This window comes from Oceanicaulis sp. UBA6590, from assembly GCF_002433705.1.
Taxonomy (GTDB): Bacteria; Pseudomonadota; Alphaproteobacteria; order Caulobacterales; family Maricaulaceae; genus Oceanicaulis.
Genome location: NZ_DJIQ01000002.1, coordinates 35,031 through 88,525 on the forward strand (window position 1 = coordinate 35,031; position 53,495 = coordinate 88,525).

The window sequence follows — 53,495 nt, forward strand, 5'->3', positions numbered from 1 at the left end:
TACTTCAACGACGCCCAGCGCCAGGCGACCAAGGATGCGGGCAAGATCGCGGGTCTGGAAGTTCTGCGCATCATCAACGAGCCGACCGCGGCTGCGCTCGCTTACGGCCTCGACAAGGGCGATAACCGCACCATCGTCGTCTACGACCTCGGCGGCGGCACCTTCGACGTGTCCGTGCTGGAAATCGGCGATGGCGTCTTTGAAGTGAAAGCCACCAATGGCGATACCTTCCTGGGCGGCGAAGATTTCGACATGCGTATCGTCGAATACCTCGCAGACGAGTTCAAAAAGGAAACCTCGATCGACCTGCGCCAGGACAAGCTGGCCCTGCAGCGTCTGAAAGAGGAAGCGGAGAAGGCCAAGAAAGAGCTGTCTTCCGCCTCGTCCTATGAAGTGAACCTGCCCTTCATCACCGCCGACGCCTCCGGTCCGAAACACCTGAACATGAAGCTCTCCCGCGCCAAGCTGGAAAGCCTGGTGGACGACCTGATCAAGCGCACCATCGAGCCGTGCAAGAACGCGCTCAAGGATGCGGGCATCTCGGCGTCCGAGATCGACGATGTGGTGCTGGTGGGCGGCATGACCCGCATGCCCAAGGTCCAGGAAGCGGTGAAAGGCTTCTTCGGTCGCGACCCGCACAAGGGCGTGAACCCGGATGAAGTGGTCGCCATGGGCGCCGCCATCCAGGCCGGCGTGCTGCAGGGCGATGTGAAGGACGTGCTGCTGCTGGACGTCACCCCGCTGAGCCTCGGCATCGAGACCCTGGGCGGCGTGTTCACCCGTCTCATCGACCGCAACACGACCATCCCGACCAAGAAGTCCCAGACCTTCTCCACCGCGGACGACAATCAGACCGCTGTGACGATCCGGGTCTTTCAGGGCGAGCGCGAGATGGCGGCGGACAACAAGCTGCTGGGCCAGTTCGACCTTGTGGGCATTCCGCCGGCGCCGCGCGGCATGCCGCAGATCGAGGTGACCTTCGATATCGACGCCAACGGCCTTGTGAATGTGTCCGCCAAGGACCAGGCCACCGGCAAGGAACAGGCGATCCGCATCCAGGCCTCTGGCGGTCTGTCCGACAGCGATATCGAGCAAATGGTCAAGGACGCCGAGGCGAACGCCGACGCGGACAAGAAGCGCCGTGAGCTCGTGGATGCGAAGAACAATGCTGAAGCGCTGATCCACCAGACCCAGAAACAGGTCGAGGAGTTCGGCGACAAGGTGTCGGCCGAGGACAAGTCCGCGATCGAGGATGCGATCAAGGAGCTGGAAGGCGTCAAGGAGGGTGAAGACCCTGAAGCGATCCAGCAGAAGACCCAGGCCCTGATGCAGGCGGCCATGAAGCTGGGCGAGGCCATGTACGCCGCCCAGCAGGCCGATGGCGGGGAAGCCGCTGCGAAAGCGGATTCCGAAGCCGAGGAAGGCGTGGTCGACGCCGAGTTCACCGAGGTGAGCGACGACGACGACGACAAGAAAAGCGCCTAACGCTTGACCAGACGAGGCGCGCGGCCCCGTCCCGCATCAGGGGCGGGGCCGTGTTGCTTCAGGCTGAAACTCCAAACACCGGACCGCACGCATGAGCAAACGCGATTATTATGAGGTTCTGGGCGTCGCCAAGGATGCCGACGCGAAGGCGATCAAGTCCGCCTATCGCAAGCTGGCGATGAAATACCATCCCGACCAGAACCCTGATGACGCCGAAGCCGAAGCCAAGTTCAAGGAAGTCGGCGAGGCCTACGCCATTCTGTCAGATGCGGACAAGCGCGCCGCCTATGACCGGATGGGCCACGCAGCCTTCCAGCAGGGCGGCGCTGGCGGCGGCCACCCGTTCGGCGGCGGCGCGGGCGCGGCGGATTTTGCGGATATCTTCGAGCAGGTGTTTGGCGACGCCTTCGGCATGGGCGGCGGGCGTCGCGGCGGCGGACGGCGGTCCGGACCTTCGCGAGGCTCGGACCTGCGCTATGACATGCAGATCAGCCTCGAGGAAGCCTATCACGGCAAGGACGCGAATATCCGCGTGCCCACCACCGTCACCTGTGAACGCTGTGAGGGCGACGGCGCCGAGCCGGGCACCGGCGTGACCACGTGTGAAACCTGTGCGGGCGCAGGTCGTATCCGGCGCACCCAGGGCTTCTTCACCATGGAACAGACCTGTCCGACCTGCGGCGGGCGCGGCTCCTATGTCGAAACGCCCTGTCAGGAATGCGATGGCGCGGGCCGGGTGCGCAAGACGCGCGATCTGCGCGTGCAGATCCCGGCAGGGGTCGAGGACGGCATGCGCATCCGCCTGGCCGGTGAAGGTGAAGCCGGTGCGCGCGGCGGGCCCAAGGGCGATCTCTATATCTTCGTCTCGGTCGGCCATCATGACCTGTTTGAACGCGATGGACCGAACCTGTATTGCCGGGCGCCGGTCTCCATGGTGACGGCGGCGCTGGGCGGGGAGATCGACGCGCCGACCATTGATGGCGGCAAGGTCAAGATCCGCATCCCCGAAGGCGCGCAGACCGGCGAACGCATGCGCCTGCGCAACAAGGGCATGGTCAAGCTCAATGGCGGCGGCGCCCGCGGCGACATGTATGTGGAGCTGTTTGTGGAGACCCCGCGCAAGATGACCGAGCGCCAGAAGGAGATCCTGCGCGAGTTCTGCGAGATTTCCGGCGCGGGCTGCAATCCCGAGAGCGATGGCTTCTTCAACAAGGTCAAACGCTTCTGGGATGATATCAGCGGGGATGACGAGCACGGCCAGCGCCCCGACGCCTGACGGGCGTCCCGCCTGCGGGACTTACGCTTTTTTCACCTAAAGGCGCGATGACAAAGCGTCAGGTTGTGAGGGGCGTCATGTCGGGATCCAGCATTCATATCGCCGTTACGGGCATTTCGGGTCGGCTCGGTCGGGCGATCGCCACCGAGGTCATTCGCGCCAGCGACCTGTCGCTGGTGGGCGGAATGGTCAGCTCGGATTCGGCCAATCTGGGCGCTGACCTCGGAGAGCTCTGCTCGGCGGGCTTTCTCGGGATCGAGACCGTCGTTTCCCTCGAGCAGACGGCGGATCAGGCGGATGTCCTGATCGATGCCTCCTTGCCCAAGGTGACGAGCGCCATCGCGCCGCGCCTCGCCGCCATGGGCAATCGCGCGCTGGTCACCGGCGTGACCGGCCTCGACAAGGATCAGCAGGCGGCTCTGGAGCACGCCGCCGAAACGATCCCGGTCCTGCAGGCCAGCAATTTCTCGCTTGGCGTTGCGCTCGTCGAACGCCTTGTGTCGCAAGCCGCCCGGGCGCTGGCGGACGATCATTTCGATCTCGAGATCGTGGAAGCCCATCACAAACGCAAGGCCGATTCTCCGTCCGGAACAGCGCTGAGCCTTGGCGAAGCCGCCGCCAGGGCGCGGGGCGTTGAGCTCGAGGATGTGGCCCAGTTCTCACGCCCGCGTCAGGACGGCCATCGACCGGTCGGCGCGATCGGGTTCAGCGCCATTCGCGGCGGCGGCGTGGTTGGCGAGCACGAAGCCCGTTTCCTGTCCGCGTTCGAGGAAGTCAGCATTTCCCACAAGGCGTATGACCGGTTTATCTTCGCCCAGGGCGCGCTGGAAGCGGCGCGCTGGATCAAGGGCAAGGCGCCGGGCCTCTACACCATGCAGGACGTACTGGGTGACTGAACAGACCGATGACCCTCGCAGCCCCTATCTGGAAGTGAGGCTGCATCGCCTGTCGCCCTTGCCGCCGGTTCTGACCGGGATTCTGATCAGCGCCCTGCTCTACGCCCTCTATCTTCTCTATTCGGTCGAGGTGGGCCAGCCCATCATCGAACAGACCAACGGGAGCGTCGGCTTCAACAACGCCGCCTGGGCGGCTCTGGTGATCTGTCTGATCTTCGGCGTCGCCACGACCATGCCCGCGATCACTCAGCGGCAATGGCAGGCCTCCTTGCCCCAACTGAAAGCGGTGCTGGATGAAAAAGGCCGCCTTCAGGTCGAGGCGATGGCGACAGGACCGTCGCGAAAGCATTCCTGGCGCTCGCTTCTGGCGTTCCTGGCGGGCGCGGCGGGGGGTGTTCTGGTCAATCTCTGGCTGCTCAATCCGCCCAATCTGAGCTGGTCCGAATACTGGAGCACGATCTCGCCCTTCTTTGCGATCATGAATGCGGTCGTGTTCGGACTGGCGGCGCGCGGCGGCTATATGGTCCGGTATGAGGATCGCGAGATGCGGGAGCTTGTGGAGACCCATCTGCAGGTCGATCTCGCACATCTTGAGCGCAATCAGATCTTCGGCCGTCTGGCCCTGCGCGGCGCTCTGGCCTGGCTGGTGATGACCGCGGTCATCCTGCTGCTCTTTGTGGATTCAACGCCGGCTCCGATCTCGGCGACCGCCCTGGTGCTGGCGCTGATTGCATCGGGCTATGCGTTCGCCTCTACCATCGGGCCGGTCGTGCGCAAATGCTCGGCCGTGCGCGATGCGGCGCTTCAGTCGGTGCGGGAACAGATCACTGCGAGCGGCGACGCCGCCCTGAAAGGCGCGCCGGGCGGCGCGCCTCTGTCAGAGCTGATCGCCTATGAAAACTGGCTTGAGAAGCTGCCGGTCTGGCCAATCTCGGCGCCGGTGACCCGGCGCCTGGCGCTATACGGCTTCATTCCGGTGCTGGCCTGGTTCGGGTCGGCGGCGGCGGAGCTGGTGCTCAACCGCTTTACCTGAAGTCAGGCGTGGCCGAACAGGTCCGGCTGCCGCGTCAGGCTTTCAAAATCGGGACGCTGGGCCGGGCTGCGCAGGCGCGACAGCGTGCGGCTGGGCGGCGGCGCGACGACCGGAGCCGGGGCTTTGAGTTCCAGGCCCAGATGGGTCGCCTTGGCGCGGATGGCGTTGTCAGGGCGACCGAGCTTCAGGCTGATCAGGCGCAGGCTGGCGCCCTGGCGGGCCAGAGCCTTGAGCAGTTTCACATCCTCTCCGCGCCAGCGCTTGCCAGCGTTGCGGGCATATCCGGCAGATTTGGTTGCATACGCCATGGTCCACTCCTTACAGGAAGGAACATAAGCGGAACATCTGTTCCCGTCAAGAGGCCAGCAAAAAGGCCCGCCTTGCGAGCGGGCCTTTGAGGGTTGGACATCTTACCAGCTGCCGGTGTTTTCCATGCTGGCCCAGGGCTCTGACGGTTCGAGCGCCTCGCCCTCCTGCAAAAGCTCGACCGAGATGCCGTCGGGGCTTTTGACAAAGGCCATGCGGCCATCCCGCGGGGGACGGTGAATGACATAGCCCATGGAGGCGAGGCGGCCGCACAGGGCGTAGATGTCTTTCACTTCATAGGCGATGTGACCGAAATTGCGCCCCGACGCATAGGTTTCAGGGTCCCAGTTATAGGTCAGCTCGATCATCGGCGCGCCCTTGGGCAGGATTTTCGATTCCCCGATGACGCCCGATTTGGCGATGTCGTCCCGGCTGGCGAGGAAGATCAGGGTGAAGCGGCCGGCTTCATTGTCGGTGCGGCGCACTTCTTTGAGGCCCAGGCCGTCGCAATAGAATTTCAGCGACGCGTCGATATCGGTGACGCGCACCATGGTGTGCAGGAAGTGCATGTAACGCTCCTTGTGAGAGGATCAGCTGTCAGTGTCGGCGGGGGCGGAGTCGATCTTGATCTTGCGCGCCCATTTGGGACGCGGCCGCCAGCCCGTGTCTTCGATCGGTTCGCCCCTGGCCCGGGCAAGAGCGTGGTTGAAGGGTTCGGGGGCGCGCAGATGATGTAGGCGCGCAATCACCGCAGCGAAAGCCGCCCAGATGAAAACCACGCCGAAGAACAGCGCGAACATGAAGACATAGCCCGTGCGTCCGCCCCATTCGGGTGCGCCGTTTATGCGCCAGATCACATCATAGAGCGCGGGCACCGCCAGTAGCGCGACGGGGCTGATGAGGATGGCGGCGCCGGCGGATGCGGCGGCGTAGAGCGTCCAGCGCGGCTGGAAGCAGGAGACATACAAACGGATGAATTCGGCTTCGCTCACACCCTTGATGGTGCCGGGCTTCTCCGCCTTGCGGGTCTGGTATTCCGCGTGCGCTTCCTCGGTCAGGCCGCGCACGGACACCCACCAGCGTACGAGGCAGGCCAGGATGAAGAGGACGAAGACGCCCCCGAGAATGAAGAGAGACAGATCGAACATGAGACGGCTTTTAACCCGTCGCGGCCTCATAGGCGAGCATTGCGCGCTTACGATCGAGACCCCAGTGATAGCCGGTCAGGCGGCCATCCGCCGCGAGCACGCGATGACAGGGGATCAGCCAGCTGATCGGGTTCGCGCCCACAGCCGCGCCGGTGGCCCGGGCCGCGCCCGCCTTGCCCGCGGCTGCGGCGATATCGCCATAGCTGACCGTGCAGGCGGCAGGGATGGTCAGCAGCGCCCGCCAGACCTGACGCCGGAAGGGCGCGCCGTAGAGCGCCAGCGGCACGGAGGCTTCGCCCGCCGCCGCATCAAACACTCGCCCGGCCCAGTCGGACGCGAGCGCATCATCACGCGCATATTGCGCCTGAGGAAAGCGCCGGGCGAGGTCCTGAAAGGCGTCGTCCTCCTCGCCGCGACTGCAGAAGGCGAGCCCGGACAGTCCGCGCGGCGCGATCACGAACACCGCAACGCCGAAAGGGGAGGGTGCGAAGCCATAGCGAAAATCGAGCCCGGACCCGCCGGATTTCACATCGCCAGGGGTCGCCGCTTCCTCGGCGATGAAGATGTCATGCAGGCGCGAGGGACCGGACAGGCCGGTCTCCAGCGCGGCGTCGAGCACGCTCGCCCCGTCCACCAGCAGCTTGCGGGCGCTGGCGTGGGTCAGCGCCTGAACGAGTTTTTTCGGGCTGGCGCCGGTCCAGCGGGTGAAGACCCGTTGGAAATGATGCGGTGACAGGCCCGCCGCTTTCGCCGCGGCCGCAAGATCAGGCTGCTCGCGCCAGTGCTCGGACAGGAAGTCGAGCGCGGCGACCACGCGATCATAATCGCTGGCGCGGATTTTCAGCCGGTCTGCCGGAGAGAGCGTATCGAGGTCAGCGGTCATGAGCGCACCCTGCCGCGCGCCGTCAGGCCCCGCCACCTGATTCTTGCGCCCATTGCGGACCCCGCGCCCGGCGCGCGGTCTCAAGAGCGTCACGGATGGCGTCAGCGAGGCTCTCGCGTTCTCGGGGCGACAGCCAGCTGCCGACAATCAGGCTCTTGCCCATGGCGGTCAGGCGGGTCTGGACATCGGGTTCGCCCTCACCCTCGACAATGACGCGCGTCCAGGCGCTGGGCAGGACGAACTGGATGAGATGGCCGGTGGGGAAACGGCGGATGACGCGGATTTCCTCGCGGGTGATCTTGATGGATTCCATGCGACGTCCGTCCCGATAGGAGAGCATGAAGCCGATCCAGATCAGGAGGACGTCGAGGCCGAAAAAGCCCATCACCGGCCAGGCGCCCATGGCCATGAACGCGATGCCGGCGGAAAAGCTGATCACGCCCATGGCGATCATCAGGGCGATGAAACCGGGATTGGGCAGGGAGCGATTGGGGCGGACCTGCGCATCCATGAACAGCGCCTCGCCCTCCGAAAGCGGGGGTGCGGTATGGTCTGCAGGCCAGGTTTCTATGAGCCGACGCCGTTCCATGCCGGACAAAATAGGGCGCGGGTCGGGCTCTGGCCAGCTTGGCCTCTAGCCGAAGACGGTCACCATCTGCCGGCCCTTGGCGACGCATTCGCCGTTGGTGTTCCAGATCGTCATGTCCTGGGTCGAAAAACCGCCGCGCACATGGTCGGCGCGGCTTTCCAGGAGCCACCAGCCGTCACGTGTTCTGGGTTCATCGGTGAGAAAATCCACCATCCAGGTCATCGAGGACAAGGGCGTCGGCGCGCTCAGAAGCGGCGCCAGCGCCGGAGCGAGCGCGTCGCCGAGCGTCAGCAGCGCTATCGACATGTCTCGCGCCGCCGGATCGGCATGGCGCACCCACATGCGGATGACCGGCTTCTCGCTCTGGGTGAAGGGCACGCCGCCGCCCGCCCAGACGAACTCGAAATTGCGGGTGAACACCGGGGCGCCGTCCGGGAAGGTGAGCGTCTCGGTTCCCGCATCGGGCGCTGTCGCGCGCTCGGGCATGCGCGGCGCGTTCATCTGATAGGCGGACTCCCGTTCACCCGCGAAGGTGAACACCGTCTCCACGCCGATCCCGGCCTCGCCCGACAACCGCGCCCGCACGGAGCAGGCGGTGCGGCCCTCGCGCAGCTTTTCCGCTTCCACTGTCAGCAGGCCGGCGCTGGGGCCGACGAAATTGATCATGGCGCTGCGCAGAGGGCGTCCGTTGGCATGGGGCAGGGCCGCCTGCAGACACAGGCCCGATGACAGCCCGCCATAGACGGTGCGGCCCTGTTTCCACTGATCCGGCACATCCAGCTCGAATGTGGTGAGGGCCGGGTCATGATGGGCGAGCAACTGGGCGATGGACATGAGGACTCACGAGGCTGGCGCGTGGACAGGGGAGCGGCATCAAGCCCGAACCGCTCTCGGAGGGCAAGCGCTGGCCGCTGAAGTCTGTCGCGAAGATGAATGACTTGGCCTTTCTCACGCCCAAATCCCGGTCTAGACAGGACCCATGAACACGACAGCTTTTCTCCTCTCCGCCGCGCTGACGCTGATTTCCGGCGCCCAGCAGCACACCGAAGCGCCCGCCGAGGCCCTGGCTGAGCCGCTGCCTGAAGCGCAAGCCGTCGAGACGGCGCCGGGTCAGATCACGCCTGAAGCCGGCGCCGATCGCGCCCAGGCCTGGCTGGAAGGGCTCGATACGCTCCGCGCCCGGTTCGAGCAGATCGCCGCGGACAATTCCGAGACCGCCGGCGTTCTGGAGATCGATCGTCCGGGCAGGGCGCGCTTTGACTATGACGATCCCAATCCGGTGCTCGTCGTGGCGGACGGGTCGACCGTGGCGATCGCCGACTTTGATCTGGAAACGATTGATCGCGCGCCCATCGGCGCCACGCCGCTGCGTTTCCTGCTCGAGGACGATCTCGATCTCGCCGGGTCTGGCGCTGTGGTGGATGCGGGTCGCTATGACGGGCGGCTGTTCGTGACGCTGGAAGATCCGGAGGGAGAGGTTCAGGGCCGGCTGACGCTGGTCTTTGAGGACGCGACCCCTGACGCCGGTCCCGAGACCATGGCGCTGGCGGGCTGGTATGCGGTCGACGCCATGGGCGGCCTCACCGAAGTGAAGCTGACCGAGGTCGAGACCGGCGTGCGCATCAGCCCGCGCCAGTTCATCCTTGATGATGAGGACGTGATGGGCGGAGACCGCCGCCGTCGCGGGCGCTAGGGCCTAGAGCGCCCACCAGAACAGCAGCGCCGCCAGACCCAGACGGTAGATCACGAAGGGCAGGAAGCCCAGACGGTCCACCACGCGCATCAGCACGGCGATCGAGGCGAGGGCGGCGACAAAGGACAGCGCCGCCACGATCAGCCCGTCGGTCAGCGAATGGGCGGTGTCCGCCCCCCGCGCCAGCTCGATCACCGCCAGCAGGCCGAAGGCGGCGATCACCGGCACGGCCATCAGCATGGAGAACCGCGCCGCTTCGCTGCGGGTCATGCCGAGCGCGCGGGCGGCGGTCATGGTGACGCCCGAGCGTGATGAACCGGGGATGAGCGCGACCATTTGCGCCACACCGATCAGAAAGGCCCCGCGCCAGCTGAGGGTCTCGGTGGTCACGGTCTGCTTGCCGAAATGGTCCGCCAGCCAGAGCGGAACCGCCAGGATCAGCGTCGCCCAGGCGATCACCAGCGGCGAACGCAGCGCATCCGCCATGCCGGAAATGTAAAGTCCGCCGCCGGCGATCAGCACGGGCGGGGTGGCGAGGGCGATCAGCAGCGCCAGCTTGCCGCCGGGCGTGATCTGGCCCTTGAGGAGCGCGAGCTTGCCGGTCGCCACATTCACCACGTCAGCGCGGAAATAGACCAGCACGGCGAAGAGCGTGCCCAGATGCGCCATGACGTCTATGAGCGGGCCCTGGTCCGCATCCCCCAGCACTTGCGGGGCGAGGATGAGATGCGCCGAGGATGAGATGGGGAGAAACTCTGTGATCCCTTGGACGATCGCCAGAATAATGAGATGAAGAAGGCCCATGGCGTCACTTTCCCCCCGCTGGTACGGCGGCAGAGTGCGCGCGATTGATGCGATCGCCAAGAGGCAATGCCGTTTGGACAACACATGATGGAAGTCAGCCATGGCGCATGACGCTCTGGAGGCCGGGCCGGGCAAGCTCGCCCCTGAAGACGCCCGCAAGATCACCGGTCGGGTCACCCGGCTCTCGGTCATGGTGGCGGCGACGCTGGTCGTGGCGAAGCTCGTCTCCTGGATCCTGTCCGGCTCGGTCGCGATGCTGGCGTCTCTGGCGGATTCCTCGCTGGATCTGGTGGCCTCGCTGACGACCTTCTTCGCGGTGCGTTACGCTTCCAGCCCGGCGGACGCCGAGCATCGCTATGGGCATGGCAAGGCGGAAGCCCTGGCGAGCCTTCTGCAGGCTCTGCTGGTGGCGCTGTCGGCGGGCTATCTGATCCACGAATCCTGGAACCGTTTCACCAATCCCCAGCCGCTGGAGGCCGGCGCCATCGCCCTGTCGGTCATGGCGCTCTCGATCGCGCTGACCCTGGGGCTGGTCTGGGCGCAGACCCGGGCTGTCAAGCAGACCGGCTCGCTGGCGGTCACGGGCGACCGGGCGCACTATTTCGCCGATCTCAGCTCGAACATGGTGGTCGTGGGCGGTCTGGTGCTGGCGCTGGTGGGGATCGAACGCGCCGACCCGATCATGGGCTTCGTCGTGGTGCTGTGGTTGTTCTGGACGGCCTTTACCGTAGGGCGTGACGCCATTTCCGCCCTGATGGATCGCGAATTGCCCGATGAGGAGCGCGAACAGATCATTGCGCTCGCCGAGGATGATCCGCGGGTTCTGGGCGTGCATCAGTTGCGCACGCGCGCCTCTGGGCCCTTCATCCATATCCAGATGCATATGGAGCTCGATCCTGATCTCACCCTGACCCGGGCCCATGCCATCCTAGTGGCGGCGGAAGCGCGGGTGATGGCGGCCTATCCGGCGGCGGATGTGCTGATCCATCCCGATCCCAAGGGCCGGGCGGCGCCCCATGGCAACGCCTATTTCGGCAAGGACGGCGCCTCGAGTGCAGGTCCAGCAGATGAACCGGCTTAAGCCGTTCGCCGAACACGGTTAGGGTGGGGCCATGCGTATCTTGCACCATTGGCCTCTTGATCCCTGGTCCCGACAGGTCCGTCTCGCGCTTGCCGAGAAGAAGCTCGATTTCGAGGTCGAGTACCAACGCTTCTGGGATATGCCGGACGACCTTGTCGCGCTCAATCCCACCGGCTTGCCGCCGGTTCTGGTGGAAGAGACCGAAAAGGGCCGCACCGCCCTGTGCGAGACCCGCGCGATCCTGGAGTATCTTGAGGAAACCCACCCCGAGCCAGCGCTTCTGCCCGGCGGTCCGGCGGATCGCGCCGAGGCGCGGCGGCTTGCAGCCTGGTTCGATGTGAAGTTCACCGCCGAGGTGAACGCCTACCTCTTGCACGAAAAGCTCGAAAAGCGCGTGCAGTCGCTCGGCGCGCCGGATATGGAGGCGATCCGCATCGGACGCGACATGCTGCGCTGGCATCTCGACTATATGTGCGGGCTGCTTGATCAGCGCGACGGTCTGGCCGGGCCGCGCTTTACGCTGGCCGATCTCGTCGCCGCGGCGCACCTGTCCTGCATCGACTATCTCGGGGATGTGCCCTGGGAGGACTTCCCGGCCGCCAAGGCCTGGTATCAGCGCATCAAGTGCCGTCCCTCCTTCCGCGCCATTCTGGCGGACCGCCTGCCGGGCTGCCCGCCCGTGGACGGCTATCAGGATCTGGATTTCTAGCCATGTCTGCGCCTGAAGCCCAGGCCGAGCGGGTCAAGGCGCTGGCGCTGGAGGCCGGCTTTTCCGTCGTGCGCGTCACCCGCGCGGATGAACCCTGGGAGGCGGGCGCGCGGCTGAAAGAGTTCGTTGGCGAGGGGCGACATGGCGATATGGCGTGGATGGAAGACACGCTGGATCGGCGGTCCCATCCCACGGCCATGTGGCCGGACGCGAAATCGGCGGTTGTGGTGGGCCTTGATTACGGCCCCGAGCACGATCCGCTGGCGATCCTTGAGCGGCGCGACGAGGCCGCAATCAGCGTCTATGCGCAGAACAAGGATTATCACGACGTTCTCAAGAAGCGCCTGAAGCGCTTCGCCGGCGCGTTTCACCGCGAGACCGGGGCCGAGGTGAAAGTGTTCGTGGACACCGCCCCCCTGATGGAAAAGCCGCTGGCGCACAAATCCGGCCTCGGCTGGCAGGGCAAGCACACCAATCTCGTCAGCCGCAGCCATGGCAGTTGGCTGTTTCTGGGCGTAATGCTGACCGCGGCTGAGCTGGAGCCGGATGCGCCGGAGACCGATCATTGCGGCTCGTGCCGGGCGTGCCTGGATATCTGTCCGACAAAGGCCTTCCCGGCCCCTTACCAGATCGATGCGCGGCGCTGCATCTCTTATCTGACCATCGAGAACAAGGGCCCGATTCCGGTCGAGTTCCGCAAGCCCATGGGCAACCGGATCTATGGCTGTGACGATTGCCTGGCCGTGTGCCCGTGGAACAAGTTTGCGCAAGCCAGCGCGGAAGCCGCGTTTCACCCGCGTGAGGCGTTGACCGGACCGAAGCTCTCGGAACTGGCGAGGCTCGATGACATGGCCTTTCGGGAGTTCTTTCGCGGCTCGCCCATCAAGAGGATCGGGCGGGACCGCTTCGTCCGGAATGTGCTGATTGCGCTGGGCAATAGCGAGAATCCAGCACTGGCGGACCAAGCCGCGGACCTGCTGGATGACCCGTCAGAGCTCGTGCGCGGCGCGGCGATCTGGGCGCTCGCGCAGCTCGATCCTGTCCGGTTTGACGCTGAAAAGGCGAAACGGGCCGGCGCAGAGGCCAGCCCGGACGTGCGTTCGGAATGGGAGAGCGCCTAGGCTTCGCCGATGCGCGGCGGGCCGCCCTTGTCGGCCTGGCTGGGGCCGAAGGCGCGATTGAGCAGGTGAGAGCTGTCCTGGGCCAGCTCGATGGCCTCGGTCAGATGCTCGAGCACTTTGACGTTGTTGGCCAGCACATGCAGCGCTTCAGGACGCAGATCATGAGAGATCTTGGTGCAGCGCAGGAGCACGTCGGCGCGGAGTTCGAGCAGGATGTCTTCCAGCTTGCGGCCGGACGGATTTTCTTCAGACACCAGATAGCGGGTCATGTCCGCCTCCGTGGATTACAATCAGAGCCTGAACTCTACACCCGCACCCCCTCATTTTTAGTAAACGCAGGGGGATGGCCTTGAAGCGCAAGCGGTTTGCGGCCAGCTTGCAGGCCAGAAACTCAGGAGGACATGATGGCGGACAAAATTGGCGCACAAGCCCTGATCAATCAGCTTTCAGGCTGGGAGGCGGTCGAGAACCGCGATGCGGTGCGCAAGGTCTTCAAGTTTGATGACTTCAAGAGCGCCTTCGCCCTGATGACCCAGGTGGCGATGAAGGCCGAGCAGATGGACCATCACCCGGAATGGTTCAATGTCTACAACACGGTGGACATCACCTTATCGACCCATGATGCCGATGGCGTCACCAAGCTCGATCTCGAGCTGGCGCAATTCATCGAGGAGCGCGCTGCGGTCCTGAACAAGGGCTAGAGTCTGACGGTCAGGTCAGGTGGCGTGAATGATGACGGTGTCGAGCACGACCGTCGCCTGACCCGGGCCGATCACGCGATCGGTTTCTTCCTGCAACAGGCGGGCGATCACGTCGGCGTCCGGGATTTGGCCCCAGCGATACATCCGGCCCGAATACAGCAGCATGGCCTGGGAATAGGCGTCGCGAAGCCAGATCTGGCGTTCGGCGATCACCTGCCGGGTCCGGCTGTGAGGCGCGTCGAGCGCCAGGCCGACCTGCAACAGGCCCCGCATGCGGAAATCCGCTTGCACCGAGGCGCGCACAGGCTCCATGCGCACATAGCTCGTCGCATGGGTCAGAGACCGGCCCATGGATTCTTCGGGAGCGGGTTCGGAGGGGGCGCCATGCCCGCCGCTTCCGCCGCCCCCTCCACCGCCGCCGCCGCCAAGGGCGTAGGCGGGCGCAGAGACCAGAAGGCCGCACAGGGCGCAGAGCCCGAGTATGTGACGCAAGGTTTTCATGAGGCCTTCTTACCCTTTTGAGGTAAAGAAATCGTATGGCTCCGCTTGTTCTGATGCGAGGCTGGTCTAGCTTGGTCAGCCAGATGCCTTGAGGGGGACGGAATGAAAAAATCTCTATTCGCAGCAACGGGTTTGATGATCGCCGCGTGTGTCGCCCCGGGCGCCGCCCTGGCTCAGATGGCGGAAGGCTCCCAGTCCAGCCCCCTGCCGCGAAATTATGTCGCAGCCGGCGCGGCCATGCTGCCGGACTATGCCGGGTCGGATGATTATCGCGTCATTCCTTTCGGTGCGGCGCGGTTTGAACTCGCTGGCGTGTCCTTCCGCACGCAGGGGCCGGGGCTGGCGGCCAGCCTTTATGAAAACGGACCGTGGGAGCTGGGCGCCTATGTGCGCTGGTCGGGCGGCCGTGACGATGTGGAGGACGAGATTGTCGATCGTATGCGCGACGTGGATTCCTCCCTCATCACCGGTGGTTATGCCCGCGTGACCCTGGCCGAGAACGTCTTGTCTGAACGCGACCGCTTCGGTCTGGGCGTGGATCTGGGCGTGGATGCGCTGGGCAATTTCGACGGCCTCGCCTGGAGCGCCTCGGCCGATTATGGCGTCATGGTCTCGCGCGGCGTGTTTGCCGCCCTGTCGGCCTCGGTCAGCGGCTTTTCCGATGATTATGCCGACACCCTGTTCTCGGTCGATGCGGTGGACGCCGCCGCTACGGGCCTGTCGCTCTACACGGCGGAAGGCGGCGTGCGCGATGTGGGTGTGACGGCCATTCTGGACGTCGCAGTCAGCCAAAGCTGGTCGGTCACCGGGGTTGCGGGCTATTCACGCCTTGTCGGCGACTACGCCGACAGCCCGATCGTGTCAGAGCGCGGCAGCGAGGATCAGGTCTTCCTTGGCCTCGCGCTGGGGCGTCGCTTCTAGGGGCGAAACCCAACACAACAGACACAGCAAGCGCCGCCTTCGGGCGGCGTTTTCATTTCCTGAAGGTGTTGGGAAGGAACTGGTGGAGCCGAGGGGAATCGAACCCCTGACCTCGTCATTGCGAACGACGCGCTCTCCCAACTGAGCTACGGCCCCGTTCCAGAGGATGCGTGAGGTACGGTCCGCGCTCGCGCTTGTCAAGCGGTGGCGCCACCGACCAATGATTGACGTTTGCGTAAACTGCGCTTCGTTATAAAACATGCGCCATGGGTGAGGGGTCAGGACTTTCCGATGGGGTGCAACTCCATCTGTATGGTCTGGGAGATGGCGCGCAGAGCGTGATCTTCCAGATGCTGTCCCATGGGCTGATCGCAGGCGCCTACGCCCTGATCGCCGGGACGCTGATCTGGCAGATGCGGTGTAACAAGTCGCTGATCCGCCTGAAGATGGTGCGCTCGATCACCGTGCTGGCCTCACTGGCGGCCATTGCCCATCTGGCGCGGCTTGTCTCTGTCAATGCGCCGCATCCCTGGATTGACGGCCTGGTCTATCTGACAAGCGCCGCCTTTGGTCTGTGCGGGGCGCTCCTGCTCTGGTACTGGCTGCCGCAAATGCTCGCCATGGCGCAGGAGCGGCGCCTGACCCCGGTCAACATGGTCAAGCGCGAAGACTATCAGGCCTTGCAGAAGAAGATCGACAACACCCATGCGGGGCTTCAGCGATTCGCCACGGCGGCGTCTCATGATCTGCGTGCGCCCTTGCGGCATATCTCCGTTTTCGCTGGCCTGATCGCGCGCGAGGAGGCGGAGACGCTGAGCCCGGCGGGACGCGATTATCTGGAGCGTCTGACGGGCTCCGTGGACCGGATGCAGGAGCTGACCACCGCGCTGGTGGAGTATGTGCGGGCGATCAGCGCCGACCATGTTCCCGTGCGTCTGGACCTGCAGGAAGTCATTCGGACCATCCGGTCCGAAATGAAGGTCGAGATTGAAAGTCAGGGCGCGCAGATCGAGGTTGCGCCCATGCCGGCGGTCTGGGCGGACGAGCGGCTCGTGACTCTGGTGATCACTCACCTCATTGATAACGCGCTCAAATTCTCCAAGGACGTTCCAGTTGTGAGACTCTATGCGCGGGGCGTTGAAGAGGGCTGGGTCGAGATCGCGGTCGAGGATGAGGGGCCGGGCGTCGATCCCCGCCAGAGCGAGATGATCTTTGATGTGCTGTTCCGCATGTCCACGGGGCCGGCGGAGGGGGTGGGTCTGGGCCTCGCCCTGTGCAAGCAGGTGATCGAGGCGGCGGGCGGACGCATCTGGCTCGATACCGACTATGAGGCCGGCGCGCGTTTCGTGCTGACGCTTCCCGCTGCGCCCTGAGTCTGAGCGAAGCTGCTTGTCAGCCCGGCCCGGCGAGGGCTAGACCAGCATCAGTGAAGAGAATTCCGAACGAGAGCGCTGATACCCATGGAATACATGTCTCTGGCGCAGGTCCTTGTGTACCTGTTCATCCTGATCCCGCTGCAATTGCTGGTCTACGTCATCTTTGTGGGGGTGATCCTGAGCTGGCTGATCTCGTTCAATGTCGTCAATCCGCATAATCAGCTTGTCAGCACCATCTGGCGTCTCACCGGCACGATCACCGAGCCTCTCTTGCGCCCGATCCGCAACATCCTGCCGCCGCTCGGCGGGCTGGACCTGTCCCCGCTGGTGCTTCTTCTCGTGATCATGTTCGTTCGGAACTGGCTGATCCTTGGACAAATCTTCCCCCGACTCGGCTGATCAAACGCCTGCGCAAGCCGTGAAGGACGGCCTGCGCCTGTTCGTGAGGGTCCAGCCCAGGGCGTCCCGCGCCGGGTTTGATGGCGCGCGCGCCGGGACCGATGGTCGCATCCGTCTGGCGGCGAGAGTGCGCGCGGCGCCGGACAAGGGCGCGGCCAATACCGAGCTCTGCGCCCTGACCGCCAAGACCCTGGGCGTGCCCAAATCCACGGTCAGCGTGATCGCAGGCGCGACCCAGCGGGAAAAAACCCTGCTGGTGCGGTCCGAGGAGTCAATTCAGCTGCTTGACGCGGTCACGGCCTTGCTCCATGACCCCGGCTCATGACCGACATCATCACGCCCTCCCGCGCGACCGCCAAGCTGATTGACGGCAAGGCCGCCGCCGCCGCTGTTGACGCCGCCGCCGCCGCCGGCGCGCGCCAGCTTGAACCCCGGCTGGGCCGTGCGCCCTGCCTTGCCGTCGTGCTGGTGGGCGAGGACCCCGCGAGCCAGGTCTATGTGCGCAACAAGGTGCGCCGGACCGAGGCTGCGGGCATGCGTTCGGTCGAGCACATCCTGCCTGCCGATATCAGCCAGGCCGAGCTGCTGACTGTGGTGCGCGCACTCAATGAGGATGAGGGCGTGGACGGCATCCTGGTCCAGTTGCCGCTTCCCGAGGGTCTTGATGAGACCGAAGTGGTCCAGACCATCCGCCCGGACAAGGATGTGGACGGGCTGACCGCCCAAAGCGCAGGCGCGCTTGTACTGGGCGCGCCGGGCATGCGGCCCTGCACGCCGTCCGGCAGCGTGTTCCTCGCGAAACAGGCGCTGGGCGATCTGACCGGGAAATCGGTTGTGGTGATCGGGCGCTCGATTCTGGTGGGCAAGCCCGCCGCGCTTCTGTTCCTGGCGGAGAACTGCACGGTGACGCTGGCGCATTCGCGCACGCAGGATCTTCCGGCGGTTTGCCGGGAGGCGGACATCATCGTCGCCGCGGTCGGACGCCCGAACATGGTCAAGGGCGACTGGCTCAAGCCGGGGGCTTGCGTCATTGATGTGGGCATCAACCGCGTCGAGGGCGAAACCGGCAAGAGTCGGCTCGTGGGCGATGTTGATTTTGAGCAAGCAATTGAAACCGCAGGTTTTGTGACTCCGGTCCCGGGCGGTGTCGGTCCGATGACAATCGCCATGTTGCTCGCCAATACGGTTGCAGCCGCCGCCCGGCGTGCTAGCTTGGCGGTGCCGGGGCCTGTCGCGGATGTTTTGCCGGGTTAAAACCTGATTAAGCATACATCCCCTAGTTTAGCGCCCGTCGGGAGAGGACCATGCCGCAACCCCTGTCTGTTCTTCATATCGAAGATGACTTCGCTGACGCGATGCTGCTCCAGCATGCGCTGTGCGACGCCGGGGGATATGACATGGATCTACAGGTTGTGCGCACTCTGCACGATGCGCGCCAGAAACTGTCGCGCCAGTCCTATGACCTGATCATCGCCGACTTGCGTCTGCCTGATTCCACCCAGCCGAATGAAACCGTAGGTTTGCTCGAGAGACAGGCTGGCGGAACTCCGATTCTCGTGCTCTCCGGCGCGGCGGGTGTGAAGACCGACCGTGACGGGGAAAGCGTCAAGTTTCTGGACAAGAATGACTATTTCCAGAAAGGCCTGGACGAGAAGAGCGCTGAATTGCTGTTCTGGGTGAAAAGCGTCGCCAAGGGACATGGTCAGGACGGCGTGATTCTGGATGACCTGACCGGCACGATCGAAATCTGACGCCGCCGCGGGACTGGACGGGCGACCGGCGCAGTCTATCTGCGCTCCCATGGCACAACTGACAACATTTCCTGATGGTTATCGCGCCCTGATCGTGGGCGCCTCTGGCGGTGTGGGCCGCGCGTTGACGCAGCAGCTGGCGGCGGATCCGCGCTGCGGTTCGGTTTACGCGGCCAGCCGGTCCGGGGTGGCGATCGAGGGCGCTCAATCGCTCTCACTGGACTTCAGCGCGCCGCAGACGGTCGAGGACGCCGTGGCGACAGCGTCTCAGGACGGACCCCTTCATCTGGTGATCGTGGCGGCAGGGGTGCTGGTGGACGAGGCCGGTCGCGGGCCGGAAAAATCCTGGCGTCAGATTGATCCCGATTACATGGCTGAAGTCTTCAAGATCAACACGATCGGTCCGGCGCTGGTGGCGCGGCATGCGCTGGACGTTCTGGCGAAGGGGCGCAAGGATGCTCCGGAAAAAGCGGTGTTCGCGGCGCTGTCCGCGCGCGTCGGGTCGATCAGCGATAACCGTCTGGGCGGCTGGCACAGCTATCGCGCCTCCAAGGCGGCGTTGAACCAGATCCTGAAGACCTGCGCCATCGAACTGGCGCGCAAGCGGCCCCATGCCGCCTGCATCGGTCTGCATCCGGGCACTGTGGACACCCGCCTCTCGGAGCCCTTCCAGGGCAATGTGCCCGACGGCAAGCTGTTCACGCCCGACTATAGCGCGGAGCAACTTCTGGCGGTCATTGATCAGGTCCAATCCGATCAGAGCGGCTGTGTTTTTGACTGGGCGGGCGAGATTATCGATCCTTAAGGGCTTGAGCTTTTTGCTCTGAACCGTTTTGCTGCAGGCAAACACATCAGGGAGTATGCTCATGACCGGCCATATCGATCCAGAACGCGAGGCTTTCAAACTCTTCAAGGAGATGCCGCGCGACGAGCCGATCCAGATGCTCAATCTGCTGCGCCTTCGGGACAAGGCCGCCTATCCCGATGGCCGGGACGTCAGTGGGTTCGAGGCCTACAAGACCTATGGCCAGACCTCCGGACCGGTGTTCAAGCGCGTGGGTGGGACCATTGTCTGGCGTGGCGCGCCCAAACTGACCCTGATCGGCCCGTCCGAAGAGAACTGGCACCTGTCCTTCGTGGCGGCCTATCCCAGCGCCGCGGCGTTTCTGGAAATGGTCACCGACCCGGTCTACCAGAACGAGGCGGTGCCGCATCGTCAGGCTGCTGTCCTGGACAGCCGCCTGATCCGGCACACGCCGCTCGATCTCATCTCCGAGTTCAGCTGAGCTACTCGTTCAGAAGCTCAAGCTGCATCGCCATCCGGACGAGGTGAGACAGGCTGCGCGCCTGCATCTTCTCCACCACGCGGGCGCGATGGATTTCAACGGTGCGGGCGCTGATGCCCAGCTTGTGGGCGACGACCTTGTTGGGGTGGCCATAGGCCACCTCGACCAGCACTTCGCGTTCGCGCGGCGTCAGGTGTTCAAGCCGCTCCCTCAGCGCAGCCAGCGCCAGGCTGGCTTCAGCCTGCTCCTGACCGGTCTGCACCGCCAGCTCCACGCTCTCGAACAGGCGTTCTTCCTCATAGGGCTTCTCGATGAAATCGAGGGCTCCGGCCTGCATGGCGCGCACCGCCATGGGCAAATCGCCATGACCGGTGACGATGATCACCGGCAGGGTGGCGTTCCGGTTCGCCAGCTCTTCCTGAACCTGCAGGCCGGACAGGCCCGGCATGCGCACGTCGAGCACCGCACAGCCTGCCCAGTCCGGGGAATAGGCCTCCAGAAAGGCTTCCCCGCTCTCAAACGTCTCCACTTCATGTCCGGCCGACAACAGCAGGGCTTCAAGGGATTCGCGGGCGGCGGCGTCGTCATCGACGACATAGACCTGGGTAGAAATCTCACTCATGGTTTGTCTCCGGGCGTGATGACGGGCAGGCAGAACCGGAACACCGCGCCGCCGCCGGGGCGGTTTTCGGCCGTGATCGCGCCGTCATGGTCTGTGATGATGGAATGGCAGATGGACAGGCCCACGCCCATGCCGTCCGACTTGCTGGTGTTGAAGGGCTGGAAGAGCCGCGCCTGCTGGGCGTCCGAAAGGCCCGGCCCCTGGTCGGCGACCTCGACCCAGATTTGATCGCGACTGCTCCAGCAGGCCACATTGATGGCGCCGCCCCTGTGTTCGCTCATGGCCTCCGCGGCGTTGCGGATCAGATTGAGCAGGACCTGCTGGATGTTCACGCGCTGCAAGAGCGTATGGGGCACATCCGGATCCAGCTCGCACGACAGGGACAGCCCCGCCGCGGCGACCGCGGGTTCAATCAGCGGCAGGGTGTCGTGGATGACGTCATAGGGGCTGGCGAATTCGGTTTCTGACTCGCCCTTGTCGAGGAAGGTTCGCAGGCTGCGGATGATCTCGCCCGCGCGTGCGGCCTGGCTCAGCGCCTTCTCCATCATCTGCACGGTGCGGGAGTCGCCCTCGAACTCGGCTTTGGACAGGCGCCGCGCGGCGCCGAGATAGTTCATCACCGCAGACAGCGGCTGGTTCAGCTCGTGCGCCATGGCCGAGGCCATCTCGCCCATGGCGCTGACGCGGGAGACATGATGCAGCTCGCTTTGCAGGGCGCGGGTGCGCGCCTCCATCTCGCGTCGGACCCTCAGATCGGTCGCCAGCACCAGAAGGCCGGTCCGGTCCGCATAGCGGATACGGCTGGCGGACAGGCGCACGGGAATACGCTCGCCGCTGGCGGTGATGGCGTAGGAGGTTTCGGTTTCCGCCGCGCCCTCGCGCTGGACCTTTTGCCAGAAGGCTGCGATCTCGCCCGGCGCTCCGACAAACAGATCCTCCGCGCGCAAGCGGCGCAATTGCGCCTCGTCATAGCCGAACAGCGCGCAGGTGCGCTTGTTCTCGTCGAGTACGTAACAGGTCTCGGCGTCGATCAGGAAACCGGCGGCGTTTGAGCCGTCAAACATGGCGCGATAGCGCTGCTCGCTGTCGCGCAGATCCTGCTCGGCGCGCTTGCGGTCGGTGATGTCGCGGAACGAGACCACGGCGCCCGCGATCCGGCCGCCATCCCAGATCGGGGTGGAGACATACTCAACCGGAAAGCTGGTGCCGTCCTTGCGCCAGAACACGTCGTCATAGATGCGATGCACCTTGCCGTCTCGGGTGGCTTCATGGATTGGACATTCGTTGCAGGGAAAAGGCGATCCGTCCGCACGGGTGTGATGGACCAGCTCATGCAGGTTGAGGCCGACCATTTCCTCCATCGAATAGCCCGACATGCGCGCAGCGGCCGGGTTCACGAAAGTGGAAATGCCCTCGCAATCGATCCCGTAAATGCCGTCGCCGGACGCCATCAGGATCAGGTCGCGCTGACGTCGGAACAGGTCCGCCGGATCGGCGGTCGGTTCGCTCCCGGTTTCAGACATGATGTCGCCCCCTGATCATGCGCGTCACACCAGGAACTTAAGGTCAGAGGAGAAGGTGGGATAGGCATAGGTCATGGCGGCCAGTTCCGAGGCGGTCAGTTGCGTCTTCATCGCCAGGGTGAACAGGTGGATGACCTCCTCAGCGCCGTGCCCGGCGAGATGCGCGCCAAGAATGCGGTCGGTGCCGGGGTCTATCAAGACCTTTGCAAAGGCCACCTGCTCGGCATAGGTCTTCGCCGAACGCCAGTCGCGCATGTCATTGACCTTCACCACAGGCTCCAGACCCGCCGCCTGCGCCCCGGCTTCGTCCAGGCCCACGCTGGCGATGGCCGGCACGGTGTAGACGGCGGACGGGATGGAGGAATAGTCCGGGCTCTCCTTGGCGTCATTGATCGCGTTCTCGCCCGCAATTCGACCCTCATAGCTCGCCACCGGGCTCAGTTGCGGCGAGGCCGCCAGCGCGTCGCCCGCCACATAGACGGACGGATTGGTCAGGCTGCGCAGATTGACATCCACCTCGATATGCCCGCGATCGGACCGGATGCCGCCCGCTTCCAGATCCAGATCCTCGACCGCCGGACGACGACCGGCGCCATTGACCACCAGATCGGCGCTCAGGGACAGGGTCTCGCCATCGATGACCACCTCGACCGCGCGGCGCGCGCCATCCTCGCGGATGGCCCTGACGCTGACGCCGGTCTGGATCGTCACGCCCAGCGAGCGGGTATGCGCCACCAGCGTGTCCACCATGTCTTCATCCAGACGCGGCAGCACGCGCGACGCGGCTTCGAGGATCGTCACCTTCGCGCCGGCGCGCACCATGATATGGGCGAACTCCAGCGCGATCACGCCGCCGCCCACGAACACGACCTCCTTGGGCAGGGTTTCCAGGGTCAGAAGGTCATCGCTCGTTGCGGTCAGCGCCCAGCCCTCGATCGGCAATTGCGCGGGTTTTGAACCGGTGGCGATGACGATCCTGTCCGCCGTATAGGTTTCGCCCTCCACATCGATTGCGTTCGGACCGGTGAAGACCGCTTTTCCCGAAACCAGAGCCATGCCGCGATTGGTGATCGAGGCGCGGAACATCTCCGGCACGCCTTCCACGAAGGTGCGCTCGCGCTTGATCAGGGAGGGCCAGTCGAGTTTGACCTCGCCCACGGAGATGGCGTGGTCGCTGGCGCGGGCGATGGCGTCCAGATTGGCGGCCGCGGCGACCAGAACCTTCTTGGGCACGCAGCCGCGAATGGCGCAGGTGCCGCCCACATCGCCCGATTCCACCAGGGTGACGGACTTGCCCGCGCGCTGGGCGACGCCCGCGGCGGCCATGCCGGCATTGCCGGTGCCCAGAACGAGAAGATCAGAGTGACGGGTCATGACGAGGGCTCCTGAAGATCGGGTCAGGCCGAGCTGCGCACGCCGGCGCGACGCAGGGCTTTGACTTCTGACAAGAGGTCGAGAAGCCGGGTCTGAAGAATGTCGGTGGGATCGAAATTGCGTTCGGTGAAACAGTGATAGCGCATCACCGAGCGCGCGAGCGCGAAGCCGGCGGCGGTCGAGGCGAGGGTGAGCCCGCTCAGCGGGGCGGCGTAACTCCAGCCCCACAGACCCATCACCACGGCGCTCAGGGCGAGACCCAGAGCGAGGCTGACCAGGGTCAGGGCGGCGAGGGACAATCCCGCCCAGTCGCGGTCGCGCTGGATGACTTCCACATGGCGCCACTCAAACACCACGTCCTTCACGCCTTCGATGACATACTGGTCCTCGTCGCGCGCCAGTCTTTCCGCCGCAATGGAGGCGCGCATGTTCACCCGTCGGAACAGGCGGTCGAGCCCGGTATGGGTTTCGAGCCAGACCGCGCCCTCCGCGAGCGCCAGCCCCAGCGCCCCGGTTCCCGCTGCGCCCAGAATGGCGGCGTGCGCCGACTGACCCAGCGCCAGCAGCGCGATCGTCAGGAGGGCATAGACCAGGGCTGCGCCCGGCAGGGTCAGGGCGTGCATCAGCATCCAGCGCCGATAGGCGCGTTCGAAGCGCAGGTCGGAAGGCGGGTTCGGGCGGGTCATGATCGGCTCCCTGAAGGGAGAGGGCGGAGGCTAGAGCCGCCGCTCCTCCGCCTTGATCGGCATGTCGTTGACGCTGGATTCGCGGCGCGCCATCAGACCGTCGCGATCAAATTCCCATTGCTCATTGCCGTGGGAGCGGAACCATTGGCCGGTCTCGGCCTCCTGCCATTCATAGAAGAAGGCCACGGAGATGCGGTTGCCCGTGAAGGCCCAGAGCTCTTTCTTGAGCTTGTAGTCTGCTTCCCGGGACCATTTATCGCGCAGGAAGGCCTTGATGGCGTCGCGGCCCGTGAAGAACTGGTCGCGATTGCGCCATTGGGAATCTTCCGAATAGGCGAGCGCCACGCGCTCGGGGTCACGGCTGTTCCAGGCGTCTTCGGCGAACTGGACCTTGGCGCGGGCGGTCTCGGCTGTGAACGGGGGTACAAGTTTCGGGGTCATCATTTTTCTTGTGGGTCTTGAAGGGCAAGGAGGGTCCGGCGGCGATGGGGGCAGACCGCCGGACCCTCAGGGGCCCGTCCCGTGTGGAGGGGCAGACAACACGGGGGACGGGTAGGGCTTAGCGGCTGTAGGCCGCGGTCATGGCGGCGACCGTCTCGTCGGTGTCGCCCACATGGTTCGCGATCATGCGGAAATTGGTCAGGGCGGCGGCGTAGCCGTCATAGCCGGGGACCTGGGCGGCGGCGGTGGCGTCGGTGACTACCAGCACTTCAAAGCCCTGCTCGATCAGCTCGCGCATATGGGATTCGGTGCACAGGTTCGCGGACATGCCCGCCAGGATCACGCGGTCCACATTCTGCTTGCGAAGTTGCAGGACCAGATCATTGGTCTCGGGGCCATAGACCTTGTGGGGCGAGGTGACGACGGTGTGGTCGTGCTCGATATGCGGACGGTATTCTTCCAGCCAGTCCGCGCCGGAGCCTTCAAAGCCTTCAAGGTTCAGCGGGCCGGCGCGATCGAACATGCCGATCTGGTGCATCAGCGCTTCCAGAGCGCCCTCGAAACGCCATTCATGGTCATGCTCATAGTAATAGTGCGGCGACACGAAGACCGGCATGCCCACTTCATGGGCGGTCTCGAACAGGCGGCCGATATTCTCGACCGTGCCGTTCTCGGTGACGTTCGGGCCGACAACGCCCCAGGTGACGCCGTCCGGGCTGAGGAAGTCGTTCTGCGGGTCGGTGACGACGAGGGCGGTGACGCCGCGCTCAATCTGCATGCCCGGATCGGGCAGTTGCGCCAGGGCCTGACCGGAGAACAGCGCCACGCCGGCGATGGCGCCCAGAAGCATGGAACGGGAGACAGTCTTGAATGCACGCATGGTCGTATCCTTTGTCCTGTGAGCCAGGAGCGCCGGGGGGAGGCGGTGTCGGCTCTGGGAGTACAGATACGCAGGGCGGCCTGCGCGCATAATTCGTTTTAGTGCCTAAGGGGAACCCCGTACCCGGATCGACAAAGACAACCTGATCTTTACCAGACTCTGCTAGAGTGAACGGGTTCATGGGGAGAGAGGCTTGAGCGGTCTTTTTGAAATCCTGATCGCCCTGACGAGTCTGTCAGCAGGGCTGGTGCTGTATCTGAACCTGCGTGATGCGCCTCGCTTGCGGAAGGGCAGTCGCTTCGTGGTGAGCGGTCTGCTGGTGATCGGCCTGTCCGCCCTGATCGATTCCAGCAATGGCTTTGTGCCCTATCGGCCCGGACAGCTGGAACCGGCCTATGACGCCATCGAGGCGATTTCCTATATCGGGGATGCGATCGGCCTGTTCCTGATCAGCGTCGGGTTCTTCCGCTGGTTGCCGCTCCTGCGCCGGGTCGATGGCGAGGTGCGGGCGCGCGAACGCGCCGAGACCAGTCTGAGGCAGACGCTCGAACGCTCCCGCCAGCTCAATCAGCTCAAGCGTGAACTGGCTCTGGACCATCTCAACAATGGCTGGGACTACGATCACATGACCCGGCAGGTCGTGGAGCGTCTTGTTCTGGCGCTTGACGCGGAAGAGGCCGGTTTGTGGCTGTTCAATGCGGATCAGACCGAACTGCGCGCGCAATGCGGCTGGAGCCGGACGCGCGGAGCGACCCGGGATTCGGGTCGCCTGACCGTGGAAAACGCGCCGGCCGCCTTTGATTTCGTTGTCCGCGGCGCCTTCTTGGAAGCTGCGGACGTAACAGAATGCGATCCTGCCGCGCAGGAGCTCGCCCTTGCGATTCATGGCGCAAAAGAGGGGGCGATGCTGGCGGCGCCCGTGCTGAAGGAACAAAGCATCAGCGGCGTTCTGAGCGTTCACATCGCCGACAGGCGTCATGTCTGGACGCCCGAAGAGCTGTCTCTGATCCATGCCCTGACCAATTACATCGTGGTCGCCGAGCTGGTGCTCAACGCGCGGACGCTGACCCAGGGCGCCCGCGACGCCCAGAACGCCGCCGAACGGGCGAGCGAGGCGAAGACCGAGTTCGTGGCGAATGTGAGCCATGAATTGCGCACGCCGCTCAATGGCATGCTGGGGCTGGTGCGGGCCCTGTCCGAGGCGGAGCTGGAACCGGCCCAGCGCGAGCAGGTGGAGCTGCTCAAGGGGGCGGGCGACCAGCTCTTGCGCGTGCTCAATGATCTGCTGGATCTGTCCCGTCTGGACGCGGGACGATTCCAGCTGCGTCCCGAAACCACCAATCCGGCGCGTCTTCTGAACGAAGTCTGTCTGCTGTTCCGGGCGAATGCTCAGGAAAAGGGACTCACGCTTGACGAAACGCTATCGGGCCTTCCCGAAAGCGTCGAACTGGACGCGACGCGTCTGCGCCAGTGTGTGTTCAATCTCCTCTCGAACGCCATCAAGTTCACCGAAACCGGCGGCGTCAGCATTGCGGCGGAGGCCGAGCGTCTGAATTCAACGGCCTGCACGCTTCGCATCACGGTCAGCGATAGCGGACCCGGCATGGAGCCGGACCAGCTCGACAGGCTGTTTCATCGGTATGAACAGGGCGGGGAGCGACAGGGTCAGGGCGGCTCGGGTCTTGGACTCGTGATCACGCGCGAACTCGCCCGTCGCATGGGTGGAGATGTGAGCGTTGAAAGCGAGAAGGGAAAGGGCTCGCGATTTGTCTTGACTGTCGTGGCGCGCCTGACCCCTGCCCAGCCGCAACCCGCTGTCCGGCGTGATGCGGACGCGCCGTCCGAAGCCCGTCTCGCGGATGCGCGCATCCTTCTGGTCGATGACAACGCCATCAACAGGATGGTGGCGCGGTACATGCTGGAGCCGGAAGGGGCCCGGGTGACCGAAGCGGAATCCGGCGCCCAGGCGCTGACCCTGTTTGAAGAGCAGACCTTTGATCTGGTGCTTCTGGACGCCAGCATGCCGGTGATGTCGGGAGAGGAAACCCTCAAGCGCCTGCGCGCCTTGAATGAGGCCGGCGCCTCGGCGCCTGTCATAGCGGTGACCGCCCATGCCGGCGCGGGAGAGCGGGCGCGATTCCTGGCGATGGGCATGGACGATTACATCGCCAAGCCCATTGACGAATCCGACCTTCTGGACACTTGCGAGCGAACGCTCCGCAAGCATCAGCGCCTGGACGCCTCCGCCCCGTAATTCTCGCCTCCGCAGCGTCAGCGAGGATCACCTGAGCGGAGGCGAGGGAGACCAGGCTGCCGGACCACAGGTCCGCAAGGCCAAAGGCCGCCCGCAGCGTCAGCGAGGATCGACCGAGCGGAGGCGAGGGAGAACAGTCTCCCGGACCACAGGTCCGCAAGCGCAAGTGCGCGCCCGCAGCTTTAGCGAGGATCGCCTGAGCGGAGGCGACAGACCAGGCTGCCGGACCACAGGTCCGCAAGGCCAAGGGCCGCCCGCAGCTTCTGCGAGGATCGACCGAGCGGAGGCGAGGGAGAATAGGAAAAGAGAAGAAATGGTGCCGCTTGCGTGACTCGAACACGCGACCTACGCATTACGAATGCGTTGCTCTACCAGCTGAGCTAAAGCGGCGCTCGGAGCAGGCGAAAGCCTGCCTCGGAGGGCGCGGAAACTAGCCTTGAACGGCGATGGGGGCAAGCCGGTTTTGCCAGCTTGTCTGCGTCAGGGCCGCACTTTTCCGAAGCTCTTGATTTTCTCCACGATCGGCGCGGCCAGCGCGTCAAAGAAACTGCTCAGATGGTCCGCCGGGCGCGCCGCCGCCGCATCATTGCGGATCAGGATGTCGGCGTATTCCTTGTTGGGCGAGGTCCATTCATGGTGCATGGGCCGCACGGTCCGCAGATACTGGTGCACCACCGAATGCGAGGTCCGGCCCCGCTCGTTCACATCGCGCAGCAGGCGTCGGGCCAGGCGGATATCATCCGGCGCGGAGACATAGACCTTCAGATCCAGGCAATCGCGCACCTGTTCATCGCAGAACAGATGGATGCCTTCCACGATGATCACATCGGCCGGCGCAATGTTGCGCGTATCGCTGCGGCGGCGGTGGATGGTGAAATCGTAGATCGGCCCCTTGATGGTCTTGCCGGCCTTCAGCGCGGCGAGGTGCTTGGCCAGAAGACCATGATCGCGCGCCTGGGGATGGTCGAAATTGAAGTCGGACGGATCAAAGTCGGGCTTCGAGCCATGGTCCGCATAGTAATCGTCTTCGGACAGGACAAGCGCGCTCAGGGGCGCGGCGGCGCGCGCCGCCGACCGGGCGATCTCGGTCTTGCCGGAGGCGGAGCCGCCGGTGACGCCGATGATGAGACGGGGGCGAGCTGGATCAGATGCGGTCATGGGGCGCGAACAGGGCTAGGTGTCGGGATCGGAAGCGCCCGGATCATCCGGCGCCGGCCCGGGTACATAAAAGTTCGGGCCCTGTTTGTCGCCTGCTTCACTGCGCTTGGCGGAACGCTCTGCAGTGGGGCGCGCATCGATCAGCACGGTTTCGGGCGCGGCGGCGGCGGCGACTTCGTAACGCTCATGGCGCGGATGGATCAGCACGCCATCCCGGCCCCAGCTCTCCACCATGCGCTTCCAGTCCGCGTCAGTGTAGTTGAAGGCCTGGCCGCCCTCATCAATATCGGACCAGTCCGCTTCTGCGGGCGCGTGAGAGGCGCGCGCCATCCAGCGCTGGGCGTCTTCGGGGTTCTCTTCAAGACGCGCGAGACGCGCTGCCAGCGCGCAGGCGCGGGCGGAGACCGGGCTGGTTTCAAGAACCGGTTTCAGGGCGGCGTGCGCGGCCTCGCGATTGCCCTGGTCGAGCGCGGTTTCCACCAGCAGGAGCCGGCTTTCGCGATGATCGGGGTTGAGCGCTGCCAGACCGCGCAGGCGCTCGGCGCGCTTGGCCTTGGTGTCCGAGCGGCGCAGATTGGCGAAAGCGCGCGCCAGCGCCGGGTGCGGCGCGTGCTTCCAGGCGTCTTCGAGAATGTCCACCGCCCGGCGATGGCGGCGCTGTTCGGCCAGCAAGCGCCCGGCCAGCTCAGCCGCGGGCGCAAAGCCGGGTGAAGACGTCGCCGCACGATCGGCGAGCCTCGCAGCGGTTTCCGGATCGGCGCTTTCCAGTCGACGGGCTTCCGCGGTCAGGAGCACGCTGCGCATGCGAGCCGCGACCAGACGGTCCACATGCCCACGGCGTTCGCCCTCGGTCAGGGTGGCTTCCGCCTTCGCCCACAGGGCGGCGTTCACTTGCGCCTCAAAGAGCGCGTCAAACGCCCAGCGCGCGCGTCCGGCCTGTTCAAAGGCGTCGGCGGCATGGGTCAGCAAGCCCTGGGAATCCGAGCGCGATTGGGCGATGCCGACGAGGCCGCGCTGGGCGACCAGCCGGGTCTTGGCGTCCGCCAGCATGGCTTCGTAATGGATCTGCGCGCTTTCGAGATCGCCGGCGGCTTCTGCGGCGCGCGCCGCCAGAAGGCGGGACAGGGCGGGTCGATCCAGAAGGGCTTCGGCGCGCGCGGCCTGCCGGACGGCAAGATCGCCTTGCCCGGCGGCGGAGGCGATCAGCGCACGTTCGAGCGCGTCAAAGCCCTGATCGCGGCGGCGGCGCAGGGAAAAGCGTTTCCAGGCGTCCGGCGCCGTCCAGAGCTTGGCGATCACCCACCAGGCGACCACCAGCACGAAGGCCGCGAGGATCAGCGCCCCCATGGCCAGCGCGAAGGGGGCCTGCGTGGTCTGTCCCAGGAACTCGACGGTCACAAGGCCGGGATTGAGGGTCAGGAAGACCGCCAGCATGGCGGTGAGGACGCAGGCGATGACGGTGAGGATGAGGCGGATCATAGTCTAGCGCTCCTCGTTGACGTCGGCCTGACGGGCCAGCGTGTCGCGCATGTCTTCCAGCGTGGCGTCGAGCGCCTCGCGCTTGCGCGCCTCGATCAGCCAGGGTTCAAGCGTCGTGTCCGCCTCCGCATCCAGACCTTCCGCCAGGGCGATCGCCTCGTTCAGCGCGCCCTGTTCGATGAGGCCGAGTATCTGATCGGCGACCCCCTGATCATCTCCGGTGCGGCGCACTTCGATCACCCCCCACAGGCGCTGGGTCTGGCCCAACGCTTCACGTACGCTTTGCGCGGGGAAGCTGTCAGCGAGATCATCAAGCGTCGGCGCGCCGGTGCGGGCGGGGGCGGTCAGAGCATCCAGCTGTCGGCGATTGGGCCAGACCTGGCTCAGCATGGCGTATTCCATGGCGAAAGGCTGGGAGTGAGCGGCGGCTTGCGCCAGATCTGAGAAGGCGAGCGCCTGCCGGGCGAGGCTTGCGGACGCGGTCGGCGACGCCGCGCTGACGCCTGAGGCGTCAAGGCTGGAGACCGTGGCCTCGAGCGCATTCATGCGCGCGGCCAGCGTTTCAAGATTACCGGCGCCTGACTGCAGGGCGCGCACATCGGACTGCAGACCAGATACATCGCGACGCAGCGAGGCCAGGGCGTCGGACGGCAGGCTGGCGCCGGTCTCGTCCGAGGTCGTCGCGGACTGATTGCGCATCTGCTGCAACGCCGATTGCGCGGTCTCGGCGGTCGCCAGCGCGGTCTCGGCGTCGCTGGCCACGGTCTCGAGGCGCTGTTCAAGGGTGGCGAGCCGGGGGGTGAGGGCGGAGATGTCTGCAGAGCCGCCCGATGTCTCGAGCGCCTGAAGGTCGGCGCGCAGATCGGCGACATCCCGGATCAGCTGCTCGAAGGCGTCCGTCCGCAGCGGGGCGCCCGCGCTTTCTTCCTCGACGACCGCAAGGCGGGCCTGGAGCGTATCGAGCTGATCGGTCGTGGCGCTCTGGTTTTCCAGCGCCTCGATTCGGCTGACAAGCGCGCTGTCAGGCTGCGCCTCGCCCATGGGGGCATAGCGTCCGATCAGCCAGCCTGCGCCACCGCCCACGCCCGCCGCCAGCACCGTCAGGCCGATGAAGGCGAGCACCGGGGCGCCGCCTTTGCCATCCTTTTTGGGCTTGGGCTCCTTAGATCTGGATTTGGAGCCCGCGCCGCTGCTGTCCGGCGCGGGTTCGAACTCGGCGTCCACGGGTTCGGCGGCGTCAGGGCGGGGGGTGTCGGCGCTCATACTGTCCTCGGGGCGCAGGGCCAATGCATCAGGTTCGAGTCTAGGCTGCGTTGCAGCGCAGCGCCACCTCAAGCACGGGCTGAGGGGCGGTTTTCCAGTGCGTCAAACAGCGCGTCTTCATCGGGGCGTCTGGCGATCTTCAGCCTGGCAACGCCCAGAGACTTCAAAGGTTCGGCGGCCGCGGTCGAGATCGCGACGATCCGCGCCGCGAGCAGGGCTTCAACCTGACCGGCGGCGTTTGCGAGGTCGTTGAACCGTTCCGCGCCCTTGGCGGAATGGATCAGAACCGTCGCGCCGGCTGCGAGGCTCGCCCAGACCGCTTCGGGCAAGGCGGAAACCGGCTCGGCGGCGTAGAGGATTTCGGAGCGGGCGCGAATGCCTCTGGCGTTCAGCTCCGCGCTCAGATCGCCGGTCTGGTCGACGCCGCGCACATGCAGCACCTCGCCCTCGGGCGCGCGTTCCCGGATCATCGCCAGAAGATCACGGGCGTCGCCGCTGGCGCTGTTGACCTTCTCAAAGCCCGCCTCTCTCAAGCGCGAGGCCGTCACATCGCCCACGGCGATGACGGGCAGGCGGCGTTCAGGCGTGGCGGTCGCCAGACAGCTTGCGCCGAAGGGGCTGGTGACGGCGATCAGGCTGACGCCCTTGAGATCGAGCGTCACCTCATGCGCCTTCAGGACGGCGGTCGCAGCGTTGATGGCGTCAAAGCCCCGCTCTTCCAGCGCCGCACAACTGCGCGTCGCGCCGGGTTCGGCGCGGGTCACGAGCACGCGAGAGCGGTCGGAGGCGGACATGAATCACCCGGTTTCAGCCACGATGCGCGCCAGCGTATCACCGCCCGCCCGTTTCACTTCAAGCCCGAGTTCATAGCCCAGAAGGCGTGCGGCGTCGGGATCGAGTTCGGGCAATTGCGCGCGGGTTTCATTGGCCCAGCGTTTTGAGCCGTCCGGCATCAGGGCCTCGCCGCGCAGATGGATCTCCGCGCCCTCAAGCGTGGCGTGCGCCGCAATGGGCGTGCGGCAGGAGCCGTCCAGCGCCTGCAGGAAGCCCCGCTCGGCGGCGATGGCGATGCGGGTCGGCAGGTGATTGAGCGGTTCGAGCGCCTTGCGCGCCTCGACGTCATCAGAGCGGATCTCGATCCCCACCGCGCCTTGCGCCGGGGCGGGGATGACGGCGGTCAGCTCCAGCGGCGGCAGTTCGGCCTGTTCACGACCCAGACGGCGCAGTCCGGCGCGCGCCAGGAAGGTCGCGTCCACCTCGCCGGAATTGAGCTTCTCAAGGCGCGTATCCACATTGCCGCGCAGGAGCACGATGTTGAGATCGGGCCGCAACGCCAAAGCCTGGGACTGGCGGCGGATGGAGGCGGTGCCCAGCGTCGCGCCCTGGGGCAGATCCTCGATCCGGCTGATGCCGTCGCGGGTCAAAAGCGTGTCGCGCGGGTCCTCGCGTTCGAGCACGCAGGCGATCTCAAGACCATCGGGCAGGGTAGTCGGCACGTCCTTCATGGAGTGCACGGCGAAGCGGGCGTCGCCATCGAGCAGTGCGCGTTCAAGCTCCTTGGTGAACAGGCCCTTGCCGCCCGCCAGCAAGAGCGCGCGGTCGGTGATGCGGTCGCCCGTGGTGGTCATGCCGAGGATCGGGAAGCTCTCCTCAGGGTCCTTCTCGCCATGGGCTTTCGCCAGGCGCGCCTGCACGTCGAGGCTCTGCGCCATGGCCAGGGGCGAAGTGCGGGTCGCAATCGGCATATTGAACAGGTTCACGACAGACGCACTCCTTCACGCGCTTCCAAGGTCCCGCCAGCAGAGGCTGATGATTGCGCCGAAACGCCAGCGAGGGTACTGCAAGGTCATGGCGTTATCCCATGATCAAGTCCACCCGCAACCGGACGCGGCGCCGCAGGGCGTTCTGACCGTGCTCGGTCTGGAATCAAGCTGCGATGATACCGCCGCCGCTGTGCTGCGTCGCCATGGCGACGGGCGCGTGGAGATTCTGGCCGAAGCCGTGATGGGGCAGAACAGCGCCCATGCCCCCTTTGGCGGCGTGGTGCCCGAGATCGCCGCCCGCGCCCATGCCGAGCGCATGGATGCGCTGGCCGAAGGCGTTCTCAAGGACGCCGGACTGAAACCGTCTGATCTCGATGCAGTCGCCGCGACCGCAGGGCCGGGCCTGATCGGCGGGGTGATGGCGGCGCTGATGACGGCCAAGGGAATCGCCATGGGCGCGGACATTCCGCTGGTGGCGGTGAACCATCTTGAAGGGCACGCCCTGTCTCCGCGCCTGACCCATGAACTCGCCTTCCCCTATCTGCTGCTGCTGGTCTCGGGCGGGCATACCCAGCTCGTGATCGTGGAGGGCGTGGGTCAGATGACGCGCCTTGGCTCGACCATTGATGATGCGGCGGGCGAGGCCTTCGACAAGACCGCCAAGGTGATGGGACTGGGCTTTCCGGGCGGGCCGGCGGTCGAGCGCTTTGCGCAGGACGCTAAGGACCCCAAACGCTTCGCGCTGCCCTTGATGCTGGCGCGGGACAAGTCGTGCAATTTCTCGTTCGCGGGGCTGAAAACCGCGGCGCGCCGCCATTGGGACAGCCTTGAGGCCCCCTCTGATCAGGATCGCGCCGATCTCGCCGCCGCCATGCAAAGCGCGATTGCGCGCCATCTCGCGCAACGCGCGGGGCGGGCGATGGAGATTTTCAAGGGGCGCTTTGCCGATCTTGAAGGGCCTTTGCCGCTCGTCGCGGCGGGCGGGGTCGCTGCGAATACGGCTGTGCGCGAGGCGCTTCAGACCGAAGCGCGTGCGCATGGGTTCGAGATGATTGCGCCGCCCCTGAAATACTGCACGGATAACGCCGCGATGATTGCGCTCGCGGGCGTGGAACGTCTGGCGCTGGGGCAGACCGATGGCCTCGACGCCGCGGCCCGGCCGCGCTGGCCGCTGGATCAGGACGCCGCCGCCCAGGACCCCGCCAGCGGGTCAGGGCGCAAGGGGCCGAAGGCTTAGGCCCGGCACAAGGGGGAGAGTATGGTCGAGTATCAAAAGATTGGCGTCATCGGCGCCGGCGCCTGGGGGACGGCTTTGGCCCAGTCCGCCGCGCAGGCCGGCCGCAAGGTGACCCTCTGGGCCTATGAGGCCGAGGTGGTCGAGGCGATCAACACCGCCCATGAAAACACGGTTTTCCTGCCCGGCGCCCCGCTGAACCCGGCCATCACCGCCAGCTCTGACCCGGCGGAACTGTCTGGGTGTGACGCCTTCCTGATGGTGGCGCCCGCCCAGCATGCGCGCTCGATCCTCAAACAGTTTGCGCCCCTTATCGCAGACGGCGCGCCTGTCCTGTTGTGCGCCAAGGGGTTTGAGCGCGAGAGCCTCGCTCTGATGACGGATGTGCTGCGCGAGACCGTGCCCCACGCCGTCCCCGCTGTCCTGTCCGGTCCCAGCTTCGCGATTGATGTGGCCAAGGGCCTGCCCACGGCCGTGACGCTGGCGTGTGAGGATCGGGAAATGGGCGAGGCCTTGATGGAGGCCGTCGGGTCCAAGACCTTCCGCCCCTATTGGTCGGGCGATCTTGTGGGCGCGGAGGTGGGCGGTTCGGTCAAGAACGTGCTTGCCATCGCCGCCGGGATCGTGGAGGGGCGTGAACTGGGCAAGTCGGCTCATGCGGCGCTGATCTCGCGCGGCTTCGCCGAGATGACCCGGCTGGGCCTCGCGCTGGGCGCCAAGCGTGAAACCCTGACGGGCCTGTGCGGGCTGGGTGATCTGGTGCTGACCTGTTCCTCGCCCCAATCGCGCAACATGTCCTGCGGGCTGGCGCTGGGGCAGGGCCAGACCCTTGAAAGCGTTCTTGGCGCGCGCAAGGCGGTGACCGAAGGCGTCGCCACCGCGCCGGCTGTCGTGGCGCTGGCCAAGAAACACAATGTCGAAATGCCGATCTGCGCCGCCGTGGACGCGGTGCTGGCGGGCCGGATGAGCGTGGATGACGCCATCACGGCTCTGCTGACCCGTCCGTTCGGCCCTGAAACCTACTAAGACCAGGATATCCCATGCTGTTTGCCGTCACTTGCACCGACCGTCAGGGCGCTTTGGATGTACGCCTGAAACACCGTTCCGAGCATCTGCTGTGGGCGTCTGATGAAAGCTCGCCGGTGAAGATGGCGGGGCCGCTTCTGGGCGCGGAAGGTGATCCGGTGGGTTCGCTTCTGATCATCCAAGCGGAGAACGAGGAAGGTCTGCGCGATATCCTCGCGACGGACCCCTACGCCAAGGCGGACCTGTTCTCGGACGTGTTCTGGATTCCGTTCAAGTGGACGGTGAAGGCGCCGGAGGGGCTGTAGATGTCGGACGAGACCGAAACCGTCATGCCCGAACCGGGCACGGTGCTCAAAACCCTCGCCGACATTCCCGATCCGGGCGGCCTCCCCGCCGATTTCGAGCCCACCCCCATTGTGGTGCTGCGCTCTGGCGAAACGGTGACGGCGTATCTCAATGTCTGCCCGCATGCGGGCCGCCCCTTCTCGCTGCCATCGGGCAAGACGCTGGTCAGCGAAGGCAAATTTCTCGTCTGCCCGTTTCACGGGGCGAGCTTTGACGTTCAGTCCGGCGCCTGTGTGGGCGGTCCGGCGGGAAGCGCGGTGCTGAAAGCCGTGCCGGTCAAGGTCGAGAACGGTCAGGTGGTGGCGGCCTGAGGCCGCCCCCCAACCTTTATTCTGATGCGCGTTCGAGCTTCGGCTCTAGAGTCCGCCAGGCCGCGATCAGCGGTTCGATGGCGTCGCGTTCGGTCTGAAGCACGCACAAGCCGCCGTCACGTCTGCGGTCAGCGCCGGTGAGATCGCGGTTCGGGGCGTCTCGCTCCATGTTCCAGCGCTGGAAATCCCCCACCGCAAGGTCGAACGGCAGGCGGTCATCCAGCGGCACATCGGGCGTGAAGATCACATGCTGTTCGGCGACGCCATTCTGGTTCCAGCCCACAAACACGCGGCCATCCCCGCCGCGGGCCGCAAAGGCTGTGCCGGGCTCGAGCAGGGCGGCGAACTCGCCTTCCACGGCGCCGCACAACTCACGCGCCTTGCGGTCGGTGGGGCGCAGATCGTCCCCGGTCTCTTCGAACGAGGCCTCCCCGGCAACGTCCGCGCCTTGTTGCGCAACGCCATCCGGGCCGCCGGCATAGGGCGACAGATCCGGCTCCTGGGGTTCGCCGCAGGCGGCGATCATCAGGGCAAGGGCGGACACACTGAGAAAACGCATGGGATTCATGAGATGTCTCCGGATATGAAAAAGGCCGGGCCGAAATCTAGCCCAGCCCTTGCCGCTGCGGGAGGGGAATTGCGCCCTGTCGCTGAAGCTTCAAGCTCTAGCGGCTGAAGAAGGTCTTCACGTCGCTGATCAGCGCCTTGCGGGCGGCGGCGACGATGGTCGCGCCCTTTTCCGGGGTGGCCTGGGCAGGGTCCGAGCCGATCCGGCCGTCCGGAAAGCTCTTGCGATAATTGTCTGCGTCGGTGAATCGGCCGTTCGGCGCGATCTTCGGGCTCATCTCGACCGTTTTGACATGCTCGGGATAGGCGTAATAGGTCACAGAGACCTCTGACGCCGTCGCATGACTGCCTTCACCGACGGGGAAGAGCGAGCGGCACACATCCATCACGCCGGGCAATTCCCACCAGTTCATCTGCTTGAGCTCGTAGGGGCAGGGCTCGCCGTCATAGGACCAGTTGGCATAGCTCTCTGCGAAGGCGGCGGCGATTGTGGCGATATTGCCGCCATGCCCGTTGAGGAAATAGATTTTCTCAAAGCCGTGACGGGCCAGGGAGTCGATCCAGTCATTGATCGCCGCGATCATGGTGGTCGGGCGCAGGGTCATCGAGCCCGGAAAGCCCAGATGGTGCTGGGCGACGCCCACATTGAAGGTCGGCCCCACCAGAATGCCCGCTTCCGCGCCCGCTTCGCGGGCGATCACTTCCGGGCAGATTGCGTCCGTGCCCACCAGGCCATTGGGACCATGCTGCTCGGTCGAGCCGATGGGAATGATGATGCCCTTGCTGGTCTTGAGATAGGCTTCCACCTCGGGCCAGGACGCGGTGTGCAGCAGCATGAAAGTCACTCCAGCCATCAATGTTGAGGCGTGACTGGATACCAGACCGTCGCGCTTCACAAGAGGGCGTAACACGTTCGTCTGCCTTGCGGTGGCCCGTCCGGCGCCGCACATCTACATAAAAGACTGACCCCGAGGGAGGAGAGCGATCATGTCCGAGACCGTCATTCCGGTTCCGCAAAGCTTCGCAGACGCCAGGATCAACGCCGAGCGCTACAAGGAAATGTATGAGCGCTCCATCACGGATCCCGACGGGTTCTGGGCCGATGAGGCCAAGCGGCTCGACTGGTTCACCGCGCCCACGAAGATCTCCGATGTCTCCTTCGCCAAGGATGACCTGCACATTCGCTGGTTCGAGGACGGCGTCCTCAATGTCAGCTATAACTGCATTGACCGGCACCTGCCCAAGCGCGCCAACAAGGTGGCGCTGATCTGGGAGGGCGATAACCCGGCCTTCCACCACTCGATCACCTATGCCCAGCTTCACAACCATGTCTGCCGCTTCGCCAACGAGCTGAAGAAGATCGGCGTGAAGAAGGGCGACCGCGTCACGCTCTACATGCCGATGATCCCCGAAGCGGCCTACGCCATGCTGGCCTGCACGCGCATCGGCGCGGTGCACTCGGTGGTGTTCGGCGGCTTCAGCCCCGAGGCGCTGGCGGGCCGCATCAATGACTGCCAGTCCGAGTTCGTGGTCACCGCCGATCAGGGCGTGCGCGGCAACAAGGGCGTGCCGCTGAAAGCCAATGTGGACAAGGCGATCGAGCATGCTCCGGGCGTCAAGGCGGTGCTGTGCATCCGCCATACGGGCGCGGACGTGCCCTGGGTGGAAGGCCGTGATTTCTGGCACCATGATCTGGCGCTCGAGGTGGACGCCAAGTGCGAGCCCGAACCCATGAAGGCGGAGGATCCGCTCTTCATCCTCTACACCTCGGGCTCCACCGGCAAACCCAAGGGCGTGCTGCACACCACGGGCGGTTATCTCGTCTGGGCGTCCATGACCCATGAATACACCTTCGATCATCGCGAGGATGACGTGTTCTGGTGCACCGCCGATGTCGGCTGGGTGACCGGACACACCTATATCGTCTATGGCCCGCTGGCGAATGGCGCGACTTCCTTGATGTATGAGGGCGTGCCCACCTGGCCGGGGCCGGACCGCTGCTGGCGGATCGTCGCCAAGCACAAGGTCACCACCATCTACACCGCCCCCACCGCCATCCGCGCCCTGATGCGCGAGGGCGACGAGCCGGTCAGCAAGCATGACCGTTCCTCCCTGCGCCTGCTGGGTTCGGTGGGCGAGCCGATCAATCCTGAAGCCTGGCGCTGGTATCATGAAGTGGTGGGCGACAAGCGCTGCCCGATCGTGGACACCTGGTGGCAGACCGAGACCGGCGGGCATCTCATCACGCCTCTGCCGGGCGCCCATGACCTGAAACCGGGCTCGGCGAGCTTCCCCATGTTCGGCGTGCAGCCCGCCTTGATGGATGCGGAAGGCAATCGCCTGCCCGATGACGGCCCGCAGGAGGGCAATCTGGTGCTGCTGGGCAGCTGGCCGGGCCAGATGCGCACCGTCTATGGCGACCATCAGCGCTTTGTGGAGACCTATTTCTCCACCTACGACAACATGTACTTCACCGGCGACGGCGCGCGCCGCGATGCTGACGGCTACTGGTGGATCACGGGCCGGGTCGATGACGTTCTGAACGTCTCCGGCCACCGCCTCGGCACTGCCGAAATCGAGAGCGCTCTGGTCGCCCATGAACTGGTCGCCGAAGCCGCCGTCGTGGGCTATCCCCATGACCTCAAGGGGCAGGGCATCTATTGCTATGTGACTTTGGTGGCGGGCCTGACCCCGACCGAAGACACCGAGAAGACCCTCAAGGCCCATGTGCGCTCCGAGATCGGGCCGGTGGCGACGCCTGACGTCATCCAGTTCGCGCCGGGCCTTCCGAAGACCCGTTCGGGCAAGATCATGCGCCGCATCCTCAGGAAGATCGCCGAGTGCGAGTACGACAAGCTGGGCGATACCTCGACGCTGGCTGAGCCGGGCGTGGTCGAGGATCTGATCGAGGGCCACAAGGTCGCGACCGGCCAGGGCTGATCCCAGCCCGCTCGGAACCATGAACGGCGGCAGGGATTTCCCCGCCGCCGTTTTTTATCTGGCGTCCAAGCCGTCTCGCCAGGCGCAGAACGGCAGGTCGGTCCTAGCCCTTGTTGATGACTGTGGACTCGAAATTTGCGACCAGCTGCTCGAATTTGCGCTTGCCGAATTTGCGATCAACCCAGAACGAGCCCACGAACCCCAGGGCCAGGAAGATGAAGGCCAGGGCCATATAAATCATCTCCAGCGTTTCATTGCGATCCCAGCCTTTGCCGGCTTCATGCGACAGCCAGAAGAAGACCAGAGGGCTCAGGAAGAAGAGCGCGGCCAGCGCCCGCATGACCCGGAAGCGCTGCATGTATTTCGAGGTGAATTGCCAGAACTCCGCGAAGGAATAGGGCAGAGGCTTGTTATTCTCGCGCATGTAGCGCGATTCAAAAGCGTCAAATTCCAGGCGAATTTTCTTTTCAAACGCGCCGCGTCCAGCAAGGACCAGCACAATGAAAAGAATGAGGAAAAGTGTAATCGGCCCGATAATGATCATATCGCCCCCCGTTTTGTTGTCGATCTCGAAGCAATTTCCTCCGACGACCGATGTTTTGTCCCCCGCTTACAAGTGCCAGGCCCGGCCAAGCGTGTGAGGCATAATAATATTCCAATTCGGGACCGGATCCGCCTTTTGTGGGGTCAGATCCGTCTGAAGCCGGACCTCAGCTGACAAAGCCCTCTGCCCTGACCAGCCCGTCCAGCCAGTCCATGAAGACATTGAGCCGGGGCGAGGCGCGGCGGCGTCTGGGATAGACAAAAGAGAGCGGCATGGGCGGCGGCGGACAATCGGGCAGGATTTCCACCAGTTGTGTGGGGCCGTCCGTATTGTGCCTGTCCAGATGGATGCGCGGGATTTGCACGATGCCGAGCCCGGCCTGCGCGGCGCTCGTATAGGCCTCTGTATTGTCGACCGCAATAACGCTCGCAAGCGTGCAGGTGACGAGCCCGCTTGGGCCAAGCCCTTCCCAGAGGCGGGCCTCGGCGCTGCCTGACGGTCCATAGGCCACGATCAGATGCTGATCGAGATCCTCCGGGCTTGTCGGGGCGCCGCGCTGGTCGAGATAGGCGCGAGAGGCGCAGCTCACCATCGGAATGTCGCCGATCTTGCGGCAGATCAGGTCTGAATCGGTCAGTTCCGCCGCCCGCACCACCAGATCCATGCCTTCCAGAACGGGGTCGATCAGGCGATCGCTGGCGCTCAGCTCAATCTCGAGCGCAGGGTGGGCGGTCTGAAGCCCGGGCAAGTTGGGGATGACCAGCCGGGAGGCGAGCTGGCTGGTCATATTCACCCGCAACCGGCCGCTGACCGGCCCGCCGCCGCCCTGGAACAGGGTTTCCGCCGCTTCGGCGTTCTCCACTACATCGCGGGCAAGCTGCAGGAATTGTTCGCCTTGCGGCGTGGCGCTGACCTGCCGGGTCGTGCGGTGGAGCAATTGCTCGCCCAGTCGGTCCTCCAGGGTGCGCAAGGTGGTCGAGACCGTGGAGCGCGGCAGACCTAGAGCCTCGGCGGCGCGGGTGAAATTCCCGCTCTCGAGGATCTGGATGAAGATCTGGTACTGACGGATCGTGTCCATAATTGTTCGCCATTTTCGACAAGTGACGACAAAATTGCCCGCCTGTTTCTGAAAAGTCGACCGATTTACATAGCGGTCCTCTCAAGCTTTTCAGGAGCAAGACAATGAGCATCGCACTTGTGACCGGCGGCAGCCGGGGGCTGGGCCGGGATATGGCGCTGAAACTGGCGCAATCGGGTCACGACGTTCTTCTGACCTATGTCAGCAATCCGGAAGCCGCAGAGGCCGTGGTCGCCGAGATCGCAGGCCTGGGCCAGCGTGCACACGCCCTTCGACTGGATGTGGCGAAGGCGGAGGACTTTCCGGCCTTCTTCGAGACGGTTCGCGCAGCCCTGCGTTCGGAGTTCGACGCCGAGCGCTTTGACTATCTCGTCAACAATGCCGGGATCGGTCTGCACAGACCCTTCGAGGAAACCAGTGTTGAAGATTTTGATCTGATGATGAACGTGCATCTGAAATCGACCTTCTTCCTGACCCAGGGCGCGCTGGAGCTCCTCAATAATGGCGGCGGGGTGGTCAATGTCTCAAGCGGGCTGGCCCGGTTCAGCTTCCCGGGCGCGGCTGCGTACGCCACGATGAAGGGCGGAGTCGAGGTGCTGACCCGCTACATGGCGCAGACCCTGGGTGCGCGCGGTATTCGCGTGAATGTGCTGGCGCCGGGCGCCATCGCCACCGATTTCAATGGAGGGGTTGTGCGCGATACTCCGCAAATGCAAGACGCCATCGCCGAGCATACGGCGCTGGGCCGGGTGGGGCTGCCCGAGGATATAGGCGGCGTCGTAGCCTTTCTGTGTTCTGACGCGTCACGCTGGGTCACCGGCGTTCGGATCGAAGCGTCAGGCGGCATGTTGCTCTAGGCATGGGCGGGGGTATGGGGCGTCACGCGTCCCATAACCCTACTTTTCATACCCCTATAATCTGTAAGCGCGCCGGGGTCGCATCCCGGTGTGCGCGTCCAGCGTCTAGATAGATCGCCAACAAGAACAGACATTGGACGATCTGATGCGTTTCCTCCCCTATTGGATCGGCGGTTTCATGCTGCTGCCCTTCATGCTGTGGGCCGGGATGTTTCTGGCCTTTCCGGGCGACAAGCCCGGCATCACGGACTCCCCCCTCACCGCCGCACTGGTGGCGGTGTCCCTGCCGCTGGCGCTGTTTCACTACATCGCCGGGCTGGGTTTTGTGGCCAATTCCATGAGCGGGCAGGCCGGCGAAGTCCTGCCTGTCTGGGGACCGGCGCGCTGGGCGCAGCGGGCGATGGCGCCCCTGACCGTGGTGCTTTCGGTGCTGGCGGTGGTGTTCCTCACTCAGGCGGGCGAGGGCTGGCTGACCGCGCTGGCGGTGGGGCTGGGCGGTCTGGTGATGGCGGGCGTCATGGTCGCCGCGCGTCGTCCCACGCGCTCGGCGGTCCTGCATGTGCGCCCCGGCGAGTGGCTGGACAGCCTTGTGATGGCGCTCGGTCGCGGCCTGCTTTACGTGCCGGTGTTGGGCGGCCTGCTGCGTGAAGCCGGGCGCGACCCGCATCGCGGCGTGCCGATGCTGCTGCTGAATCTGGCGCTGCTGATGGGCGTTCTGGTCGCGCTGTTCGGGTTCTCCGTCCTGGTGATCCCGGCATTCCTGGCCCTGCCCTTTGTCTTCTACGTGCTGCTGGTCCTGGCGGCGGGCTAGGCCATGACAAAGCCCCGGCGCCTGAGGCGCCGGGGCTCATGCTCCGTCTGTCGGCGGATCAGTTGTCGTTCGAGGCGTCTTCCTCGCTCTCGGGTTCGCCATGGGTTTCAAACCATTGGCGCAGATAGAGCTGGGTCCGCATCATGTTGGACGGTTTGGACGTCGTGCCGTGATACTCGTCATTCATGGCGATGAGCATGGTGGGCACGCCGCGCCGACGCAGATTGGCGTAGAATTCCTCGGCCTGGGCCAGAGGCGTCCGCAAATCCTTCACGCCGGTCATCAACAGGGTCGGCGTCGTGACCTGATGGGCGTGCATGATCGGGGAGTGGTCCAGCCAGAGCTGGGGGTCTTCCCAATAGTGCGGACGGAAACGCTCGAACGCCCAGGCGGAAATGTCGGCCTGACCGGTGAAGGAGATCCAGTTCGTCACCGGGCAGAGCGAGGCCGCCGCGGCGAACCGGTCGGTCTGGGTCACGATCCAGGCGGTCAGCACGCCGCCGCCCGAACAGCCGGTCACATACATCCGGCTTTCATCCACGAAGCCGCGCTCCAGAACCGCATCCACGCCCGCCATCAGGTCGCCATAGTCGACCGGCCCGGGATAGGCGTTGTCGATGGCGTTGGCGAATTCGGGCGTATAGCCGGTCGAGCCGCGCGGATTGGTGTAGAGCACCACATAGCCGTTCGCGGCCCATTCCTGGAAGCGGTAGTTGAAATCCACACCATACATGGCGTGCGGACCGCCATGGATGTTCAGCACCATGGGATAGGTCTCGTTCGGATCGAAGTCCGGCGGGTAGATGATCCAGCCCTGGATCTGCTCGCCGTCAAAGGACGGGTACCAGATCTCCTCGATGTCGCCGAGCTCGACGCCGTCCAGGATGTCGCCATTGAGATCGGTCAGGAGGCGGATGTCGCCGCGCCGGTCGATCAGGGCCACATTCGGCGTGGACTGCGGCGCGGAGTGCACGGCGGCGGCGACGCCATCCTCGCTGATGGAGGAGACATAGAGCCGGTGCATGCCTTCGGTGATCTGGCGGTCAGAGCCGCCCGTGGTGATGTAGTGCAGGTCCGTCGAGCCATGATAGTTCATGGTGTAGTACAGGCCGCGGCTATCGTCTGACCAGGTGGGGTTGCCCACCCCGTCCGGCAGATCGGCGCGCAGGACGCGCTTGTCCGAGCCATCGAGATCCATCCGCATCAGATGACTGGCGGGATAATTGACCTCGGAGGCGGCGTGACCGCTATAGACCACATAGCGCCCATTGGGCGAGACGCGCGGATTGGCCCAGTTGCCGTCGCCATCGGTCAGGGTGGTGATATCGCCGCTGGCCAGGACCACCCGATGAATATCGGACTGACGCGACGCCGCTTCGTCCTCGGGGTCCAGAATGCCGTCGAAGACAAGGCTGGCGCTGTCCGGCGTCCAGTCAAAGGAGCCCGCGCCGACGCCTGAAAACTTCGAGGTGGCGTCCCAGTCTCCGGCCGTGATCTGGCGAGGCGTGCCGCCTTCGGCGGACACCACGAACAGATGGTCATACCCGCTTTTCAGACCCTGACGATCGATGCGGTAATTCATCCGGTCGGTGACCAGCGGATCGGCCGTCCATTGCGCGCCCTCGGGGCGGGCCGGCAGGGAGATCTGCATCGCCGGTTCTAGCGGGGTCTCCGCCAGGAACGCGATGGACTCCCCGTCCGGCGACCAGCGGAACTGCTTGATCGTCAGCTGTTCATGGGTGATCTGGGATTCCGCGCCTTCCGCATCCATCCAGCGCACGAAGAGCTGGGTGTGCCCGTCCACGCCGCGAATGAAGGCCAGACGACGTCCGTCCGGAGACCATTGCGCGCTTGAGCCGCGCGTGAGGAAGCGGTGGCGTTCCCCGTCGCTGTCCATCGCCCACAATTCGCTGGCGAAGCCGTCATTGACGGCGTCCACGCGGGTGCGCGTGTAGACGATGTCCTCCCCGTCGGGTGCGATTTGCGGACTGCCCGCCTGCTCCCAGTCGAAATAATGCTCGAGCTGAAGCGTGTCGGGTCGTTCCTGAGCGGAAGCGAGCGACACGCCAGCCACAGCCAGCCCGAAGGCGGCGAGTAATGCTTTCATGAGTGTTCCCCTTGCATGCGAGGCGCTTCTTGTGGCGCTGACGCAAGCCTATGGGTCGCAAGGCAGGCAGGCAAGTTGAGGTTAATAACCCCCGGCCAGGATCAGGGCGCCGGGGCGTCTTCATCGGGCGCCGTGTTCAGGTAGAGCGACAGATAGGCTTCGAGCGCCTTCACAAGTTCGGCGAACATTTCGCTCAGGGCCTTGGGGTCGCGCATCTGGGCGCAGCGCGTTTCGATCGACATGAAGATCTCGACCGTGAACCTCGCCACCAGATCGGGATCGCCGCCAGAAAAGCCATCCTGGCCCTGGCGCCAGCGCGCGCTGAGCATGTCGGCCACATGACCGATCATCACCGCCTTGGCGTCCCGCAATTCCTGGCTGGTCTGCATCACCAGGAGGAGTTTCCAGTAGCCCGGATTCTCCATCAGGAAGAGATGCAGGCGGGTGATGATCGTGCCGGTCACCTCGCGCCAGTCATCCCAGCCGGGTTGGGAATTGGCGAGACACTCCTCGATGACCGCAATGATCTCCTCGTTCAGGTCCTCGAACAGATAGGCGAACACCGCCGACACATTCTTGAAGTAGCGATAGACCGAACTCACCGGAACGCCGGCGCGATCCGCAATCAGGTTGGTGGTGATGGCTTCGGCGTCCATCTCCTCCACCAGCTTTTCAGCGGCGTTCAGAATGGCGTCCAGACGCTGGCGAGCCCGGCGTTGTTGCGGCTTGTCGCGCAGGCGTGATTGCCGGGGCAGGGCGTCATTGGCGGGTGTTCCGGGCACAGGGCGATCCTTGGTTCTACAGGCTCTAACTAGTGTGGCTTGATCCAATTTGCAAAATGAGAATAGTATTCTGTTTCTAAAACCGGGATGAGGGAATACCCCACCGGTCTCTGGGGGAGAGGAACACCATGAAACAGGCGCTCTTTATCGGCGTATCCGCAGGCGTGATGGCTCTGGCCGCACCGCTTGCGCCGGCGACGGCTCAGGAAGGCGTGTCCAATACAGGCGTGGACACGATCACGGTCACCGCCCAGCGACGGACGCAAAGCATCCAGGACGTGCCGCTGGCCCTCGAGGTGGTGACGGCGGACAATATCGATGCGATCGCCGCGACCAGCCTCAGCGATCTCGACCAATTCGTGCCGGGGCTTGATGTCAGCGGCGGCAGTCCGACCCAGCCGCGATTTTCCATCCGTGGCGTGTCCACCTCCGATTTCGGCGTGGGCACCGACCCGGCGGTCGGGGTGTATGTGGACGGCATCTACGCCGCCCGTTCGGGCGCGTCCCTGCTGGCGTTCAACGATGTCAGCCGCGTCGAGGTGATCAAGGGCCCGCAAGGCACGCTGTTCGGTCGCAACTCGGCGGCGGGCGCCATTTCGGTGACGTCCAATGACCCCAATGTGGAAGAGGTGGAGGCCGAGCTCGGCCTGCGCCTGGGTGAGAACAATCTGCGCCGGTTCGAGGGTTTGCTGAACATTCCCTTCGCCGAGACGTTCGCCCTGCGACTGAACATGGTGGTGAACCAGCGCGACGGCCTGCTGACGGATGCTGCAACCGGCGAGGATTACGACCGTCAGGATAATTGGGCGGTGCGCGGCGCGATCGGCTGGGAGCCGACGGCGCTCACCGATGTGGTCTTCCGCTACACCCGGGAGAAGCTCGATGAGGACGCGCGTCCGGCCATCGGCATCACGCCTCTGCCCGCCGCGCCGGCGCGGCCCGGCGTGCCGGTGGACCCGTCAACGCTTCTCAATCCGTTCGACACGCCCGTCACCAATGACGTGACGTCCAATCTGGAAGCGCGGGACCTGGATGAGGCGTCCCTGCACATCACCCATGACTTCGGTGCGTTCACCCTGCAGTCGATCTCGGCCTTCCGGTATTTTGAAACCTCGAACCGTCAGGACGAGGACGGCACCAACCGGATCGAGCTCTATTTCGACACCAACAATATCGAGCAGAACCAGAGCTGGTATCAGGAGTTCCGGCTGTCCGGCGCCAATGATCGCTTCGACTGGGTCGCCGGGATCAGCTATTATGACGAGAACGCCACCCAGACGAGCGAGACCGACGCCTTCACGGACTCCATCGAGACCGTGTTGTTCAATCTGGGAGCGGGCACGCCCTTCACCGATCTGCAATATGGTCTGCTGATCCCTTACAATCTGCCCCAGCGTCTTCTTGGTCTGAGCTGGGACGAGTCCATGTACAATCGCGGCGATTTCTCCGCGTTTGCCGCCTTTGCGGACGTGGAGTGGCGCATCACCGACCGGTTCTCGCTGATCGGCGGCGCGCGCTATACTCGTGACGAGAAAACCTTCAGCTGGCTCAACGGCCCGCGCGTCGCGCCGGAACTGGATCAGGCCCTGGCCGAACTGGACGCCCTGGGCGTTCTGGCGCTGGCGGGCGTCAGCCCTGCCGATTTCGGCTTTGACGTGGTGTTCGACCTTTCCAGTGCGGCGGGCCTCGCCTGTGACAATGGCGTCACCGTCGCGGAGGGCGTCGTCTGCGAACGGTCAGACAGCTGGAATGATATCAGCCCGCGTCTGGTGGCGAACTTCCGGGCGATGGACAACCTGCTGCTCTTCGCGTCCTACACACAGGGCTACAAGGCGGGCGGATACAATTCGGTCGAAGTGGGCTCACGTTTCGAGAACGAGGATGTGGACAATTTCGAAGCCGGCCTGAAATGGACCGCGCCGGACAATTCCATGCGGGTCGCCGCCTCGATCTTCCACTATCTGTACAAGGACAAACAGGCCGTGCGCCTGGTCAACAATGTGGGCGGTTCCGGCGTGCCGCAATATGTGGTCGAGACGTCTGACGAGACCGGGACCGGCGTGGACTTCCAGGTGGACTGGGCGCCGCTGGCCGGGTTCGAGGCCTATCTGAACCTGCAGTATATCGATGTGACCTTTGACGAGCGGATCACCCGTTCAGGCGTCGACCTGTCCGGTCAGCCCACAGGCACGCCGGAATGGTCCATCTCGACCGGCGCCAGCCAGACCTGGGCGATGCCGAACGGATCCGAGGTCGAGCTCCTGGGCGCTTACGCCTATACCAGCGAACGCCGGTGCAATACCGAAAGCCGCCAGCAGCTCGGTTGCGCCGTCATTGGCGGCGTGCAGAACGGCGAGGCCACGCAGCGTCTGGACCTCCGGGCGTATTGGCGTGACGCCAATGATCGGCTCCAGCTTGGCGCCTACGTCAATAACGTCTTTGATGAGCAATATATCGACGGCGTGGGCACGCTGACGGCGGACACTTTCGGAACCGTGCACGCCCAGATCACTCCGCCGCGCATGTGGGGTGTGGACCTGCGGGTCCGGTACTGAATTCCGGGGAGGATGAACCAATGAAGACCATCAAGACCGCCCTTGTGGGCGCCAGCCTGCTCACCCTCGCGGCATGCGGGGCTCCGGAAGAGAGCCGTGATGTCTCCGGATTTGACCGGGCGTATCAGAACACCCTGATGAACGCCTTGCTGGATGCCCAGCCGGGCGATGTGATCGAGATTCCCGAGGGGGAGTTCATCATTGAACGCGGCCTGTCCCTCACGGTGGACAATGTCACCATACGCGGCGCGGGCATGCATCACACCGTATTGTCCTTCGCCGAACAGCGCCAGGGGGCGGAAGGCCTTCTGGTGTCGGGCGTGGAGGGTTTCACGCTCGAGAATCTCGCTTTCGAGGATACGGTAGGAGATTCCGTGAAAATCTCGGACTCCACCGATGTGGTGATCCGCAATGTGCGCGTTGAGTGGACCAATGGTCCGTCTACGGATAACGGGGCCTATGGCCTCTATCCGGTCCAGTCCACCAATGTGCTGATCGATGGCGCGGTGGCGATCGGCGCCTCGGACGCCGGCATCTATGTCGGCCAGTCGGAAAACGTCATCGTCCGGAACTCCCGCGCCGAATACAATGTGGCGGGGATCGAGATCGAGAACTGCAACAATGCCGACGTTTACGGCAATACCGCCATCAACAACACCGGCGGCATCCTGATCTTCAACATGCCCAACCTGCCCCGTCCGGGCGCCGGAACCCGGGTCTTCGACAATGATGTGTTCGAGAACAACACCAGTAATTTCGGCCATGCCGGGACGCCGGTCGCCAGCGTGCCGGCCGGTTCGGGCATTCTGATCAACTCCAATGACGATGTGGAGATCTTCAACAACCGGCTGAGCGATAACCGCACCGCCCACGTGATCATCTCTTCCCTGTACACGTCAGGTTATGAGGATCTGGGCGTGACCGAGGGCTTCGATCCCTATCCGGAAGCCATCTACATCCATGACAACATCTATTCCGGCGGCGGCGGCAATCCGGATGGTCTGGAGCTCCAGGCCCTGCGCGTGGCGCTCTTCGGCCCGACCGGGCGTCTGCCGGGCGTGCTCTGGGACGGCTATGTGGATGAAGAGAAGATGATCGACGGCTCCCTGCCGGATGATCTGCGTCTGTGCGTGACCGACGCCCAGGTCGTCAATGCGGACGCGCCCAACGGCTTCTCCAGCCCGCATGTGGCGGACTCGGCGCTGTTTGACTGCACTCTCGAGCCGCGTCCGGCGGTGGAGCTGGACCTGTGATCCGCAGCCTGCTCGCGAGCCTGTGCCTGTTATGCCTCCTGTGCGCCTGCGCACAGGAGGCGCCGCCCGAACCGCCGACGCCGACCTTTGTTCCTGACGGGCGGCCCGAAGCGCTGTCAGACTGGGGCCAGCTTGCCGTCGGCGGCGGAACGCTGGTTCTGGGCGAGGCGGTGACGCCGTATCATCTGGCGACGGCGCTTTTCACCGATTACGCCCAGAAGCTGCGCACGGTCTGGATTCCGGCTGACGCCGGTCCCGCCGGCTATGACCCCGAGGGCGCGTTCGACTTTCCGGTCGGGACGGTGATCACCAAGACCTTTTACTATCCCCGCGCCGGCGGCGGTTTCGAACGCGTCCTGAAGTCGAATGACGGCATGGCGCATTACGCGGATCGACAGATCGATCTGGACGCCGTGCGCCTGATCGAGACACGGGTGCTCGTTCATCGCGAAACTGGCTGGGAAACCCTGCCCTATGTCTGGAATGCCGAGCAGACCGAGGCCTATCTCACCCGCGCAGGAGCCTTTGTGGATCTGACCCTGGTCTCGGACGCCGGGGAGGAGGCGCTGGGCTATATGGTGCCCAATGTGAACCAGTGCGCCGGCTGTCACGAGACCGACACCACGGACGGGATCGGCGCCCGCCCCATTGGCCCGCGCGCGCGACACATGAACACCGATTTTGAGTATTTCGACGGTGTGGCGAACCAGATCGATCACTGGTCCGAACAGGGCCTGTTGCGCGGCGCTCCCCCCGCACAGGCGGCGCCCCGCAACGCATCCTGGCACGGGGAGCCGCCCCTGATCGGCGCAGCGCTTGATGCGGCTGCGCGCGCCTATCTCGACATCAACTGCTCGCATTGCCATTCGCGAACGGGACCGGCGGACACCTCCGGCCTGTATCTGGAAGCGGATGAACCCGTGGGGCCGCATCTGGGCGTGTGCAAGCTGCCGATCGCAGCCGGGCGCGGCACGGGTGACCGTCGCTATGACATCGTTCCCGGGGCGTCAGAGGAATCCATTCTGACCCACAGGCTCGCCAGCGTGCAGTCCGATGTGATGATGCCCGAACTGGGGCGCGCCCTTGATCATGAGGAAGGGGTGGCGCTCATCGCCGCCTGGATTGATGCGATGAGCGGCGGTTGCGGTTAAACCGTCATGGTTTAGCGCTTGGCGGACGGGACAGGTTTGGGCACACTGCGGCCTCTCAGTCCTGTCCCGCTGCCGGAGCCCTCCATGTTCGTTCGCTCGATTTCCGCCTGCGCTCTCGCCAGCATCGCCCTGACCGCCTGCGCGACGTCCCAACCGGTGTGTCGTCCGGCGGATCCGATGGAGCGGGCGGCGTTCGGCGCGGTGGTCGCCCATGACCAGGCGCGCCTGGCGCAACTGATGGCCCAGGGTCCGACGGCTGACGAGGTCCGGGCTCTGGATCCGCGGATCGAGGCGCAGGTCTTCGGCCAGCGCATGGGGGACACGGCCGTGCGCACTGTCCTGATGCAACCGCCCCTGTGCGTGGTGGACGGCGCCGCCAGTAATGGCGCCCGGATCAGCTATGTCTTCCCGCAAGCCCGGTTCGACGCCTTGCAGAATCCTGATCTGGAAGGGCTGGAACGTGGACGGCCCGGCCAGGACCACATCGCCTGCCGCTATGAGGAGACGGCGGAAGGCTGGCGCCTGTCGGATGCATGCCTGAGCACCTTCGCGCCGCCGCCGTCTGCAAGCTGAGCCCACGCGACCTTTCGCCGTCTGGGCGCATTGCGACGAGGGTTTACACTGGCTCATCCAACCTGATGGGAGGACGAGCATATGCCATTTCGCAAAGGTCCGCTCTGGGTCGTCGCCTTCGACGGCGGCCAGGCGAAAATCTTCCTCAAGAGCGGGGCGCTGACCGCCCCCGCGCTGGACCTGCTCAAGACGTTCGAGATCGACAACCCGCCCGATCATGAGCAGAGCCGTGACGCCGAGGGGCGTTTCGCGGACGGGGCGGGGCGCAAGGGCGGGCGCGGACTGCCCGCCGGCGTGGCCGTGGGCGCGTCCAGGGTTGAAGGCCAGGATGCGCACGAGCAGGCCGAGACCCGGTTCATTGCAGAGTTGATCGCTCATCTCAACGCCAGGGCGGACGCGGATGCGTTCGCCGAGCTGGTCGTGCTGGGCGCGCCTCAGGCGCTGGGCGTGGCGCGACCATTGATGAGTTCTGAGCTGAGTTCGCGCGTTCGGGTCGAGGCCGCCAAGGATGTGGTTGGGGCGACGCCCGAGGACATCGCCTTGCATGTCGGCCAGCTGCTGCGGCCGGATTAACGCGACCCGGCCGGCGTGGCTGTCACGTCCCGCCATTCCATCTCGAGGAACGAGCCAGCCCCGGGCGAATTGTCTGTTCGCGTCCCCAGTTCGCGGAAGCCGAGACGCGTGTAGAGCTGGCGCGCCGGGTTCATGGGATGGACCTGCAAGGTCACGGGCATGCGCTGGGCGGCCGCCTGGGCGCACAGGCTGCGGATCAGGATCTCGCCGATCCTCTTGCCGCGATAGGGCGGCAGGATATTGATGTCGAGCAAGCGGATTTCATGGTCGCGGAAGTCGGCGTACAGGCGTCCGATCGGCTGCCCGCACCACTCGATCACTGCGTAATGGGCCAGCGTGAAGGCATTGAAATAGACGTCGTGCTGGGCGCTGTACTGCTGCTGGTAGATCGTCTCGATCAGCGCATCGTCCACCTGACCCTTGAGCGCCTGGAATTCCCAGGCGCGGCCGGCGTCATGGACGGATTTGAGAAACGCCTCGTCCCGGGCGGAGGCTGGCCGCAAATGCAGGTCCAGCGGGTTCACATCGGCGGAATTGGCGGGTCGGGCGTGAGTCTGGATCATGCGTCAGTACCGGTCAGCGGTCAGTCAGGGACAAGCTTTCGCCCCGGGCCGCAAGGCCCGGGGCGAAAGGCGTCTTAGTTGAAAACGATTTCGAATTGCGCGCCCTTGGGGGACGCAATCCGGTGCACCATCAGCTCATGTTCGCCGATCGCGTCATGCTGGACCGGGACCACATCCGCCAGTTTCAGGGCTTCGGGACCTGAGAAGATCAGGCTGAACGGAGCGCGAAAATCAGGATGGGGCGCGTCGCGGGTGTCGATTTCCTTCAGAACCAGGGTGTGATTGTGAGCCAGGGTGAAGTTCTGGCCGACCAGCGGTTTGAAATCGTCAACGGTCAGGTTTTCAATGGGTTTCATGGCTTGGACCTCCTCGCGCCTAGGACCGGCTCGGATAAATGCCGTACATGCAGATCTGATAGTTCAATGCCTGATAGGGCGATTGAACGAAGAGCGACTGGCCGCCGCCGGTGTTGTAGGTGGTGCCGGAGACCGACACGGGCTGGCCTGGAATCGGAATCGGACCCATGCTGCCCGGCGGGGTGGAAAGCGTTGTTGAATAGGGCCGCACCGAGCCGCTCGTGACGCCAAGATATGCGCCATCCGGATCCGAACCGATCGCTGCGTCAGAGGAAACCGGCAATTCCGTCGTGGTGGGCTGGGTTGAACCGACCACGCTGAAGGTGTGGCTGTGCGGCGGCAGGTTCACATTGGTGATGGTGGAGTATTCAACCCCGCCCATCTGCCCAAGGCTCATGGGATTGAGGCCCGGGCCATTGCCCCAGCCAGCCGGAGACCGGCCCCGCAGATCCGGCAGTCCGAACGTG

General features: G+C 64.8%; 59 protein-coding genes and 2 tRNA genes (1 of these 61 only partly in view). 30 read left to right on the forward strand and 31 right to left on the reverse strand.

Annotated elements, in window-relative coordinates; all coding sequences use genetic code 11:
- The 4 genes from dnaK to B2Z70_RS00390 form a co-directional block, all read left to right on the forward strand.
- The coding region (gene dnaK / locus B2Z70_RS00375) for a molecular chaperone DnaK (protein WP_292979867.1) at window positions 1–1,485 on the forward strand (1,485 nt) is incomplete at its 5' end.
- 91 nt (window positions 1,486–1,576) lie between these two features.
- Entirely contained in the window at window positions 1,577–2,761 is a 1,185-nt protein-coding gene (gene dnaJ, locus B2Z70_RS00380; RefSeq protein WP_009802499.1) for a molecular chaperone DnaJ, read from the forward strand.
- Between the two features lie 77 nt (window positions 2,762–2,838).
- The gene (gene dapB, locus B2Z70_RS00385; protein ID WP_009802500.1) at window positions 2,839–3,657 is read left to right on the forward strand and encodes a 4-hydroxy-tetrahydrodipicolinate reductase; all 819 of its coding nucleotides are present in this window, start codon (window positions 2,839–2,841) and stop codon (window positions 3,655–3,657) included.
- Window positions 3,650–4,690 carry a hypothetical protein gene (locus B2Z70_RS00390; RefSeq protein ID WP_292979871.1) on the forward strand — a complete coding sequence of 347 codons (1,041 nt, stop codon included), beginning with the start codon at window positions 3,650–3,652 and terminating at the stop codon, window positions 4,688–4,690. Before dapB ends, B2Z70_RS00390 begins: the two co-directional genes overlap by 8 nt.
- 2 nt (window positions 4,691–4,692) lie before the next feature.
- Here the strand turns inward: B2Z70_RS00390 and B2Z70_RS00395 are convergent, their stop codons facing one another.
- The 6 genes from B2Z70_RS00395 to B2Z70_RS00420 form a co-directional block, all read right to left on the reverse strand.
- Window positions 4,693–4,998 carry a hypothetical protein gene (locus B2Z70_RS00395; protein ID WP_292979873.1) on the reverse strand — a complete coding sequence of 102 codons (306 nt, stop codon included), beginning with the start codon at window positions 4,996–4,998 and terminating at the stop codon, window positions 4,693–4,695.
- A 102-nt stretch (window positions 4,999–5,100) separates the two neighbouring features.
- Window positions 5,101–5,565 (reverse strand): lactoylglutathione lyase, encoded by a 465-nt coding sequence (locus B2Z70_RS00400; protein ID WP_009802503.1) that lies wholly within the window; start codon window positions 5,563–5,565, stop codon window positions 5,101–5,103.
- 21 nt (window positions 5,566–5,586) lie between these two features.
- Window positions 5,587–6,144: a hypothetical protein gene (locus B2Z70_RS00405; protein WP_292979876.1), complete on the reverse strand. Its 558-nt coding sequence runs from the start codon at window positions 6,142–6,144 to the stop codon at window positions 5,587–5,589.
- Between the two features lie 10 nt (window positions 6,145–6,154).
- Entirely contained in the window at window positions 6,155–7,027 is an 873-nt protein-coding gene (locus tag B2Z70_RS00410; RefSeq protein WP_040613471.1) for a methylated-DNA--[protein]-cysteine S-methyltransferase, read from the reverse strand.
- A 22-nt stretch (window positions 7,028–7,049) separates the two neighbouring features.
- Window positions 7,050–7,538 (reverse strand): DUF2244 domain-containing protein, encoded by a 489-nt coding sequence (locus B2Z70_RS00415; protein ID WP_292979880.1) that lies wholly within the window; start codon window positions 7,536–7,538, stop codon window positions 7,050–7,052.
- A gap of 123 nt (window positions 7,539–7,661) precedes the next feature.
- Window positions 7,662–8,450, reverse strand: a complete 789-nt coding sequence (locus B2Z70_RS00420; protein WP_292979882.1) for a thioesterase family protein — start codon at window positions 8,448–8,450, stop codon at window positions 7,662–7,664.
- A 145-nt stretch (window positions 8,451–8,595) separates the two neighbouring features.
- On the opposite strand from B2Z70_RS00420, the gene B2Z70_RS00425 reads away from it, so the two are divergent.
- Entirely contained in the window at window positions 8,596–9,309 is a 714-nt protein-coding gene (locus B2Z70_RS00425; protein WP_292979884.1) for a LolA family protein, read from the forward strand.
- Window positions 9,310–9,312: 3 nt separating this feature from the next.
- Here B2Z70_RS00425 and B2Z70_RS00430 read toward each other — a convergent pair whose 3' ends face one another.
- Entirely contained in the window at window positions 9,313–10,113 is an 801-nt protein-coding gene (locus B2Z70_RS00430) for an undecaprenyl-diphosphate phosphatase (protein WP_292979886.1), read from the reverse strand.
- A 100-nt stretch (window positions 10,114–10,213) separates the two neighbouring features.
- On the opposite strand from B2Z70_RS00430, the gene B2Z70_RS00435 reads away from it, so the two are divergent.
- The 3 genes from B2Z70_RS00435 to queG are packed head-to-tail and all read left to right on the forward strand — an operon-like array spanning window position 10,214 to window position 13,024.
- The gene (locus B2Z70_RS00435) at window positions 10,214–11,194 is read left to right on the forward strand and encodes a cation diffusion facilitator family transporter (protein WP_292979888.1); all 981 of its coding nucleotides are present in this window, start codon (window positions 10,214–10,216) and stop codon (window positions 11,192–11,194) included.
- Window positions 11,195–11,225: 31 nt separating this feature from the next.
- The gene (gene fzlA / locus B2Z70_RS00440) at window positions 11,226–11,903 is read left to right on the forward strand and encodes an FtsZ-binding protein FzlA (RefSeq protein WP_009802511.1); all 678 of its coding nucleotides are present in this window, start codon (window positions 11,226–11,228) and stop codon (window positions 11,901–11,903) included.
- A gap of 2 nt (window positions 11,904–11,905) precedes the next feature.
- Window positions 11,906–13,024, forward strand: coding sequence for a tRNA epoxyqueuosine(34) reductase QueG (gene queG, locus B2Z70_RS00445; protein WP_292979891.1), 1,119 nt, complete (start codon window positions 11,906–11,908; stop codon window positions 13,022–13,024).
- On the opposite strand, the gene B2Z70_RS00450 is transcribed toward queG, so the two are convergent.
- Window positions 13,021–13,293, reverse strand: a complete 273-nt coding sequence (locus B2Z70_RS00450; protein ID WP_009802513.1) for a hypothetical protein — start codon at window positions 13,291–13,293, stop codon at window positions 13,021–13,023. The genes queG and B2Z70_RS00450 overlap by 4 nt on opposite strands.
- 132 nt (window positions 13,294–13,425) lie before the next feature.
- On the opposite strand from B2Z70_RS00450, the gene B2Z70_RS00455 reads away from it, so the two are divergent.
- Window positions 13,426–13,725, forward strand: a complete 300-nt coding sequence (locus tag B2Z70_RS00455) for a 4a-hydroxytetrahydrobiopterin dehydratase (RefSeq protein WP_348764649.1) — start codon at window positions 13,426–13,428, stop codon at window positions 13,723–13,725.
- 15 nt (window positions 13,726–13,740) lie between these two features.
- Here the strand turns inward: B2Z70_RS00455 and B2Z70_RS00460 are convergent, their stop codons facing one another.
- Window positions 13,741–14,226: a hypothetical protein gene (locus B2Z70_RS00460; RefSeq protein WP_009802515.1), complete on the reverse strand. Its 486-nt coding sequence runs from the start codon at window positions 14,224–14,226 to the stop codon at window positions 13,741–13,743.
- A gap of 102 nt (window positions 14,227–14,328) precedes the next feature.
- Between B2Z70_RS00460 and B2Z70_RS00465 the strand changes: the two genes are divergently transcribed.
- Window positions 14,329–15,147 (forward strand): MipA/OmpV family protein, encoded by an 819-nt coding sequence (locus B2Z70_RS00465; protein WP_292979896.1) that lies wholly within the window; start codon window positions 14,329–14,331, stop codon window positions 15,145–15,147.
- An 80-nt stretch (window positions 15,148–15,227) separates the two neighbouring features.
- On the opposite strand, the gene B2Z70_RS00470 is transcribed toward B2Z70_RS00465, so the two are convergent.
- A tRNA-Ala gene (locus B2Z70_RS00470) sits at window positions 15,228–15,303 on the reverse strand.
- 140 nt (window positions 15,304–15,443) lie between these two features.
- Here B2Z70_RS00470 and B2Z70_RS00475 point away from each other — a divergent pair.
- The 7 genes from B2Z70_RS00475 (at window position 15,444) to B2Z70_RS00505 (ending at window position 19,959) form a co-directional block, all read left to right on the forward strand.
- Window positions 15,444–16,520, forward strand: coding sequence for a sensor histidine kinase (locus B2Z70_RS00475; protein WP_040612626.1), 1,077 nt, complete (start codon window positions 15,444–15,446; stop codon window positions 16,518–16,520).
- 87 nt (window positions 16,521–16,607) lie between these two features.
- Window positions 16,608–16,922, forward strand: a complete 315-nt coding sequence (locus tag B2Z70_RS00480) for a YggT family protein (RefSeq protein WP_009802518.1) — start codon at window positions 16,608–16,610, stop codon at window positions 16,920–16,922.
- A 19-nt stretch (window positions 16,923–16,941) separates the two neighbouring features.
- Window positions 16,942–17,247, forward strand: coding sequence for a DUF167 family protein (locus tag B2Z70_RS00485; protein WP_009802519.1), 306 nt, complete (start codon window positions 16,942–16,944; stop codon window positions 17,245–17,247).
- On the forward strand, window positions 17,244–18,176 hold the full coding sequence (gene folD, locus B2Z70_RS00490; protein WP_292979900.1) for a bifunctional methylenetetrahydrofolate dehydrogenase/methenyltetrahydrofolate cyclohydrolase FolD: 933 nt from the start codon (window positions 17,244–17,246) through the stop codon (window positions 18,174–18,176). The genes B2Z70_RS00485 and folD overlap by 4 nt, the downstream gene beginning before the upstream one ends.
- 50 nt (window positions 18,177–18,226) lie before the next feature.
- The gene (locus B2Z70_RS00495; protein WP_009802521.1) at window positions 18,227–18,673 is read left to right on the forward strand and encodes a response regulator; all 447 of its coding nucleotides are present in this window, start codon (window positions 18,227–18,229) and stop codon (window positions 18,671–18,673) included.
- 49 nt (window positions 18,674–18,722) lie between these two features.
- Window positions 18,723–19,478, forward strand: a complete 756-nt coding sequence (locus tag B2Z70_RS00500; protein ID WP_292979902.1) for an SDR family NAD(P)-dependent oxidoreductase — start codon at window positions 18,723–18,725, stop codon at window positions 19,476–19,478.
- Window positions 19,479–19,539: 61 nt separating this feature from the next.
- A complete protein-coding gene (locus B2Z70_RS00505) occupies window positions 19,540–19,959 on the forward strand; it encodes a DUF1330 domain-containing protein (protein WP_009802523.1) in 420 nt (139 codons plus the stop codon).
- A gap of 1 nt (window position 19,960) precedes the next feature.
- Here B2Z70_RS00505 and B2Z70_RS00510 read toward each other — a convergent pair whose 3' ends face one another.
- From B2Z70_RS00510 to B2Z70_RS00535, 6 genes are all read right to left on the reverse strand, one after another.
- Window positions 19,961–20,581: a response regulator transcription factor gene (locus B2Z70_RS00510; RefSeq protein ID WP_009802524.1), complete on the reverse strand. Its 621-nt coding sequence runs from the start codon at window positions 20,579–20,581 to the stop codon at window positions 19,961–19,963.
- Complete coding sequence (locus B2Z70_RS00515; protein ID WP_292979905.1) at window positions 20,578–22,104, reverse strand: PAS domain-containing sensor histidine kinase; 1,527 nt, start codon at window positions 22,102–22,104, stop codon at window positions 20,578–20,580. The genes B2Z70_RS00510 and B2Z70_RS00515 overlap by 4 nt, the downstream gene beginning before the upstream one ends.
- A gap of 24 nt (window positions 22,105–22,128) precedes the next feature.
- Window positions 22,129–23,478 (reverse strand): dihydrolipoyl dehydrogenase family protein, encoded by a 1,350-nt coding sequence (locus B2Z70_RS00520; protein ID WP_292979907.1) that lies wholly within the window; start codon window positions 23,476–23,478, stop codon window positions 22,129–22,131.
- 23 nt (window positions 23,479–23,501) lie between these two features.
- Window positions 23,502–24,164 (reverse strand): hypothetical protein, encoded by a 663-nt coding sequence (locus tag B2Z70_RS00525; protein ID WP_009802527.1) that lies wholly within the window; start codon window positions 24,162–24,164, stop codon window positions 23,502–23,504.
- A gap of 30 nt (window positions 24,165–24,194) precedes the next feature.
- A complete protein-coding gene (locus B2Z70_RS00530) occupies window positions 24,195–24,605 on the reverse strand; it encodes a nuclear transport factor 2 family protein (protein WP_009802528.1) in 411 nt (136 codons plus the stop codon).
- A gap of 118 nt (window positions 24,606–24,723) precedes the next feature.
- Window positions 24,724–25,485 (reverse strand): cysteine hydrolase family protein, encoded by a 762-nt coding sequence (locus B2Z70_RS00535; RefSeq protein WP_292979910.1) that lies wholly within the window; start codon window positions 25,483–25,485, stop codon window positions 24,724–24,726.
- A gap of 193 nt (window positions 25,486–25,678) precedes the next feature.
- Here B2Z70_RS00535 and B2Z70_RS00540 point away from each other — a divergent pair, with 193 nt between their 5' ends.
- Window positions 25,679–27,739, forward strand: coding sequence for a hybrid sensor histidine kinase/response regulator (locus tag B2Z70_RS00540; RefSeq protein WP_292979912.1), 2,061 nt, complete (start codon window positions 25,679–25,681; stop codon window positions 27,737–27,739).
- Window positions 27,740–28,053: 314 nt separating this feature from the next.
- Here the strand turns inward: B2Z70_RS00540 and B2Z70_RS00545 are convergent.
- From B2Z70_RS00545 to hemC, 6 genes are all read right to left on the reverse strand, one after another.
- Window positions 28,054–28,129: transfer RNA gene (locus B2Z70_RS00545), tRNA-Thr, on the reverse strand.
- A 90-nt stretch (window positions 28,130–28,219) separates the two neighbouring features.
- Window positions 28,220–28,897, reverse strand: a complete 678-nt coding sequence (gene udk / locus B2Z70_RS00550) for a uridine kinase (protein WP_009802531.1) — start codon at window positions 28,895–28,897, stop codon at window positions 28,220–28,222.
- 15 nt (window positions 28,898–28,912) lie between these two features.
- Window positions 28,913–30,376 carry a heme biosynthesis protein HemY gene (locus B2Z70_RS00555; protein WP_292979914.1) on the reverse strand — a complete coding sequence of 488 codons (1,464 nt, stop codon included), beginning with the start codon at window positions 30,374–30,376 and terminating at the stop codon, window positions 28,913–28,915.
- Between the two features lie 3 nt (window positions 30,377–30,379).
- Complete coding sequence (locus B2Z70_RS00560; protein WP_292979916.1) at window positions 30,380–31,639, reverse strand: hypothetical protein; 1,260 nt, start codon at window positions 31,637–31,639, stop codon at window positions 30,380–30,382.
- A gap of 68 nt (window positions 31,640–31,707) precedes the next feature.
- The gene (locus B2Z70_RS00565; RefSeq protein WP_292979918.1) at window positions 31,708–32,433 is read right to left on the reverse strand and encodes a uroporphyrinogen-III synthase; all 726 of its coding nucleotides are present in this window, start codon (window positions 32,431–32,433) and stop codon (window positions 31,708–31,710) included.
- A 3-nt stretch (window positions 32,434–32,436) separates the two neighbouring features.
- Window positions 32,437–33,399: a hydroxymethylbilane synthase gene (hemC, locus tag B2Z70_RS00570; protein ID WP_292979920.1), complete on the reverse strand. Its 963-nt coding sequence runs from the start codon at window positions 33,397–33,399 to the stop codon at window positions 32,437–32,439.
- A 145-nt stretch (window positions 33,400–33,544) separates the two neighbouring features.
- Between hemC and tsaD the strand changes: the two genes are divergently transcribed.
- The 4 genes from tsaD to B2Z70_RS00590 are packed head-to-tail and all read left to right on the forward strand — an operon-like array spanning window position 33,545 to window position 36,318.
- Entirely contained in the window at window positions 33,545–34,639 is a 1,095-nt protein-coding gene (gene tsaD, locus B2Z70_RS00575; protein ID WP_348764650.1) for a tRNA (adenosine(37)-N6)-threonylcarbamoyltransferase complex transferase subunit TsaD, read from the forward strand.
- A gap of 21 nt (window positions 34,640–34,660) precedes the next feature.
- A complete protein-coding gene (locus tag B2Z70_RS00580) occupies window positions 34,661–35,662 on the forward strand; it encodes an NAD(P)H-dependent glycerol-3-phosphate dehydrogenase (RefSeq protein WP_292979924.1) in 1,002 nt (333 codons plus the stop codon).
- Window positions 35,663–35,676: 14 nt separating this feature from the next.
- Window positions 35,677–35,967 (forward strand): YciI family protein, encoded by a 291-nt coding sequence (locus B2Z70_RS00585; RefSeq protein ID WP_292979926.1) that lies wholly within the window; start codon window positions 35,677–35,679, stop codon window positions 35,965–35,967.
- Window positions 35,968–36,318: a Rieske (2Fe-2S) protein gene (locus B2Z70_RS00590; RefSeq protein WP_292979928.1), complete on the forward strand. Its 351-nt coding sequence runs from the start codon at window positions 35,968–35,970 to the stop codon at window positions 36,316–36,318.
- A gap of 16 nt (window positions 36,319–36,334) precedes the next feature.
- Here B2Z70_RS00590 and B2Z70_RS00595 read toward each other — a convergent pair whose 3' ends face one another.
- Both B2Z70_RS00595 and B2Z70_RS00600 read right to left on the reverse strand, forming a co-directional pair.
- The gene (locus B2Z70_RS00595; RefSeq protein WP_292979930.1) at window positions 36,335–36,886 is read right to left on the reverse strand and encodes a hypothetical protein; all 552 of its coding nucleotides are present in this window, start codon (window positions 36,884–36,886) and stop codon (window positions 36,335–36,337) included.
- A gap of 97 nt (window positions 36,887–36,983) precedes the next feature.
- A complete protein-coding gene (locus B2Z70_RS00600) occupies window positions 36,984–37,721 on the reverse strand; it encodes a creatininase family protein (protein ID WP_292979932.1) in 738 nt (245 codons plus the stop codon).
- Between the two features lie 151 nt (window positions 37,722–37,872).
- On the opposite strand from B2Z70_RS00600, the gene acs reads away from it, so the two are divergent.
- A complete protein-coding gene (gene acs, locus B2Z70_RS00605; protein WP_292979933.1) occupies window positions 37,873–39,825 on the forward strand; it encodes an acetate--CoA ligase in 1,953 nt (650 codons plus the stop codon).
- Between the two features lie 103 nt (window positions 39,826–39,928).
- Here the strand turns inward: acs and B2Z70_RS00610 are convergent, their stop codons facing one another.
- Both B2Z70_RS00610 and B2Z70_RS00615 read right to left on the reverse strand, forming a co-directional pair.
- Complete coding sequence (locus tag B2Z70_RS00610; RefSeq protein WP_292979935.1) at window positions 39,929–40,249, reverse strand: hypothetical protein; 321 nt, start codon at window positions 40,247–40,249, stop codon at window positions 39,929–39,931.
- Between the two features lie 286 nt (window positions 40,250–40,535).
- Complete coding sequence (locus B2Z70_RS00615; RefSeq protein ID WP_292979937.1) at window positions 40,536–41,447, reverse strand: LysR family transcriptional regulator; 912 nt, start codon at window positions 41,445–41,447, stop codon at window positions 40,536–40,538.
- Between the two features lie 104 nt (window positions 41,448–41,551).
- Here B2Z70_RS00615 and B2Z70_RS00620 point away from each other — a divergent pair, with 104 nt between their 5' ends.
- Together B2Z70_RS00620 and B2Z70_RS00625 are read left to right on the forward strand one after the other, a co-directional pair.
- Entirely contained in the window at window positions 41,552–42,304 is a 753-nt protein-coding gene (locus tag B2Z70_RS00620; RefSeq protein ID WP_292979939.1) for an SDR family NAD(P)-dependent oxidoreductase, read from the forward strand.
- Between the two features lie 145 nt (window positions 42,305–42,449).
- A complete protein-coding gene (locus B2Z70_RS00625) occupies window positions 42,450–43,115 on the forward strand; it encodes a hypothetical protein (protein ID WP_292979941.1) in 666 nt (221 codons plus the stop codon).
- Window positions 43,116–43,173: 58 nt separating this feature from the next.
- Here B2Z70_RS00625 and B2Z70_RS00630 read toward each other — a convergent pair whose 3' ends face one another.
- A complete protein-coding gene (locus B2Z70_RS00630) occupies window positions 43,174–45,222 on the reverse strand; it encodes a S9 family peptidase (RefSeq protein WP_009802546.1) in 2,049 nt (682 codons plus the stop codon).
- Window positions 45,223–45,323: 101 nt separating this feature from the next.
- Window positions 45,324–46,004, reverse strand: a complete 681-nt coding sequence (locus B2Z70_RS00635) for a TetR/AcrR family transcriptional regulator (protein ID WP_009802547.1) — start codon at window positions 46,002–46,004, stop codon at window positions 45,324–45,326.
- A gap of 128 nt (window positions 46,005–46,132) precedes the next feature.
- Here B2Z70_RS00635 and B2Z70_RS00640 point away from each other — a divergent pair, with 128 nt between their 5' ends.
- The 5 genes from B2Z70_RS00640 to B2Z70_RS00660 all read left to right on the forward strand — a co-directional run bounded on the left by B2Z70_RS00640 (window position 46,133) and on the right by B2Z70_RS00660 (window position 52,109).
- Entirely contained in the window at window positions 46,133–48,559 is a 2,427-nt protein-coding gene (locus tag B2Z70_RS00640) for a TonB-dependent receptor (RefSeq protein WP_292979945.1), read from the forward strand.
- Window positions 48,560–48,579: 20 nt separating this feature from the next.
- Window positions 48,580–49,812, forward strand: a complete 1,233-nt coding sequence (locus tag B2Z70_RS00645; RefSeq protein WP_292979947.1) for a parallel beta-helix domain-containing protein — start codon at window positions 48,580–48,582, stop codon at window positions 49,810–49,812.
- Window positions 49,809–50,963: an SO2930 family diheme c-type cytochrome gene (locus B2Z70_RS00650; protein ID WP_292979949.1), complete on the forward strand. Its 1,155-nt coding sequence runs from the start codon at window positions 49,809–49,811 to the stop codon at window positions 50,961–50,963. Before B2Z70_RS00645 ends, B2Z70_RS00650 begins: the two co-directional genes overlap by 4 nt.
- Before the next feature lie 84 nt (window positions 50,964–51,047).
- Window positions 51,048–51,536 (forward strand): hypothetical protein, encoded by a 489-nt coding sequence (locus tag B2Z70_RS00655; RefSeq protein ID WP_009802551.1) that lies wholly within the window; start codon window positions 51,048–51,050, stop codon window positions 51,534–51,536.
- Between the two features lie 81 nt (window positions 51,537–51,617).
- On the forward strand, window positions 51,618–52,109 hold the full coding sequence (locus B2Z70_RS00660) for a baeRF12 domain-containing protein (RefSeq protein ID WP_292979951.1): 492 nt from the start codon (window positions 51,618–51,620) through the stop codon (window positions 52,107–52,109).
- Here the strand turns inward: B2Z70_RS00660 and B2Z70_RS00665 are convergent.
- The 3 genes from B2Z70_RS00665 to B2Z70_RS00675 form a co-directional block, all read right to left on the reverse strand.
- Window positions 52,106–52,672 (reverse strand): GNAT family N-acetyltransferase, encoded by a 567-nt coding sequence (locus B2Z70_RS00665; RefSeq protein WP_009802553.1) that lies wholly within the window; start codon window positions 52,670–52,672, stop codon window positions 52,106–52,108. The two genes, B2Z70_RS00660 and B2Z70_RS00665, sit on opposite strands and share 4 nt — an antisense overlap.
- Window positions 52,673–52,746: 74 nt before the next feature.
- Window positions 52,747–53,028 carry a DUF6916 family protein gene (locus tag B2Z70_RS00670; RefSeq protein ID WP_292979954.1) on the reverse strand — a complete coding sequence of 94 codons (282 nt, stop codon included), beginning with the start codon at window positions 53,026–53,028 and terminating at the stop codon, window positions 52,747–52,749.
- A 19-nt stretch (window positions 53,029–53,047) separates the two neighbouring features.
- Window positions 53,048–53,495 carry the 3' portion of a phage tail protein gene (locus B2Z70_RS00675; RefSeq protein ID WP_009802555.1) on the reverse strand. Its footprint extends 149 nt past the window's final position, so only the last 448 of its 597 coding nucleotides appear in the window; its start codon lies beyond the right edge, outside the window; the stop codon is at window positions 53,048–53,050.

What these genes read in the sequence shown, in the direction of transcription:
- dnaJ (WP_009802499.1), top strand. Translation starts at nt 1,577, where the DNA reads ATGAGCAAACGCGATTATTATGAGGTTCTGGGCGTCGCCAAGGATGCC.
- dapB (WP_009802500.1), top strand. Translation starts at nt 2,839, where the DNA reads ATGTCGGGATCCAGCATTCATATCGCCGTTACGGGCATTTCGGGTCGG.
- B2Z70_RS00395 (WP_292979873.1), bottom strand. Translation starts at nt 4,998, where the DNA reads ATGGCGTATGCAACCAAATCTGCCGGATATGCCCGCAACGCTGGCAAG.
- B2Z70_RS00400 (WP_009802503.1), bottom strand. Translation starts at nt 5,565, where the DNA reads ATGCACTTCCTGCACACCATGGTGCGCGTCACCGATATCGACGCGTCG.
- B2Z70_RS00405 (WP_292979876.1), bottom strand. Translation starts at nt 6,144, where the DNA reads ATGTTCGATCTGTCTCTCTTCATTCTCGGGGGCGTCTTCGTCCTCTTC.
- B2Z70_RS00410 (WP_040613471.1), bottom strand. Translation starts at nt 7,027, where the DNA reads ATGACCGCTGACCTCGATACGCTCTCTCCGGCAGACCGGCTGAAAATC.
- B2Z70_RS00415 (WP_292979880.1), bottom strand. Translation starts at nt 7,538, where the DNA reads ATGGATGCGCAGGTCCGCCCCAATCGCTCCCTGCCCAATCCCGGTTTC.
- B2Z70_RS00420 (WP_292979882.1), bottom strand. Translation starts at nt 8,450, where the DNA reads ATGTCCATCGCCCAGTTGCTCGCCCATCATGACCCGGCCCTCACCACA.
- B2Z70_RS00425 (WP_292979884.1), top strand. Translation starts at nt 8,596, where the DNA reads ATGAACACGACAGCTTTTCTCCTCTCCGCCGCGCTGACGCTGATTTCC.
- B2Z70_RS00430 (WP_292979886.1), bottom strand. Translation starts at nt 10,113, where the DNA reads ATGGGCCTTCTTCATCTCATTATTCTGGCGATCGTCCAAGGGATCACA.
- B2Z70_RS00435 (WP_292979888.1), top strand. Translation starts at nt 10,214, where the DNA reads ATGGCGCATGACGCTCTGGAGGCCGGGCCGGGCAAGCTCGCCCCTGAA.
- fzlA (WP_009802511.1), top strand. Translation starts at nt 11,226, where the DNA reads ATGCGTATCTTGCACCATTGGCCTCTTGATCCCTGGTCCCGACAGGTC.
- queG (WP_292979891.1), top strand. Translation starts at nt 11,906, where the DNA reads ATGTCTGCGCCTGAAGCCCAGGCCGAGCGGGTCAAGGCGCTGGCGCTG.
- B2Z70_RS00450 (WP_009802513.1), bottom strand. Translation starts at nt 13,293, where the DNA reads ATGACCCGCTATCTGGTGTCTGAAGAAAATCCGTCCGGCCGCAAGCTG.
- B2Z70_RS00455 (WP_348764649.1), top strand. Translation starts at nt 13,426, where the DNA reads ATGATGGCGGACAAAATTGGCGCACAAGCCCTGATCAATCAGCTTTCA.
- B2Z70_RS00460 (WP_009802515.1), bottom strand. Translation starts at nt 14,226, where the DNA reads ATGAAAACCTTGCGTCACATACTCGGGCTCTGCGCCCTGTGCGGCCTT.
- B2Z70_RS00465 (WP_292979896.1), top strand. Translation starts at nt 14,329, where the DNA reads ATGAAAAAATCTCTATTCGCAGCAACGGGTTTGATGATCGCCGCGTGT.
- B2Z70_RS00480 (WP_009802518.1), top strand. Translation starts at nt 16,608, where the DNA reads ATGGAATACATGTCTCTGGCGCAGGTCCTTGTGTACCTGTTCATCCTG.
- folD (WP_292979900.1), top strand. Translation starts at nt 17,244, where the DNA reads ATGACCGACATCATCACGCCCTCCCGCGCGACCGCCAAGCTGATTGAC.
- B2Z70_RS00495 (WP_009802521.1), top strand. Translation starts at nt 18,227, where the DNA reads ATGCCGCAACCCCTGTCTGTTCTTCATATCGAAGATGACTTCGCTGAC.
- B2Z70_RS00500 (WP_292979902.1), top strand. Translation starts at nt 18,723, where the DNA reads ATGGCACAACTGACAACATTTCCTGATGGTTATCGCGCCCTGATCGTG.
- B2Z70_RS00505 (WP_009802523.1), top strand. Translation starts at nt 19,540, where the DNA reads ATGACCGGCCATATCGATCCAGAACGCGAGGCTTTCAAACTCTTCAAG.
- B2Z70_RS00510 (WP_009802524.1), bottom strand. Translation starts at nt 20,581, where the DNA reads ATGAGTGAGATTTCTACCCAGGTCTATGTCGTCGATGACGACGCCGCC.
- B2Z70_RS00515 (WP_292979905.1), bottom strand. Translation starts at nt 22,104, where the DNA reads ATGTCTGAAACCGGGAGCGAACCGACCGCCGATCCGGCGGACCTGTTC.
- B2Z70_RS00520 (WP_292979907.1), bottom strand. Translation starts at nt 23,478, where the DNA reads ATGACCCGTCACTCTGATCTTCTCGTTCTGGGCACCGGCAATGCCGGC.
- B2Z70_RS00525 (WP_009802527.1), bottom strand. Translation starts at nt 24,164, where the DNA reads ATGACCCGCCCGAACCCGCCTTCCGACCTGCGCTTCGAACGCGCCTAT.
- B2Z70_RS00530 (WP_009802528.1), bottom strand. Translation starts at nt 24,605, where the DNA reads ATGACCCCGAAACTTGTACCCCCGTTCACAGCCGAGACCGCCCGCGCC.
- B2Z70_RS00535 (WP_292979910.1), bottom strand. Translation starts at nt 25,485, where the DNA reads ATGCGTGCATTCAAGACTGTCTCCCGTTCCATGCTTCTGGGCGCCATC.
- udk (WP_009802531.1), bottom strand. Translation starts at nt 28,897, where the DNA reads ATGACCGCATCTGATCCAGCTCGCCCCCGTCTCATCATCGGCGTCACC.
- B2Z70_RS00555 (WP_292979914.1), bottom strand. Translation starts at nt 30,376, where the DNA reads ATGATCCGCCTCATCCTCACCGTCATCGCCTGCGTCCTCACCGCCATG.
- B2Z70_RS00560 (WP_292979916.1), bottom strand. Translation starts at nt 31,639, where the DNA reads ATGAGCGCCGACACCCCCCGCCCTGACGCCGCCGAACCCGTGGACGCC.
- B2Z70_RS00565 (WP_292979918.1), bottom strand. Translation starts at nt 32,433, where the DNA reads ATGTCCGCCTCCGACCGCTCTCGCGTGCTCGTGACCCGCGCCGAACCC.
- B2Z70_RS00580 (WP_292979924.1), top strand. Translation starts at nt 34,661, where the DNA reads ATGGTCGAGTATCAAAAGATTGGCGTCATCGGCGCCGGCGCCTGGGGG.
- B2Z70_RS00585 (WP_292979926.1), top strand. Translation starts at nt 35,677, where the DNA reads ATGCTGTTTGCCGTCACTTGCACCGACCGTCAGGGCGCTTTGGATGTA.
- B2Z70_RS00590 (WP_292979928.1), top strand. Translation starts at nt 35,968, where the DNA reads ATGTCGGACGAGACCGAAACCGTCATGCCCGAACCGGGCACGGTGCTC.
- B2Z70_RS00595 (WP_292979930.1), bottom strand. Translation starts at nt 36,886, where the DNA reads ATGAATCCCATGCGTTTTCTCAGTGTGTCCGCCCTTGCCCTGATGATC.
- B2Z70_RS00600 (WP_292979932.1), bottom strand. Translation starts at nt 37,721, where the DNA reads ATGCTGCTGCACACCGCGTCCTGGCCCGAGGTGGAAGCCTATCTCAAG.
- acs (WP_292979933.1), top strand. Translation starts at nt 37,873, where the DNA reads ATGTCCGAGACCGTCATTCCGGTTCCGCAAAGCTTCGCAGACGCCAGG.
- B2Z70_RS00610 (WP_292979935.1), bottom strand. Translation starts at nt 40,249, where the DNA reads ATGCGCGAGAATAACAAGCCTCTGCCCTATTCCTTCGCGGAGTTCTGG.
- B2Z70_RS00615 (WP_292979937.1), bottom strand. Translation starts at nt 41,447, where the DNA reads ATGGACACGATCCGTCAGTACCAGATCTTCATCCAGATCCTCGAGAGC.
- B2Z70_RS00620 (WP_292979939.1), top strand. Translation starts at nt 41,552, where the DNA reads ATGAGCATCGCACTTGTGACCGGCGGCAGCCGGGGGCTGGGCCGGGAT.
- B2Z70_RS00625 (WP_292979941.1), top strand. Translation starts at nt 42,450, where the DNA reads ATGCGTTTCCTCCCCTATTGGATCGGCGGTTTCATGCTGCTGCCCTTC.
- B2Z70_RS00630 (WP_009802546.1), bottom strand. Translation starts at nt 45,222, where the DNA reads ATGAAAGCATTACTCGCCGCCTTCGGGCTGGCTGTGGCTGGCGTGTCG.
- B2Z70_RS00640 (WP_292979945.1), top strand. Translation starts at nt 46,133, where the DNA reads ATGAAACAGGCGCTCTTTATCGGCGTATCCGCAGGCGTGATGGCTCTG.
- B2Z70_RS00645 (WP_292979947.1), top strand. Translation starts at nt 48,580, where the DNA reads ATGAAGACCATCAAGACCGCCCTTGTGGGCGCCAGCCTGCTCACCCTC.
- B2Z70_RS00655 (WP_009802551.1), top strand. Translation starts at nt 51,048, where the DNA reads ATGTTCGTTCGCTCGATTTCCGCCTGCGCTCTCGCCAGCATCGCCCTG.
- B2Z70_RS00660 (WP_292979951.1), top strand. Translation starts at nt 51,618, where the DNA reads ATGCCATTTCGCAAAGGTCCGCTCTGGGTCGTCGCCTTCGACGGCGGC.
- B2Z70_RS00665 (WP_009802553.1), bottom strand. Translation starts at nt 52,672, where the DNA reads ATGATCCAGACTCACGCCCGACCCGCCAATTCCGCCGATGTGAACCCG.
- B2Z70_RS00670 (WP_292979954.1), bottom strand. Translation starts at nt 53,028, where the DNA reads ATGAAACCCATTGAAAACCTGACCGTTGACGATTTCAAACCGCTGGTC.